General features: G+C 60.5%; 58 protein-coding genes and 4 pseudogenes (2 of these 62 only partly in view). 28 read left to right on the top strand and 34 right to left on the bottom strand.

The features are described 5' to 3' along the window. On the bottom strand, positions 1–623 hold the 5' portion of the coding sequence (locus tag JFT44_RS10510; protein WP_057960456.1) for an MBL fold metallo-hydrolase. The gene continues 433 nt to the left of window position 1, outside the view; only the first 623 of its 1,056 coding nucleotides appear in the window; its start codon is at positions 621–623; its stop codon lies beyond the left edge, outside the window. 132 nt (positions 624–755) lie between these two features. Between JFT44_RS10510 and JFT44_RS10505 the strand changes: the two genes are divergently transcribed. Further along, on the top strand, positions 756–1,379 hold the full coding sequence (locus JFT44_RS10505; protein ID WP_057960457.1) for a TetR/AcrR family transcriptional regulator: 624 nt from the start codon (positions 756–758) through the stop codon (positions 1,377–1,379). 196 nt (positions 1,380–1,575) lie between these two features. Next, positions 1,576–2,634, top strand: a complete 1,059-nt coding sequence (locus JFT44_RS10500) for a diguanylate cyclase (protein ID WP_057960458.1) — start codon at positions 1,576–1,578, stop codon at positions 2,632–2,634. A 118-nt stretch (positions 2,635–2,752) separates the two neighbouring features. Here the strand turns inward: JFT44_RS10500 and JFT44_RS10495 are convergent, their stop codons facing one another. Next, positions 2,753–3,640 carry a LysR family transcriptional regulator gene (locus tag JFT44_RS10495; protein WP_120733961.1) on the bottom strand — a complete coding sequence of 296 codons (888 nt, stop codon included), beginning with the start codon at positions 3,638–3,640 and terminating at the stop codon, positions 2,753–2,755. A gap of 80 nt (positions 3,641–3,720) precedes the next feature. Between JFT44_RS10495 and JFT44_RS10490 the strand changes: the two genes are divergently transcribed. Both JFT44_RS10490 and JFT44_RS10485 read left to right on the top strand, forming a co-directional pair. Beyond that, entirely contained in the window at positions 3,721–4,428 is a 708-nt protein-coding gene (locus tag JFT44_RS10490; protein ID WP_057441921.1) for a CTP synthase, read from the top strand. Next, entirely contained in the window at positions 4,425–4,781 is a 357-nt protein-coding gene (locus tag JFT44_RS10485; RefSeq protein ID WP_198830619.1) for an antibiotic biosynthesis monooxygenase, read from the top strand. Before JFT44_RS10490 ends, JFT44_RS10485 begins: the two co-directional genes overlap by 4 nt. Positions 4,782–4,787: 6 nt before the next feature. Here JFT44_RS10485 and JFT44_RS10480 read toward each other — a convergent pair whose 3' ends face one another. Next, the gene (locus JFT44_RS10480) at positions 4,788–5,111 is read right to left on the bottom strand and encodes a DUF2025 family protein (RefSeq protein WP_057960461.1); all 324 of its coding nucleotides are present in this window, start codon (positions 5,109–5,111) and stop codon (positions 4,788–4,790) included. A 246-nt stretch (positions 5,112–5,357) separates the two neighbouring features. Between JFT44_RS10480 and JFT44_RS10475 the strand changes: the two genes are divergently transcribed. Both JFT44_RS10475 and JFT44_RS10470 read left to right on the top strand, forming a co-directional pair. Then, positions 5,358–6,485 (top strand): glycerophosphodiester phosphodiesterase, encoded by a 1,128-nt coding sequence (locus JFT44_RS10475; protein ID WP_057960462.1) that lies wholly within the window; start codon positions 5,358–5,360, stop codon positions 6,483–6,485. After that, positions 6,486–7,160 (top strand): helix-turn-helix domain-containing protein, encoded by a 675-nt coding sequence (locus JFT44_RS10470; RefSeq protein ID WP_057960463.1) that lies wholly within the window; start codon positions 6,486–6,488, stop codon positions 7,158–7,160. On the opposite strand, the gene JFT44_RS10465 is transcribed toward JFT44_RS10470, so the two are convergent. Next, on the bottom strand, positions 7,152–8,030 hold the full coding sequence (locus JFT44_RS10465; protein WP_057960464.1) for a sterol desaturase family protein: 879 nt from the start codon (positions 8,028–8,030) through the stop codon (positions 7,152–7,154). The two genes, JFT44_RS10470 and JFT44_RS10465, sit on opposite strands and share 9 nt — an antisense overlap. A 151-nt stretch (positions 8,031–8,181) precedes the next feature. On the opposite strand from JFT44_RS10465, the gene JFT44_RS10460 reads away from it, so the two are divergent. After that, entirely contained in the window at positions 8,182–8,487 is a 306-nt protein-coding gene (locus JFT44_RS10460) for a PepSY domain-containing protein (protein WP_038442689.1), read from the top strand. Between the two features lie 51 nt (positions 8,488–8,538). On the opposite strand, the gene JFT44_RS29110 is transcribed toward JFT44_RS10460, so the two are convergent. Then, positions 8,539–9,306, bottom strand: coding sequence for a methyl-accepting chemotaxis protein (locus tag JFT44_RS29110; protein WP_370693747.1), 768 nt, complete (start codon positions 9,304–9,306; stop codon positions 8,539–8,541). Positions 9,307–9,423: 117 nt separating this feature from the next. Beyond that, positions 9,424–9,582: pseudogene (locus JFT44_RS29105) on the bottom strand (HAMP domain-containing protein); the annotation flags it as partial. 753 nt (positions 9,583–10,335) lie between these two features. Between JFT44_RS29105 and JFT44_RS10450 the strand changes: the two are divergent. Both JFT44_RS10450 and JFT44_RS10445 read left to right on the top strand, forming a co-directional pair. Next, a pseudogene (locus JFT44_RS10450) lies at positions 10,336–10,549 on the top strand (CorA family divalent cation transporter); the annotation flags it as partial. 146 nt (positions 10,550–10,695) lie between these two features. Continuing rightward, the gene (locus tag JFT44_RS10445; RefSeq protein ID WP_057960466.1) at positions 10,696–12,312 is read left to right on the top strand and encodes an inorganic phosphate transporter; all 1,617 of its coding nucleotides are present in this window, start codon (positions 10,696–10,698) and stop codon (positions 12,310–12,312) included. 93 nt (positions 12,313–12,405) lie between these two features. On the opposite strand, the gene JFT44_RS10440 is transcribed toward JFT44_RS10445, so the two are convergent. Beyond that, positions 12,406–12,849 carry a multidrug/biocide efflux PACE transporter gene (locus JFT44_RS10440; protein WP_057960467.1) on the bottom strand — a complete coding sequence of 148 codons (444 nt, stop codon included), beginning with the start codon at positions 12,847–12,849 and terminating at the stop codon, positions 12,406–12,408. A 90-nt stretch (positions 12,850–12,939) separates the two neighbouring features. On the opposite strand from JFT44_RS10440, the gene JFT44_RS10435 reads away from it, so the two are divergent. After that, entirely contained in the window at positions 12,940–13,794 is an 855-nt protein-coding gene (locus JFT44_RS10435) for a LysR family transcriptional regulator (RefSeq protein WP_057960468.1), read from the top strand. A gap of 13 nt (positions 13,795–13,807) precedes the next feature. Here the strand turns inward: JFT44_RS10435 and JFT44_RS10430 are convergent, their stop codons facing one another. Genes JFT44_RS10430 through JFT44_RS10415 form a run of 4 tightly spaced genes read right to left on the bottom strand, consistent with a single transcriptional unit; the run spans position 13,808 to position 16,350 of the window. Continuing rightward, positions 13,808–15,037, bottom strand: coding sequence for an RNA polymerase sigma factor (locus JFT44_RS10430; protein ID WP_057960469.1), 1,230 nt, complete (start codon positions 15,035–15,037; stop codon positions 13,808–13,810). Then, positions 15,034–15,510: an SRPBCC family protein gene (locus JFT44_RS10425; protein ID WP_057441942.1), complete on the bottom strand. Its 477-nt coding sequence runs from the start codon at positions 15,508–15,510 to the stop codon at positions 15,034–15,036. The genes JFT44_RS10430 and JFT44_RS10425 overlap by 4 nt, the downstream gene beginning before the upstream one ends. Before the next feature lie 32 nt (positions 15,511–15,542). Further along, positions 15,543–15,887, bottom strand: coding sequence for a YciI family protein (locus tag JFT44_RS10420; protein ID WP_057441944.1), 345 nt, complete (start codon positions 15,885–15,887; stop codon positions 15,543–15,545). Positions 15,888–15,930: 43 nt separating this feature from the next. Next, positions 15,931–16,350 (bottom strand): nuclear transport factor 2 family protein, encoded by a 420-nt coding sequence (locus JFT44_RS10415; protein ID WP_128593818.1) that lies wholly within the window; start codon positions 16,348–16,350, stop codon positions 15,931–15,933. A gap of 148 nt (positions 16,351–16,498) precedes the next feature. On the opposite strand from JFT44_RS10415, the gene JFT44_RS10410 reads away from it, so the two are divergent. The 4 genes from JFT44_RS10410 to JFT44_RS10395 all read left to right on the top strand — a co-directional run bounded on the left by JFT44_RS10410 (position 16,499) and on the right by JFT44_RS10395 (position 19,150). After that, entirely contained in the window at positions 16,499–16,987 is a 489-nt protein-coding gene (locus tag JFT44_RS10410) for an N-acetyltransferase (RefSeq protein WP_057960471.1), read from the top strand. A 70-nt stretch (positions 16,988–17,057) separates the two neighbouring features. Further along, complete coding sequence (locus tag JFT44_RS10405) at positions 17,058–17,312, top strand: helix-turn-helix domain-containing protein (protein ID WP_057960472.1); 255 nt, start codon at positions 17,058–17,060, stop codon at positions 17,310–17,312. Further along, complete coding sequence (locus tag JFT44_RS10400; protein WP_057960473.1) at positions 17,305–18,513, top strand: type II toxin-antitoxin system HipA family toxin; 1,209 nt, start codon at positions 17,305–17,307, stop codon at positions 18,511–18,513. Before JFT44_RS10405 ends, JFT44_RS10400 begins: the two co-directional genes overlap by 8 nt. A gap of 31 nt (positions 18,514–18,544) precedes the next feature. Beyond that, the gene (locus JFT44_RS10395; protein WP_057960474.1) at positions 18,545–19,150 is read left to right on the top strand and encodes a pyridoxamine 5'-phosphate oxidase family protein; all 606 of its coding nucleotides are present in this window, start codon (positions 18,545–18,547) and stop codon (positions 19,148–19,150) included. Positions 19,151–19,301: 151 nt separating this feature from the next. Here JFT44_RS10395 and JFT44_RS10390 read toward each other — a convergent pair whose 3' ends face one another. Continuing rightward, positions 19,302–19,784, bottom strand: coding sequence for a GyrI-like domain-containing protein (locus JFT44_RS10390; protein ID WP_120733974.1), 483 nt, complete (start codon positions 19,782–19,784; stop codon positions 19,302–19,304). Positions 19,785–19,979: 195 nt separating this feature from the next. Here JFT44_RS10390 and alaC point away from each other — a divergent pair, with 195 nt between their 5' ends. Further along, positions 19,980–21,191: an alanine transaminase gene (gene alaC / locus JFT44_RS10385; RefSeq protein ID WP_029296464.1), complete on the top strand. Its 1,212-nt coding sequence runs from the start codon at positions 19,980–19,982 to the stop codon at positions 21,189–21,191. Positions 21,192–21,321: 130 nt separating this feature from the next. On the opposite strand, the gene JFT44_RS10380 is transcribed toward alaC, so the two are convergent. Then, positions 21,322–22,674, bottom strand: a complete 1,353-nt coding sequence (locus JFT44_RS10380; protein ID WP_057960476.1) for a GntP family permease — start codon at positions 22,672–22,674, stop codon at positions 21,322–21,324. 84 nt (positions 22,675–22,758) lie between these two features. Further along, positions 22,759–23,292: a gluconokinase gene (locus JFT44_RS10375; RefSeq protein WP_057441958.1), complete on the bottom strand. Its 534-nt coding sequence runs from the start codon at positions 23,290–23,292 to the stop codon at positions 22,759–22,761. Between the two features lie 213 nt (positions 23,293–23,505). Here JFT44_RS10375 and JFT44_RS10370 point away from each other — a divergent pair, with 213 nt between their 5' ends. The 5 genes from JFT44_RS10370 to JFT44_RS10350 all read left to right on the top strand — a co-directional run bounded on the left by JFT44_RS10370 (position 23,506) and on the right by JFT44_RS10350 (position 27,402). After that, on the top strand, positions 23,506–24,537 hold the full coding sequence (locus tag JFT44_RS10370) for a LacI family DNA-binding transcriptional regulator (RefSeq protein ID WP_162947806.1): 1,032 nt from the start codon (positions 23,506–23,508) through the stop codon (positions 24,535–24,537). A 337-nt stretch (positions 24,538–24,874) separates the two neighbouring features. Then, positions 24,875–25,198, top strand: a complete 324-nt coding sequence (locus tag JFT44_RS10365) for a DUF6124 family protein (RefSeq protein WP_057960477.1) — start codon at positions 24,875–24,877, stop codon at positions 25,196–25,198. Positions 25,199–25,371: 173 nt separating this feature from the next. Then, positions 25,372–26,004, top strand: a complete 633-nt coding sequence (locus JFT44_RS10360; RefSeq protein ID WP_120733977.1) for a glutathione S-transferase family protein — start codon at positions 25,372–25,374, stop codon at positions 26,002–26,004. A 10-nt stretch (positions 26,005–26,014) separates the two neighbouring features. Further along, positions 26,015–26,752, top strand: a complete 738-nt coding sequence (locus tag JFT44_RS10355) for an NAD(P)-dependent oxidoreductase (protein WP_198830618.1) — start codon at positions 26,015–26,017, stop codon at positions 26,750–26,752. 149 nt (positions 26,753–26,901) lie between these two features. Then, positions 26,902–27,402 carry a hypothetical protein gene (locus JFT44_RS10350; protein ID WP_198830617.1) on the top strand — a complete coding sequence of 167 codons (501 nt, stop codon included), beginning with the start codon at positions 26,902–26,904 and terminating at the stop codon, positions 27,400–27,402. 107 nt (positions 27,403–27,509) lie between these two features. On the opposite strand, the pseudogene JFT44_RS29100 reads toward JFT44_RS10350, so the two are convergent. Together JFT44_RS29100 and JFT44_RS29095 are read right to left on the bottom strand one after the other, a co-directional pair. Then, positions 27,510–27,935: pseudogene (locus JFT44_RS29100) on the bottom strand (methyl-accepting chemotaxis protein); the annotation flags it as partial. Between the two features lie 120 nt (positions 27,936–28,055). Beyond that, positions 28,056–28,829: pseudogene (locus tag JFT44_RS29095) on the bottom strand (PAS domain-containing protein); the annotation flags it as partial. Between the two features lie 703 nt (positions 28,830–29,532). Here JFT44_RS29095 and JFT44_RS10340 point away from each other — a divergent pair. Further along, positions 29,533–29,949 carry a GNAT family N-acetyltransferase gene (locus JFT44_RS10340; RefSeq protein WP_057960481.1) on the top strand — a complete coding sequence of 139 codons (417 nt, stop codon included), beginning with the start codon at positions 29,533–29,535 and terminating at the stop codon, positions 29,947–29,949. Here JFT44_RS10340 and def read toward each other — a convergent pair. From def to JFT44_RS10325, 3 genes are all read right to left on the bottom strand, one after another. Further along, positions 29,946–30,485 carry a peptide deformylase gene (gene def / locus JFT44_RS10335; RefSeq protein ID WP_029296447.1) on the bottom strand — a complete coding sequence of 180 codons (540 nt, stop codon included), beginning with the start codon at positions 30,483–30,485 and terminating at the stop codon, positions 29,946–29,948. The two genes, JFT44_RS10340 and def, sit on opposite strands and share 4 nt — an antisense overlap. A 3-nt stretch (positions 30,486–30,488) precedes the next feature. Further along, a complete protein-coding gene (locus JFT44_RS10330; protein WP_198830616.1) occupies positions 30,489–31,442 on the bottom strand; it encodes a YihY/virulence factor BrkB family protein in 954 nt (317 codons plus the stop codon). 176 nt (positions 31,443–31,618) lie between these two features. Then, the gene (locus JFT44_RS10325) at positions 31,619–31,810 is read right to left on the bottom strand and encodes a CsbD family protein (RefSeq protein ID WP_057439941.1); all 192 of its coding nucleotides are present in this window, start codon (positions 31,808–31,810) and stop codon (positions 31,619–31,621) included. 199 nt (positions 31,811–32,009) lie between these two features. Here JFT44_RS10325 and JFT44_RS10320 point away from each other — a divergent pair, with 199 nt between their 5' ends. Next, positions 32,010–32,387 carry a hypothetical protein gene (locus JFT44_RS10320; RefSeq protein WP_057439943.1) on the top strand — a complete coding sequence of 126 codons (378 nt, stop codon included), beginning with the start codon at positions 32,010–32,012 and terminating at the stop codon, positions 32,385–32,387. 195 nt (positions 32,388–32,582) lie between these two features. Here JFT44_RS10320 and fadD1 read toward each other — a convergent pair whose 3' ends face one another. Both fadD1 and fadD2 read right to left on the bottom strand, forming a co-directional pair. Then, on the bottom strand, positions 32,583–34,274 hold the full coding sequence (gene fadD1 / locus JFT44_RS10315; protein ID WP_057439947.1) for a long-chain-fatty-acid--CoA ligase FadD1: 1,692 nt from the start codon (positions 34,272–34,274) through the stop codon (positions 32,583–32,585). A gap of 312 nt (positions 34,275–34,586) precedes the next feature. Then, positions 34,587–36,275 carry a long-chain-fatty-acid--CoA ligase FadD2 gene (gene fadD2, locus JFT44_RS10310; RefSeq protein WP_115128801.1) on the bottom strand — a complete coding sequence of 563 codons (1,689 nt, stop codon included), beginning with the start codon at positions 36,273–36,275 and terminating at the stop codon, positions 34,587–34,589. A 210-nt stretch (positions 36,276–36,485) separates the two neighbouring features. Here fadD2 and JFT44_RS10305 point away from each other — a divergent pair, with 210 nt between their 5' ends. From JFT44_RS10305 to JFT44_RS29090, 3 genes are all read left to right on the top strand, one after another. Continuing rightward, positions 36,486–37,430, top strand: coding sequence for an alpha/beta hydrolase (locus tag JFT44_RS10305; protein ID WP_198830615.1), 945 nt, complete (start codon positions 36,486–36,488; stop codon positions 37,428–37,430). Positions 37,431–37,498: 68 nt separating this feature from the next. Beyond that, positions 37,499–37,969 carry a MaoC family dehydratase gene (locus JFT44_RS10300; RefSeq protein ID WP_032862565.1) on the top strand — a complete coding sequence of 157 codons (471 nt, stop codon included), beginning with the start codon at positions 37,499–37,501 and terminating at the stop codon, positions 37,967–37,969. Positions 37,970–38,056: 87 nt separating this feature from the next. After that, positions 38,057–38,203, top strand: coding sequence for a 4Fe-4S binding protein (locus JFT44_RS29090; RefSeq protein ID WP_128593822.1), 147 nt, complete (start codon positions 38,057–38,059; stop codon positions 38,201–38,203). On the opposite strand, the gene JFT44_RS10295 is transcribed toward JFT44_RS29090, so the two are convergent. Continuing rightward, complete coding sequence (locus JFT44_RS10295) at positions 38,155–38,622, bottom strand: PA2169 family four-helix-bundle protein (RefSeq protein WP_115128803.1); 468 nt, start codon at positions 38,620–38,622, stop codon at positions 38,155–38,157. The two genes, JFT44_RS29090 and JFT44_RS10295, sit on opposite strands and share 49 nt — an antisense overlap. A 206-nt stretch (positions 38,623–38,828) precedes the next feature. Here JFT44_RS10295 and JFT44_RS10290 point away from each other — a divergent pair, with 206 nt between their 5' ends. Then, positions 38,829–39,065, top strand: a complete 237-nt coding sequence (locus JFT44_RS10290) for a DUF3820 family protein (RefSeq protein WP_057439951.1) — start codon at positions 38,829–38,831, stop codon at positions 39,063–39,065. 12 nt (positions 39,066–39,077) lie between these two features. Continuing rightward, positions 39,078–40,250, top strand: a complete 1,173-nt coding sequence (locus JFT44_RS10285; protein ID WP_198830614.1) for an aminotransferase class V-fold PLP-dependent enzyme — start codon at positions 39,078–39,080, stop codon at positions 40,248–40,250. 1,053 nt (positions 40,251–41,303) lie between these two features. On the opposite strand, the gene JFT44_RS10280 is transcribed toward JFT44_RS10285, so the two are convergent. Genes JFT44_RS10280 through zwf form a run of 3 tightly spaced genes read right to left on the bottom strand, consistent with a single transcriptional unit; the run spans position 41,304 to position 44,153 of the window. After that, positions 41,304–41,969: a bifunctional 4-hydroxy-2-oxoglutarate aldolase/2-dehydro-3-deoxy-phosphogluconate aldolase gene (locus JFT44_RS10280; protein WP_057439953.1), complete on the bottom strand. Its 666-nt coding sequence runs from the start codon at positions 41,967–41,969 to the stop codon at positions 41,304–41,306. 17 nt (positions 41,970–41,986) lie between these two features. Further along, positions 41,987–42,700: a 6-phosphogluconolactonase gene (gene pgl / locus JFT44_RS10275; protein WP_057439954.1), complete on the bottom strand. Its 714-nt coding sequence runs from the start codon at positions 42,698–42,700 to the stop codon at positions 41,987–41,989. Beyond that, entirely contained in the window at positions 42,687–44,153 is a 1,467-nt protein-coding gene (zwf, locus tag JFT44_RS10270) for a glucose-6-phosphate dehydrogenase (protein ID WP_057960487.1), read from the bottom strand. Before zwf ends, pgl begins: the two co-directional genes overlap by 14 nt. A 219-nt stretch (positions 44,154–44,372) precedes the next feature. Here zwf and JFT44_RS10265 point away from each other — a divergent pair, with 219 nt between their 5' ends. Continuing rightward, positions 44,373–45,233 (top strand): MurR/RpiR family transcriptional regulator, encoded by an 861-nt coding sequence (locus tag JFT44_RS10265; protein ID WP_169866643.1) that lies wholly within the window; start codon positions 44,373–44,375, stop codon positions 45,231–45,233. 85 nt (positions 45,234–45,318) lie between these two features. Here the strand turns inward: JFT44_RS10265 and JFT44_RS10260 are convergent, their stop codons facing one another. From JFT44_RS10260 to JFT44_RS10220, 9 genes are all read right to left on the bottom strand, one after another. Then, positions 45,319–46,164: a D-hexose-6-phosphate mutarotase gene (locus JFT44_RS10260; protein WP_120733986.1), complete on the bottom strand. Its 846-nt coding sequence runs from the start codon at positions 46,162–46,164 to the stop codon at positions 45,319–45,321. A gap of 162 nt (positions 46,165–46,326) precedes the next feature. Further along, on the bottom strand, positions 46,327–47,673 hold the full coding sequence (locus JFT44_RS10255; protein WP_057439963.1) for a carbohydrate porin: 1,347 nt from the start codon (positions 47,671–47,673) through the stop codon (positions 46,327–46,329). 178 nt (positions 47,674–47,851) lie between these two features. Continuing rightward, positions 47,852–49,009, bottom strand: coding sequence for a sn-glycerol-3-phosphate ABC transporter ATP-binding protein UgpC (locus JFT44_RS10250; protein ID WP_198830613.1), 1,158 nt, complete (start codon positions 49,007–49,009; stop codon positions 47,852–47,854). A gap of 2 nt (positions 49,010–49,011) precedes the next feature. Then, positions 49,012–49,854 (bottom strand): carbohydrate ABC transporter permease, encoded by an 843-nt coding sequence (locus JFT44_RS10245; protein WP_057439965.1) that lies wholly within the window; start codon positions 49,852–49,854, stop codon positions 49,012–49,014. Then, positions 49,847–50,755 (bottom strand): carbohydrate ABC transporter permease, encoded by a 909-nt coding sequence (locus tag JFT44_RS10240; RefSeq protein ID WP_029296391.1) that lies wholly within the window; start codon positions 50,753–50,755, stop codon positions 49,847–49,849. Before JFT44_RS10240 ends, JFT44_RS10245 begins: the two co-directional genes overlap by 8 nt. 169 nt (positions 50,756–50,924) lie before the next feature. Beyond that, the gene (locus JFT44_RS10235; RefSeq protein WP_198830612.1) at positions 50,925–52,211 is read right to left on the bottom strand and encodes an ABC transporter substrate-binding protein; all 1,287 of its coding nucleotides are present in this window, start codon (positions 52,209–52,211) and stop codon (positions 50,925–50,927) included. Between the two features lie 106 nt (positions 52,212–52,317). Then, positions 52,318–53,577 (bottom strand): AGE family epimerase/isomerase, encoded by a 1,260-nt coding sequence (locus tag JFT44_RS10230; RefSeq protein ID WP_198792064.1) that lies wholly within the window; start codon positions 53,575–53,577, stop codon positions 52,318–52,320. 141 nt (positions 53,578–53,718) lie between these two features. Further along, positions 53,719–54,561 (bottom strand): hypothetical protein, encoded by an 843-nt coding sequence (locus JFT44_RS10225; protein WP_057439969.1) that lies wholly within the window; start codon positions 54,559–54,561, stop codon positions 53,719–53,721. A gap of 111 nt (positions 54,562–54,672) precedes the next feature. Further along, positions 54,673–55,023, bottom strand: the 3' end of a protein-coding gene (locus JFT44_RS10220) for an NAD(P)-dependent oxidoreductase (RefSeq protein WP_057439972.1). It continues 648 nt past the right edge of the window; 351 of the gene's 999 nt are visible here — the last part of the coding sequence; its start codon lies off the right edge, out of view; it ends in the stop codon at positions 54,673–54,675.

Genomic DNA, 55,023 nt, shown 5'->3' with positions numbered 1-55,023 from the left:
TCAAACAGGCCACGGCCGGAAAAGTGCTGGGCGGGGGTGGCGACAAAGTGGATGCCCTCCACTTCAGTGCCCTGCCACCAATCCAACTGCCGCACCTTGCCTGGCGCCACACCCCATTTGATCAAGGTGTCACCCACGCCCAATGGCGCGAGAAAATAGCGCGTCTTGGCGGCCAATTGCACAACGGCTTGGCGGTCCAGGTGGTCGTAATGGTCATGCGACAAGATCACCGCCTCAATCGGCGGCAGTTCTTCAAGGCTGATAGGCGGCTGATGAAAGCGCTTGGGGCCGGCCCAATTGAAAGGCGAAGCCCGCTCGGCGAACACCGGATCGGTCAGCCAGAACTTGCCGCGCATTTTCAGCAGGACGGTGGAATGCCCCAGGCGGTAGACACTGTGATTCGGGGCGCTCAATAACTGCTCACGCGTCAGGCGCTGTACCGGGATTTCACCTACCGGCCGCGTGCTGCGGGGCTTATGAAAGAGCATCTTCCAGAAAATCTGTAGCGTTTTGCCAAAGCCTGCACGGCTGACCGGCGCATGATTATTGAACTGACCTTGCTGCTGCTCGGACGATTTGAGCGCTGGGGAAGAGGTATCGACACGGGTAGAGATCGTGGCCATTACAGAGTGACTCCGGTACGTTCTGCTGATGCAGGTCAACAACTACACTGCACAGTGTAGTTTCAAGATTGCAACAAAACCCGGACCAAGTAAACTACCGAGTGTAATTTTCTTCCCAGAGCCGAAAGCCCCATGACTGCACCTCAACGCCTCACCGACCGTAAACGCGAAGCCATTGTGGCAGCGGCCATTGCCGAGTTTCGCGATAACGGTTTCGAGGTCACCAGCATGGACAAGATCGCCGCCACCGCTGGCGTATCCAAGCGCACGGTGTACAACCACTTCCCCAGCAAGGAGGAGTTGTTCACCGAGATCCTGAATAAGTTATGGGCCAGCAGCGTTGCACAACTGGATGTCAGCTACAGCAGCGCCCAGCCCCTGCGCGACCAATTGCGGGTGTTGCTGCACGCGAAGATGAAGATGATGTCAGACGCCAACTTCCTCGACCTGGCCCGCGTGGCAATTGCCGCGACCATCCATTCCCCGGAGCGGGCCCAGGGCATCGTCAATCGTCTGAGCGAACGTGAAGAAGGGTTCACATTATGGGTGCGCGCAGCGCAGGAAGACGGTCGCCTCAAGGCCGTGGACCCGTGCTTTGCCGCCCATCAGGTGCAAAGCCTGCTCAAGGCCTTCGCCTTCTGGCCGCAAATCACCCTGGGCCAACCCACCCTGGATGCGGCTACCCAGGCCAACGTGATCGAGTCAGCGATGGACCTGTTTCTGGCCGGCTACGAGATTGCCACCCGCCCCCAATAAATCCCTCTGTCGTCAATACGACACTGGCGGGTCGTTTTTGCCTGAATCCTGCGGATCCCCGCGCAAATGGCCTGGAAGGACACTGATTATTCCTGCGTAAATCACTGACAATAATCACCTGTCATCTGGCGTAAATGGCCTTTTGACAAGGCACGCCTTCGCAACTTAAAAAAAGAACAACCTGACGCAGGAATCTATGGAAAACCTTCGAGGCAAAGGGCTGTCGTTTGCCCGGCGCATTTATCGGCCGCGCATTCTCGGGCTGGGCATCGGCAGCCTTTGCGTGCTGGCCGCCCTATACCCGCTGGCCATGCCCGGATGGGTCTGGGCACTGTGGCTGTTCAATGGGTTTATCTGGCCGCACCTGGCATACCAGCTATCAAGCCATTCAGCGTTTCCGTACCAGGCCGAGCGACGCAATCTGCTGTATGACTCAGTGTCCGGCGGGTTCTGGGCCGCAGCCACACAATTCACGCCCCTGACTGCAGTGACCATCCTCGCGATGATGACCATGCATAACGTCGCGGCGGGCGGCAAAAAGCTGATGATCCAGGGCATGCTCGCGCAACTGGTGGGCGTGGCAGTGGCCTGGCTGGTGTTCGGTCCTTCGTTCAACCCCAATGTCGGCCTGATCCAGGTGTATGCCTGCCTGCCGATGCTGATTCTCTACCCCGTCGCCATCGGCATGGCCAGCTATCGCCTGGCCATCAAGCTCTCGGAACACAAGCGCGCCCTGAGTGCCTTGAGCCGTACCGACAGCCTGACCGGCCTGCTCAATCACGGGTCGTGGAAGGACTTGCTGCAACTGAAGTTTCACAAGTGCCAGCAGCAACAATCCCAGGCCACCATCGCACTGATTGATGTCGACCACTTCAAGCAGATCAACGATGCCTATGGCCATATCGTCGGTGACCGGGTCTTGCGGCAACTGAGTAAGGAATTGCAGCGCAATGTACGGGAAAATGACCTGACGGGCCGCTACGGTGGCGACGAGTTCTGCGTGATCCTGCCGGACGTGTCGCTGGAGCAAGCCAGTTATGTGATGGAACGCCTGCGGGAACTGTTCAGCCGCTACCGCGACCCGCAGGTTCCAGAACTACGGGTCAGCCTGAGCATTGGCCTGGCGGCCTACCAGGTGCAATTCACCCAGGCGCATATGTGGCTCAACGCGGCGGACCAAGCCCTGTACGCCGCCAAGGGCACCGGGCGCAATCGGGTGACCGTCGCCGATTCACTGGTCGCACGCTCCGCCTGAAGGGGCTAATTATTCAGACCGCATGTTCGTCCACCCTGTAGAAGCCAGCGACGCCGTGCGGGCGGTGAGCATGTTTGCCAATGCTCGGCTGGGCTTGTAGGCGCCGGCTGGCCGATGTCTATAAAGGGCGACGCAGGTGCCGGCCCAGCTCATCGAACAACGTCACCACTGAACGCAGCGCCCGACTGTCCGGGCGCGTCAGTAACCACAAGGCCGTGTCGTAACCCGTAAGCGCCGGCCCCAACGGCTGCAATCCCTGGCCATCCGCCAACAGAAAATCCGGCAGCGCCGCCACGCCCAGACCGGCACGTACCAATTGGGTTACAGACAACATGCTGTTGCACCGATAACTGGGCCTTACGCCGGGTAAATGCTGGCGACGCCAAGCCACGGTGGGATGGTCGGGCAAGAAATCATCCGGGGCGATCCACGCCAGGGCCGCCAAATCTTGAGTAGCGTGTTGCTCTATGTAACCGGCACTGGCGCAGACCCGATAGGACACCGTCCCCAAACGCCGTCCCACCAGGTGCTCCGGCGGCGTCCTGGTCAGGCGCAAGGCAATATCCGCGTCGCGGCGGCTGAGGTTGGCGAAATCATTGGACGTACTCAATTCCAGGGTCAGTGCCGGGTAAGCGGGCATGAACTGCGCCAAGGCCGGCAATAACAGGCCCTGCAACACTGAGTCGGTGCAGGTCAGGCGCACCGTGCCGCTGATCACTTCACCGCCCTGCTCGACCCCCACGCGGGCTGCCTGCAGCGCCTGTTCGGCACGCTCGGCCTGCTGGGCCAAGGTGGTGGCCAAGCTGGTCGGCAGGTAACCGGCGCGGCTTTTTTCGAACAGTGCCTGCCCCAAAGACGACTCAAGACGCCGCACGGCCCGAAACACCGTAGACACATCCACCCGCAGCAAGGCCGCAGCCCGCGCCAAAGTGCCGCCACGCACCAGGGCAAGGATCAGCGCCAGGTCGGAATAGTCGATTTGATAGTGCGTGGCCGCATTGAACATGTGGGGTAACGCCAATATTGATTGCGCGAACGCCAATCTATAGTGCCCTTCAGGACTCGACAAGCCATTGGACGCACGCCATGACCCTCACTGCTCTGCACCTCGCCCTGATCGGCGATTACGATCCTCAAGTCACCGCCCACCAAGCCATTCCCCTTGCCCTGCAACAGGCGAGTACACACCTGGGGCTGACACTTCAGATTGAATGGCTGGCCACCGACACCCTTAAGGACAACCACACCTTGCAGCCTTTCGACGGGTTCTGGTGCGTACCTGCAAGCCCCTATCGCGATGCCGACGGGGCGTTGCGGGCGATCCGCTTTGCCCGCGAACAGCGGCGTCCTTTCCTCGGCACCTGCGGCGGTTTTCAACATGCCGTGTTGGAATATGCACGCAATGTGCTGAGGTGGGCCGATGCCGAACATGGCGAGCTGGCACCTGATGCGCCACGGGCGGTGATCGCCCCCTTGTCGTGTGCTCTGATCGAAACCATCGCGCCCATCCACTTGATGGCCTTCACCCGTATCGCCGAGGCTTACGGCACCCTTGAAATCCAGGAGGGTTATCGTTGCCGCTATGGCCTCAATGCCGACTTCAAACAGGCACTGCTGGAGGACAATCTGATTGGCAGCGCCCATGATTCGGCGGGCGAGGTGCGGGCGATAGAACTGCTGGACCATCCGTTTTTTGTCGCCACTCTGTTCCAGCCAGAACGCGCGGCACTTACCGGTGCCAGCGTGCCGCTGGTCAGCGCATGGCTCCAGGCCTGCCTGGAGCGCTCGGCATGATCGCCCAGACACCCTCCCCGCCCTACTACGCAGTGATCTTCACTTCCCTGCGCACCGAGACCGACCAAGGCTACGCACAGGCCGCCGACCGCATGCTCGAACTGGCCCGCCAGCAACCGGGGTTTCTCGGTGTCGAATCAGCCCGCGGCGATGATGGCCTGGGGATTACCGTGTCCTACTGGACCAACGAGGCCGCGATCCTGGCCTGGAAACAACACGCCGAGCACCGCAACACCCGCGAACAGGGCAGGGCCATCTGGTACGGCGCGTTTCAGACACGGGTATGCAAGGTAGAACGGGCTTATGCCTTCACCGCAAACGGCACCACCCCCGCGCCTAAGGGATTGGCGTGATGGCGATCAACCCACCAGGCTGCGCACCGCGCTGATCTGCGGGATCTCCACCCGGCGCATATACACCCGCAGCGGCTCGGTGATGTTGATGCGGTCGTCGATGTTCTGGTCCAGCAGCAGTTGGATGTGCTCGCGGGACAGGGTCATGGCCTGGTCGGCCGCCGGCTGCCAGACAAACTCGCTGGTGGGGATGATGCCGTCGTCGGCGACGTCCATGCCGAACGAGTCTTCGCTGAAACGCACGATGTAATGGCCGGTCTTGCGGTTCAGGCCGACAAAGCCGTTGAGTTGGTCGGCGGCCTGGCAGATGAGTTCTGAAGTGATGCGCATGCTAAACCTCACTGAAAAATCCCACAGGGGAAGTGAACGATGGTTTACACGCGAGGCGGCGAAAGAAGGCAATGCAGGTTTCCCTCTGGCGGGGAAACTCGGGCCAAGAATACTGCATAGCACGGCACAAAAGCGCAGAAAAATAGCGCATGCGCACGTTAATGTCGGTTTGGTGATAGCGCGATTTGCATGCAATTGTTAAAAAGGAAGCCTTCTTGAAGCTCCCCCCACGAAAGGACCTCGCACATGCCTGCTACGTTTACCAAGAGTGCCCTGCTGCTCGCACTGATGATGGGCCTTGGCCACGCACAGGCTGCAAGCCCCATCAGCCCGGTAGAACTGGCGACCAAGGACGGCATTCCGCACCCTGCCGTGATCGCCCACCGGGGTGCGTCCTACGATGCACCGGAGTCCACCGCCGCCGCCTACAAGGTCGCCCGCGACCTGGGTGCCGACTACCTGGAACTGGACCTGCAACGCAGCAAGGACGGCGTATTGTTCGCCCTGCACGACGATAACCTGCAACGCACCACCGACGTGGCCACCAAGTTCCCCGAGCGCAAGGACAGCCCGGCCAACGAGTTCACCTGGAAAGAGCTGCAAACCCTGGATGCCGGCAGTTGGTTCAACACCGCCTACCCAGAGCGTGCGCGCCCGGGCTTCGTCGGGTTGAAAATCCTCAGCCTGGACGAAATCATCAAGATCGCCGAAGGCAACCCCCAGCATAAACCCGGCCTGTACATCGAAACCAAAGAGCCCAAGCAGTTCCCGGGGATCGAAGCCGATCTGAAGGACAAGCTGTTGGACAAGGGTTGGCTGAGTTCCGTGGGTTCCAAGCTGGGCAAGAGCAACACCGGGGTCGGCCAGGGCAAGGGCCGCGTGGTGTTGCAGACGTTCGAGACGGCCAGCCTCAAGGAACTGCAGAAAGAGATGCCCAACACCCCGAAGATCCTGCTGCTGTGGGTAGGTGAAGGCGGCATCGAGCCCAAGTCCAAGGTGACTTTCGCCGAATCCGGCGAACCGACCAAGGCGGCCTACTATGCCAAGCAGGAACCCAAGGACGCGGCCGAATTCGAGAAGTGGGTCGATGAAGCCAAGAGCCTCGGGGCGATTGGCACTGGCCCATCGGCACAACTGACGAACCTGGGCGACCAGAGCTATTCGGACCTGGTCAAGCCCGAGATGAACCAACTGACCCACGACAAGGGCCTGCTGGTGCACGTCTATACCGTCGACGAGCCGGTGGATTTCGAGAAGGTCATGAGCGCCGGGGTCGATGGCATCTTCACCAACCGCGCCGCCGAACTGCTGAAGTTCTACAAGCGCTGGCCGTCTTCCAGCGTGCAGGATCTGCTGCAGGACAGCGGTTACTGAGTGAGCGAGTGGTCAGGCCAACTGTGGCTGGGGCCTGATTACGGCCTGATCCTCGGTGAGACGGGGCGTACGGCGCCCCACGCGCATTACGCCCATCAATTTATCCTGTCCGCGGAGAGCCCCATCACGGTCAGCCTTGATGGGCACCTGCAAACGGCTTACCGCCTGTTCATCCCCTCTCGCCAGCCCCATGCCATCGTGCATGCCCCCGGTACGGTGTTGATGGCTTATGTGGAACCCGGTGCATTTGAAAGCGAGTCGTTGCAACACGCCCTGGAGACCGCCGACTTTTCCCATGAGCGCCTGGAGCAGACATTGCGCCAGCTACCACGTCGCCAGGCGGACGATGAGCGCGTGCAACGCGCCCTGCACACCCTCGATCAACAGTTGAGCGGCAAGGTCTCGGCGCAGTCATTGGCGCAGGCGGCGCACCTGTCGTTGAGCCAGTTGGAGCGCCTGTTTGTCAGCCAGCTCGGCGTGCCGGTGCGGCGCCTGGTGATGTGGCGCCGCCTGCGCCGGGCCCTGGATCTGGCCCTGAACGGTCACACCCTGACCCAAGCGGCCCATGGCGCGGGGTTTGCCGACTCGGCGCACTTCTCGCGGACCATGAAGCAACTGTTTGGCGTGACCGCCGGGGCCTCCTTGCGCCATCTTCAAGTACATCTCCTACAGTAGTGCGCTTGGCACCGCAGGTTCCTTGCTCAGTTGCGCCGCACTGAAGGGATCACGCAACTGCTCGACGTAATCCACCGGAAAATCCGGCCGGCTGCCAATCCCCAGGTCGCCCTCGCCCATTCGATAGTCCTCGGTGTAAAACGCAGTCCCCAACAGCCAGTCCCACAGGTTGAAAAACAAACCGAAATTCACATCCCCTGCGCGCCCGTACTTCATATGGTGGAAGCGATGCACGGGCGCCCAGGCAAATACCCAGCGCAACGGCCCCAGGCGCATATCGACATTGGAGTGCTGCAGCAACAGTTGGATGGCAATGGCCAACGCCAGCAGCATCGCCACCTCCAGCGGAATGCCCAGCAGGATCAACGGCAGCAAGCCGGCCGTGGCCTCCAGCATCTGGTGCAAGGGATGCTTCATCAAGCCATTGAACCCATAGAGCCGCTGCACGCTGTGATGCACCGCATGCAAACGCCAGAGTGCGGCGATGCGGTGGCTGGCGTAATGCATCAGGGTGATGCCCGCATCAGCAATGATGATCGCCAACAGCAATTGCGCCCACAGCGGCCAGGCGCGCGGCCAGGCGCCCTCGATCGCCAGCCATGCCGTGAGCAGCGGCAATGCCAGCAACCCCAGGGCATTCAGGCTTTCATTGACCAGCGCGTGGAGGACATCCCGGCGTCGGTCGCCCAGAGGGCGGTTCCACTGGGGCTCGTAGGGCAAGTACAGCTCGGCGATAAACGACACGCCGATGGCCAGCGCAAACACCGCCAGCAGCCACTGCGATGCCCCTAACATGACCAACCAGAGCCCCGCGCCAATAAAGCCTGCCCAGAACAAGGGCGCGTACAGCCAAGCCAATATCTGTTTCATAAGTGTCTCCCGTGGGTGAGACACCAGCATGAAATCCCCCGGCGCGGGGCGATTGAACAAACAACGCAAACGTCCTACACAATTAAGGGTGAATTAAGTTGCGCGGGGTAATCTGATCCCACTTAAACAGCTCACCCCAAAGGACCACATCATGAAAAACCTGACCGCTCTGTTCGCTGCTGCTGCCCTGACTCTGACTGCCGGCCTGGCCCAGGCCGATGTTCGCCCGGACCAGATTCCAAGCCTGCTGCAATCGGGCGCCGTGAAGCCATTTGAACAGCTGAATGCCGCCGCCCTGGCCAAACATGCCGGCGCCACCATCAACGACACTGAGCTGGATAACGAAGCCGGGCGCCTGGTCTACGAAGTTGACCTGACCGACACCACTGGCAAGAAGTGGGATGTGAAGCTCGACGCCAAGACCGGCGAAGTGCTGGAAAACAAGCAAGACACTTAAGTTGCCCCGGCAACACAACGCGCCGCCTTCGGGCGGCGCAGTTGTGTCTGGTCAGGCGCTAAGGCGCGCCGTCACCTCATTCAGCTCAGCAGACAGCCCACGCAGGTTATGACTGGCCGCTTCGGTGCGCTGCACGTTGTCCAGGTTGGCAGTGGCCACCGTGGTGATTTGCGTGATGTTGCGCGAGATATCCTCGGCCACCGAGGTTTGCTCTTCGGCCGCTGTGGCAATCTGCCGGTTCATATCGCGGATCGCCTCTACAGCCTGGGTGATATGACTGAGCATCGCCCCGGCCTGGGTGACCTTTTCGACGCTCTCATCACTGCATGACTGGCCGCTGACAATCGCCTCGGCGGCATCCACGGCGCCGGTCTGCACTGCCTGGATAATCTGGTTGATCTCGATGATCGACGCCGCTGTGCGTTGCGCCAGGCTGCGCACCTCATCGGCCACCACCGCAAACCCACGTCCGGCTTCGCCTGCTCGCGCGGCCTCGATCGCCGCATTGAGGGCCAGCAGGTTGGTCTGTTCGGCGATGCCGCGAATTACTTCCAGCACCGTGCCGATGCGCACGCTGTCTGCTTCCAGGCGGCGGATGATGCCACCGGTGTTGAGGATCTCGTTGCGCATCTGGCCGATGGTGGCAATGGTCACTTGCATCACCTCGCCGCCCTCACGGGCCGAATGATCGGCCTCGTCTGCTGCCCGCGAAGCGCTGGCGGCGTGGCGCGCGACTTCCTGGGCGGTGGCGGACATTTCGGTCATCGCCGTCGCCACTTGATCGGTACGGCTGAACTGATCCTGGGTGCCCGTCGCCATCTGCCCGGCAATCGAGTTCAACTCGCCACTGGCGCTCACCAGGTCCTTGGCACTGCGCTGTAGGCGGCCAAAGGTTTCAGCGAGGAAGTCGCGCAACGTATTGGCGGCTTGGGCCAAGTGCCCCAGTTCATCCTGGCGCTGGCTGGCAACGCGCTCGGCAAACCGGCCATGGCTCAATTGGGCCACATAGTCGATCAGGCCACGGATCGGCAAAATCAGGTTGCGGTTGATCAACCACAGGCTGAACAGACCGATCAGCCCTCCAGACAGCACCATCACCGCCAGACCCAGCATCACGGTACGTTCGGCATAGGCGCTGATTGCCAGGGATTGCTGCTTGCCCTGCTCACGCAGCAGGGTGACCAGCGCGCTCATCTGCTCGCTCACCGTGCGGTCCACGCCCTTGACTGCGTTATCCCCAGCCGCTGCATCAGCCCCGGCGGCCAAGTAAGCATCTCGCCCCTTCTGGTAGGCGACACCCAGCATCTGGTGCTCTTGACGCAAGGTTTCCAGGCGACGGCTCAAGGCTGGGTCGCCCTGGGTGTTGCTCACCAGGCGCGCCAGGATGCCCTGCACGTCTTGCTGCCGATCCTGGAACTGCCCCCAGTACTTGTTCATGTCCTGGGGCTGCTTGCCACGCAGCAGGACGTTTTTCCATTCCTGGACCTGGACCTTGAATTGCAGGTTGGCTTCATCAATCAGCTGTGAGGTTTGCAACGGCCCCTCCAGCAAACTGCGGTAACTCTGCACACCGTTGGAGAGAAAATGAAAACACGCCAGGGCAATCAACAGCATTGCCAACAGGCTGCCACCGAGCAACGACAGGATCTGTGCTCTCAAGGACTTTCGCAAAAAACTCATCGGGGAAAAGCCTCGAAACAGGGAAATGGGGACCTGCACCGCAACATCCCTGTCAGCCAACACATGGCCAATCCAATGGCATGCTTGCACCATGAATCGGCCGGACTAGACACTTCTTGAGCCCAGTGGATGAGTGGCCGGGCAGCGGCGGCCTGTGACTGACAAAAAATAGGCGAACGGATCGAGTTGTTGCAGGAAGAAATCGCCGCCAACCTCAACGAACAAAGCAACCGCACGCTGTTTACCCTGACGGTGGTCACGGTACTGGCGCTGCCGATCAATATCATCGCGGGCTTCTTTGGCATGAACGTGGGTGGCATTGGTGGCGACGTTCACCTTGATTGCCGGCAGATGGGCGTTTCGCAAGCGCCAGGATGACTAAGGCTCAAATGCAAACAACCTATGGGAGCGGCGGCGAGTTTTAGACCAGCGGCCGGCTGACGACACCAAACACTGACTTGAGGCAGCACCTCTGTAACATTCTGCAATGACCATGGGAAACATCCTCCCCACTCTGGATGCTCCGGCATGGCCACCCCTTCCCTGACCGCCTCCCACCAGGCAGCCGCCCCTGACGCAAAACCGCAACTGGACACCAAACCCAGCCTGCTCACGGTGATCGTGTTCTTTTCCGTGCTCGCCATGGGCCTGTTGTTCACCGCCTACAGCCTGATGCGCGACATGCACGAACTGGGCACGGTGGTCACCACCTGGACCCCATTCCTGCTGCTGGGCGTGGCGCTGCTGATTGCCCTGGGGTTCGAGTTCGTCAACGGTTTCCATGACACCGCCAACGCCGTGGCGACAGTGATCTACACCAACTCGCTGCCGCCGCAATTCGCGGTGGTCTGGTCGGGGTTCTTCAATTTCCTCGGCGTGCTGCTGTCCAGTGGCGCGGTGGCCTTTGCCATCATTGCCTTGCTGCCGGTGGAGTTGATTTTGCAGGTTGGCTCTTCCGCCGGTTTTGCGATGATCTTCGCCCTGCTGATCGCGGCGATCCTGTGGAACCTGGGCACCTGGTGGCTGGGTTTGCCAGCGTCGTCCTCCCATACGCTGATCGGGTCGATCATCGGGGTGGGCGTGGCCAATGCCCTGATGCATGGCCGGGATGGCACCAGTGGCGTGGACTGGGCACAGGCGATCAAGATCGGCTATGCGCTGCTGCTGTCACCACTGATCGGTTTCGGCTTTGCCGCCCTGCTGTTGCTGGCGCTGCGGGCCTTTGTGAAAAACCGCGCGCTGTACAAGGCGCCCAAGGGCAACACCCCGCCGCCGTGGTGGATTCGCAGCCTGCTGATCGTGACCTGCACCGGCGTATCTTTTGCCCACGGCTCCAACGATGGCCAGAAAGGCATGGGCCTGATCATGTTGATCCTGGTGGGCACTTTGCCCATGGCCTACGCGTTGAACCGCACCATGCCGGCCGATCAATCCCTGCAATTTGCCGCCGTGGCTGAAGTCACCCAGCAAGCCCTGGTCAAAATCGCCCCGCAACCGGCGCCGGTGGACCCACGACCGACGCTGTCGACCTATGTGCGCACCAAGGACGTCACGCCCGAGCTGATCCCCGCCCTCGCCGCCCTGACCGGGCATATCGGCGAGCAAGTCAAAGGCTACGGCTCCCTGGCCAAGGTGCCCGCCGAGGCCATGGGCAACGTGCGTAACGACATGTACCTGACCAGCGAAACCATTCGCCTGATGGACAAGGGCAAAGTCGGAAATTTCGACGCCGACACCGAGGGCAAGCTGCAACTGTTCAAGCAACAGATCGACAATGCCACGCGCTTTATCCCGCTATGGGTGAAGATCGCCGTGGCCATCGCCCTGGGCCTGGGCACCATGGTCGGCTGGAAGCGCATTGTGGTGACCGTCGGCGAGAAAATCGGCAAGACCCACCTGACCTACGCCCAGGGCGCCTCGGCGGAAACCGTGGCCATGCTGACCATTGGCGCCGCCGACATGTTCGGGTTGCCGGTATCGACCACCCACGTGCTGTCGTCGGGCGTGGCCGGGACCATGGTGGCCAATGGTGGCGGCTTGCAGATGAAGACCATCCGCAATCTGCTGTTGGCCTGGGTGCTGACGTTGCCGGCGGCGATTGTACTGTCGGGCAGTTTGTACTGGTTGTTTACTCAAATCTTCTGAAACACCGGCACCCGGGCGTGACCGACAAGGTCACGCCGGTAGCTCGTGAATAACCCGAGAGTGCCGCATACATTCAGGATGCCCGCGTCATCGTTAACGTCCTTCGCGAGCAAGCTCGCTGTTGAAGAATTTTCCCCGCAGCACGTCGTAGCCCCAGTGGTACACATAGGTGTACGGCAGGAAGAACAGCAGCACGCCGATATCCAGAATAAACGCCTGCATCAGGCTGATGTTCAGCCACGCGGCAATCAGCGGCACGGCGAACAGAATCAGCCCGCCCTCGAACAGCAGCGCGTGCATGATCCGGGTCTTGACGCTATTGGCCAGCTGCAGGCGCACTTTGAGGCGGTCGAAAAGGCTGTTGAAAATCATGTTCCAGGTCAGCGCCAACAAGCTGATAGCCAGGGTCACAGCACCCATTTCCAGGGCCGGCCGGCCAGTGATCCACACCAGCAGCGGCGTACAGATCAACAAGGCCAGGCCTTCGAAACCCAGGGCCTGCAAAGCGCGTTCAGTGATGGACTTGGTGGTGTTCATAAGCCTTGCTCTGTGAATGTCGAGGGTTGCCATCATCACTCCCGCACTCGATACTTCATAATCAATAACCATCGACCAAGGCGATAGATGATGGCCTCTCATGAAGTGTTGCAAGCGTTTGTGCAAGCGGCGACCCAAGGCTCGTTTTCGGCAGCGGCACGCAAGCTGGGCAAGAGCCAATCGACCGTCAGCGCCGCAGTGGCCAGCCTGGAGATTGATCTGGACGTGGTGCTGTTCGACCGCAGCAGCCGCAAACCCACCCTGACCCCGGCCGGGCATGTCCTGTTGCAACGCGCCGAGCAGGTGCTGGAAGCCAGCAGCCGCCTGGAGCTTGCCGCCAGCCAGTTGTCCCAGGGGCTGGAACCCAAGCTCAGTATTGCCATGTCCGACACCTATCAGTCGGGACGTTTTGAAACGCTGCTCAGCGCCCTTGAGCAGCGTTATCCGGACCTGGAGCTGGAGTGGCTGATTGCCGAATGTGAAGACCTTATCGCCCTGGTCCAAAGCGGGCGGGCGCAGCTCGCGTTTATCGAGGCGCAGGAGGTCTACCCGCCAGACCTGACCCATGCCACCGTCGAAGAGCGCGCGCAACTTGCGCTGTTTGTATCGCCGCTGCATGCACTGGCCGGCCTTGAGGGCATCAACCAGCAAACCCTGGAACAACACCGGGAGCTGCGCCTGGCAAGCATCATCAACCCCAATGAAAACCGGCCGAGCGGCCGTGTATGGTCCGCCCCCAGCTTTTTGATGCTGATGGAAATGGCCATCCTCGGTTTTGGCTGGGCCCCCTTGCCGCGCTGGCTGGTGGAGCGTTTTGCCAATGGCCAGCTGGTGGAGCTCAAGGCGCGCGGCTGGCCACGTTCGGTGGCGGTGGATGCCTTGTGGTCACGACAACAGCCGCCGGGCCCGGCCGGCAGTTGGTTGCTGCAAAAGATGCTTGAGTAACCTCAGCCGGCGCCTACAAAGGGCTATCGGTGCAGGTTGCCAGGCGTCGTTCGATAAAGCGTTTTTCCGGGGCCTGCTGGGTCAGGCCCAGGGCTGTTTCATACGCCTGGCGCGCCTCTTTCATCCGCCCCAGTTGCCGACAGAACTCCCCCCGTGCCGAATGCGCCAGGTGGTAATCCCGTAACTCGCCACGCACCAGGATCCCCTCGACTTGCTGCAACCCCGCCAACGGCCCATCGCGCATGGCCAGGGCAACGGCGCGGTTGAGCTCGATCACGGGCGACGGCAGCATCCGCAGCAGCACGTCATACAGGCCGACAATCTGTGGCCAGTCGGTCTGCGCCGCACTCGGGGCCTCGGCGTGTACCGCGGCAATCGCCGCTTGCAGGCAGTAAGGCCCGAAACGCCGGGTGGCCAGGGCCTGTTCTACCAACCCACAGCCCTGGGCAATCAGCGCTGCATCCCACAGCGTGCGGTCCTGCTCATCCAGCAGCACCAGCTCAGCGGCGGCAGAAAGCCGGGCCGGGCGCCGGGATTCATGGAGCAGCATCAACGCCAGCAGGCCCATGACTTCCGGCTCCGGCAGCAACTCCAGGAGCAGGCGGCCCAGGCGGATGGCCTCGCGGGTCAAGTCGTCACGGGTCAGGTCAGCGCCCATGGACGCCGAGTAGCCCTCGTTGAACACCAGGTAAATCACCCGCAATACGCTGTCCAGGCGCTCGGGCAACTCCGCCAGGGACGGCACCTGGTAGGGAATCCTGGCCTCGCGGATCTTGCCCTTGGCCCGCACGATGCGCTGGGCGATGGTGGCCGGCGTGACCAGGAAGGCCCGGGCAATTTCCTCGGTGGTGAGGTCACAAATCTCACGCAGGGTAAGCGGCACTTGCGCATCCGCCGCCAGCGCCGGATGGCAGCAGGTAAAGATCAGGCGCAGGCGGTCGTCTTCCACGTCTTCGGCACTCCAGTCAGCCGCTTCCAGCGCATCGGCCTGCTCCTGCAACAACGGGGTGAAACGGGCCTGGCGACGCAAGCGGTCGATGGCCTTGAAGCGCCCGGCAGACACCAGCCACGCTCGGGGATTGTCGGGCACACCGTCCTGCTGCCAGCGTTCGACCGCGACGAAGAACGCCTCGTGCAGGGCTTCTTCGGCGAGGTCGAAATCCCCCAGCAGGCGAATCAACGTCGCCAGGATGCGCCGCGACTCACTGCGGTAGACCGCCTCGACTTGGGCCTTGACGGTCAATCGGGCATGCCCGTGGTCACCAGGGTCACCAGCCGGTCCAGGCTCTCGCCCCAGCCCTGATGAAAACCCATGGCTTCGTGGGCTTGTTTGTCGGCTTCGCTCCAATGCATGGCGCGGGCGGTGTAGCGGGTCTTGCCAGCCACCTCCTCGAAGGTCACTTCGGCGCTCATAAACGGCTTGCCCGAGGGGATCCAACCCGGCAGGAACGCATCGGTAAACACCAGGCGGCGCGGCGCGTCGATCTCCAGGAACACGCCCTGGGTCGGATATTCACTGCCGTCCGGCGCGCGCATCAGGGTGCGAAACAGGCCACCGACCCACAGGTTCATTTCGCACTCGGGCGTGGTCATGCCGTGGGGGCCCCACCATTGTTGCAAGAGCGCAGGCTCGGTCCAGGCGCGGAACACCCGGCTGGGCGGGGCGTCGATCACCCGGCTGATGGACAGTTCAAATGCAGCAGGTTGAGTGTTCATGGTTAAACCTCCTGAGTTTTATAAGTGTTGAGTCAGAGATTCAAATCACGCACGGGGCGCACTTCCACGCTGCCGACCCGCGCCGCCGGAATGCCGCCGGCCACCTGCAGCGCCTCATTCAAGTCCTTGGCTTCGATCAGGTAGAAGCCGGCAAGCTGCTCCTTGGTTTCGGCAAACGGCCCATCGGTGATCGACAACTTGCCGTTACGCATGCGCACGGTGGTGGCCGTGCTCACCGGCTGCAGGGCCTCGGCCGCAAGCATGCGGCCACTGCCGTGGACCGCCTCGGCGTAGGCGTGGCATTCCGGGTCCTTGGGGCTGTCGGGCAGGCTGTGCAGCAAAGCTTCGGCGCTGTAGACCAGGCACAGGTATTTCATGGCGTTCTCCGTTTTTCGGACTAATGACTATAGTTCGCGGTACTCACGGTTCCAGGTCGAACAGACCGGCGCCGGTTTCCATATCGAACGGTGCGGACCAATGCTCGTGCACCACCTTCCACTGGCCGTTGATTCGCTGGTAGCCGGCGCTGACCCGCATCCAGCAGGTTTTCAGCACGCCATCGGGCCCGGTGCCGCCGCAGTGGGCGAGCCAGTGGGCAAAGGCGCTGTCATCGGCGGCGACGATATGCAGTTCATGAAAGTCGAAAACACCGGGGCCCGGGCAAAACTCCATGCAGGCCTGCCAATGGGCGCGATAGGCCGCCTTGCCTTTGAACTGCAGGGCATTGACGGCGTCGAACGCGACGATATCTTCGGCGTAAAAGCTGACAATCTGCTCGACATCCTTGGCGACCACCGCTTGTTTCCATTGCTCGATCAGGGTGTTGATTGCGTTGCTCATGGCGATACTCCTCGGGGTGGAAAATCACAGAAGACACCCTTGGTCGAATGGGCCGCCTGCCAATCGACAAGCCTACAAAAAATAATTTCGCCAAGGGCAAAGCCGCTAGAATTTGCGACTTCCCTGTAGGACTTCGGATATCTGCTCGATGGAAACCCGCCTCGCGCCCTATGAGACGCTGACCGCTGCACAGCAACAGCAACTCGCCAGCCTCGAAGTCCACCCCGAGCAACTGGCCTATAGCGGCGATATCGACTGCGCGCTGAACAGCCTGCTGGTCAACCCCAACCCCGGCATCAAGGGCTTTGCCTTGTTGGCCGACGAAATCCCCGTGGCCTTCCTGCTGCTCAAGCGCCCGCCCTGCCTACCCCATTGGGCCGACGAACACAGCGCCACACTGCATGCCCTGCAAGTCGATCGCCACCAACAGGGCCGCGGCTTGGGCAAAGCCTGCCTGCAAGCCCTGCCCGCTGCCGCCCGCCTGGCCTGGCCACAGATCACGGCGTTGGAGTTGTCGGTGGACAGCGACAATGTGGCGGCAATGGGCTTGTATTTGCAGCAGGGCTGGGTAGACCGGGGCGAGGCGTATAAGGGGCGGGTGGGTTATGAACGGCGGTTGGCACTGACACTCGGTTGATATCAGCGTTGACAACCCCAAAATGTAACGTATATATAACTTTAAAATACCAAAGTAACGGTAACGCGACATGGATCCTGCACTTCTGAGCCAGAGAATCGGCAACCAGGTTCGCTCGATGCGCCTCAGCCGTGGCCATACACAAGCACAGCTGGCACAGCTGGCCGGTACGACGCGGCAAAAACTGATCGAGATTGAGCACGGCAGCTTGTCGGTGGCGATGAATGCCTACGCACGGGTTTTTGCAGCCTTGGGCAGTGAGGTCAAACTGGTCCCCGTTTCCATGCCAACGCTGGAGGAAGTGGAGGATTTGTTCAATGAGTAGCTACAAACTGCAGGTCCGTACGCCCGAAGGCGCAAGTGGCAGCGTGTTCGTCGGCACTGAGCACTACCACTTTCGCTACGCTGATGATGCCCTGGAGCAGAGTGCAATCAGCCTGCTGATGCCAGTGCGGGCCGAGGAGTATCGACGGCATGAACTGCACCCGATCTTTCAAATGAACCTGCCCGAAGGTTATGTACTGGAGCAACTGAAAAACCGTCTGGCGAAGACCGTCAAGGTAGATCCAATGCTGTTGTTGGCCCTGTCAGGCAGCAGCGCACCTATCGGCCGCGTCTTCACCTCGTCCGCGCAAGTCAACCAACTGATTGAGCGCAACAGCCCCGTGTCGTACGGTGAGCGTCTGGATGAAATCCTCGCCTGGGATGGTGCCGAGGATTTGTTTACCCATCTGGTCGATCGCTACATCCTTCGCGCCGGCATTTCCGGGGTACAGCCTAAGGTATTGGTACCCGAAATCCCGCTGGTACCGGAACAGAAATTCACATCGAAAACCAACGATCTGATCATCAAGAGCGGGCGTGACGAGTTTCCAGGCCTGGCGATCAACGAATACCTGTGTATGTCGATTGCAAGGGAGGCAGGTATCCCCGTGCCACCCTTCTACTTGTCACAGAACCACAAGCTTTTCATCATGCGCCGCTTTGATCGGGACGAAAAACTCAACCCCCTGGGCTTTGAAGACATGACCACATTGATGGGCCTTTCCGCCGAGCAGAAATACAGCAAGAGCTACAACATGATTGCCAAGGCTGTTCGCCTCTTTTGTGCAATCGAACATGAACGCAGCTCCCTGGAGCAGTTGTTCGATAGCGTTGCGCTGAGCTGTATCGTCGGCAATGGTGATGCCCATCTGAAAAATTTTGGCTTGCTCTACAGCGATCCACTCAAACGTGACGCCCGTCTTGCACCCGCTTATGACATCGCCAATACCACCGCCTATATTCCCGAAGACGCCCTGGCTCTGGACCTGGACGGCAACCGCTCATTCTTTGCGTCACGCTTGGGAATCCTTGAGTTTGCCAAGACCTGCAGCATAGAAAACGCCGAGGAGCGCATCCGGGCTCTGCTGCAGACCCTTGAAGTGGTACTCGCACGTGAAGACGATTATTGTCGGCAAGCACCCCACGTTGCTCAGGCCATCCGGCAATCAGCGCAGGGCTACCAACGCAGCTTTGGCGGATAATCGCCAGCGCTCCCTGGGCAAGGAGACCCCCATGCTAACCACCCTGGACCAACTCGAAACCCTCTACGGCCTGCCCCAGGAGCGTGCCCTGCGCAAGGAAATCGCGTTTCTCAATGAGGATTACCAGGCGATGGTCAAAGCCTCGCCGCTGGTGATTGTCAGTTCTTCAGGCGCCGATGGCCTCGACGGCTCGCCTCGGGGCGATGTGCCGGGGTTTGTGCGGATCATTGATGAGCGCACGCTGGCGATCCCCGATCGGCCGGGCAATAACCGCCTCGATACCTTGCGTAACCTGTTGGTGGATCCACGGATTGCCTTGCTGTTCATTATTCCGGGGATCGGGGAAACGTTGCGGGTCAACGGGCGGGCGCAGATTTCCATCGAACCTGAGTTGCTGCAGAGCTTTGCGGTCAACGGCAAGCCGGCGCGGTCGGTGATTGTGGTGCAGGTAGAGGCGGCGTATTTCCACTGTTCGAAAGCTTTTGTGCGCTCCGATTGCTGGAACCCGGACAAGCATGTGGAGCGTTCGACGCTGCCGTCAGCAGGGGCTTTTCACAAGCGTTTGAATGATGGGCAGTTTGATGCCGAGGCCTACGACCGGGAAATGCCGGAGCGGGTCAAGGCCACGTTGTATTGAGGCCCTGGGCGGCTCGGGCGCCCTTGAGATCGCCATCGCGGGCAAGCCCGCTCCCACAGGTAATTGCGCCGTACCTGGCTTTGAGTAAACCCCCGATACAAATGTGGGAGCTGGCTTGCCTGCGATGGCGGTGGATCAGGCGATGTACAGGTTATGCGGACTTTTCGACAGGCAGCCAGATTTCCACGGTACCGGTGCCCTTATCCACGTCGAAGTCGGCGCTGTAGCGCTCGAAATCCGGCCCGGCGACCTTGTACCCCGAGGTCGGCAACCACTCGTACATAATCCGTTCATAGGTCTGCGACAGCGCATACACCGGCCCGTAGTGCGCGAAGACCGCATAATGATTGGCCGGCACTTCAATGGATTGAAAGTTGCCCGGCACATCACTTTTGGCTGGCACTTCGACCCCGGCGATGTAATCAAACTCTTCCTGGGTGGCGTTGTAGCAAACGCCGTAGGTCACGCCGCCCATGCGCTTTGTGATGTCCTTGATGCAGCTGTCGAACAACTCCCATAGCTTCGGAATGTCCCCCAGCGTGGCCTTGCCGTAATGACCGCCGACCCCGGCAATGACCATCGCCCTGCCCTCTTCCATGCGGGGTTCCAGGGGTAACGTTACCTGTTGGTTCATCTGCACAATCTCCATTGATAAATGACCAAAACCATACTGAGTATAGGGGCATAGTCATCCAACACTCCAGGCCGAAAATTTTCCGGCGCCATCTGGACAACCTACCCTCATCGCCCGTATTGTCTGCCCCGCAGGCCACCGCAGTGGCCGACGTCGCTCGGACGGTTCCGGGCGCTTACGTATTCCGAGGCAACAATGGCAGACCAAGGTTCGCCGCGCCGCTTTGCGCGCATAGATCGACTCCCCCCTTATGTTTTCAATATCACTGCCGAGCTGAAGATGGCTGCGCGTCGGCGCGGCGAAGACATCATCGACTTGAGCATGGGTAACCCCGACGGCCCGACTCCACCGCATATCGTGGAGAAACTGGTGACCGTCGCCCAGCGCGAAGACACCCACGGCTACTCCACCTCCAAAGGCATCCCGCGCCTGCGCCGCGCCATTTCGCGCTGGTACAAGGACCGCTATGAGGTGGATATCGACCCGGAAACCGAGGCCATCGTGACCATCGGCTCCAAGGAAGGCCTGGCGCACCTGATGCTGGCCACCCTGGACCAGGGCGATACCGTTCTGGTACCCAACCCCAGCTACCCGATTCACATCTACGGTGCGGTGATTGCCGGCGCCCAGGTGCGCTCGGTGCCGCTGATTCCCGGCGTGGACTTCTTTGCCGAGCTGGAGCGGGCGATCCGCGGTTCGATCCCCAAGCCGAAGATGATGATCCTCGGCTTCCCGTCCAACCCGACCGCGCAGTGCGTGGAGCTGGACTTCTTCGAACGGGTGATCGCCCTGGCCAAGCAGTACGACGTGCTGGTGATCCACGACCTGGCCTACGCCGATATCGTCTACGACGGCTGGAAAGCCCCGTCGATCATGCAGGTACCGGGAGCCAAGGACATTGCGGTGGAGTTTTTCACCCTGTCCAAGAGCTACAACATGGCCGGCTGGCGCATCGGTTTTATGGTGGGTAACGCGGAACTGGTCAACGCCCTGGCGCGCATCAAGAGCTACCACGACTACGGCACCTTCACCCCGCTGCAAGTGGCGGCGATTGCCGCGCTGGAAGGCGACCAGCAATGTGTGAAAGACATTGCCGAGCAGTACCGCCAGCGCCGCAATGTGCTGGTCAAGGGCCTGCATGAACTGGGCTGGATGGTAGAGAATCCGAAGGCGTCGATGTATGTCTGGGCAAAAATTCCCGAGGCGTATGCCGCCATGGGCTCGCTGGAATTTGCCAAGAAGCTGCTGCTCGAAGCCAAGGTGTGTGTCTCGCCGGGGATCGGCTTTGGCGAGTATGGCGATGACCATGTGCGCTTTGCGCTGATCGAGAACCAGGACCGCATTCGCCAGGCGGTACGCGGGATACGGGCAATGTTCCGGGCCGATGGCCTGGTCACCAAAGCCTGACCGAGTGATCGTTCCCACGCTCTGCGTGGGAACGTAGTCCGGGACGCTTTGCGTCCCAAAGCGTGACGCAGAGCGTCACAAGGGGCATTCCCACGCGGAGCGTGGGAACGATCAGTCACCCCAGGTTGGGTTACACCACCAACGACAGCAACATGATAAAGCCCAGCGCCACGATGGACAGGATGGTCTCCATCGCCGTCCACGTCTTGAACGTCTCGGCCACGGTCATGTTGAAGTACTGCTTGACCAGCCAGAACCCTGCATCGTTGACGTGCGACAGAATCAACGACCCCGCCCCCGTCGCCAGCACCAGCAATTCCAGGTTGACCCCCGGCACCATGCCCACCACCGGCACCACAATGCCTGCGCCCGTAATGGTGGCCACGGTCGCCGAACCCGTGGCAATCCGAATCACTGCGGCTACCAGCCAGGCCAGCAGGATCGGGTTGATCTGCGCCGTCACCGCCATATGGCCGATCACGTCACCCACACCGCTGGTCACCAGCATCTGCTTGAAGCCACCACCGGCACCGATGATCAGGATGATCGCGGCGGTCGGCGCAAGGCTCGCATCCAGCAGCTTGAGGATTTGCTTGGAATGGATGCCCTGGCGATGACCAAAGGTGTACAGCGACAGCAGCAACGCCAGGAGCAAGGCACTGATCGGGTGGCCGATCATGTCCATCCAGTTACGCACGATGTGCCCGTCTGGCAGGGCGATGTCAGCGAAGGTTTTCAGCAGCATCAGGAACACCGGCAGCAGCACGGTGATCAGGGTGATGCTGAAGCTCGGCAGGTTTTTTGCGTCGGACTCGCGGGCCAGTTGGTCCACCAGTTCCTGGGACGGGTTGCCGGGGATGTACTTGGCAATGAACGTCCCGAAGATCGGCCCGGCAATGATGGCGGTCGGCAAGGCGACGATCAGGCCGTAAAGAATGGTCTTGCCGATATCCGCGCCAAACACGCCGATGGCCAGCAACGGCCCCGGATGCGGCGGCACCAGGCCGTGCACCGCCGACAGGCCGGCGAGCAACGGGATGCCGATCTTGATCAGCGACACACCGGTGCGCCGCGCAACGATAAACACCAGCGGGATCAGCAATACAAAACCGATCTCGAAGAACAGTGGGATGCCCACCAGGAAGGCCGCGAACATCATCGCCCACTGCACCTTTTCCTTGCCGAAGGCGCGGATCAGGGTCTGGGCGATCTGATCGGCACCGCCGGATTCGGCCATCATCTTGCCGAGCATCGTACCCAGCGCCAGGATAATCCCGACAAACCCGAGCACCCCGCCAAAACCGTCCTGGAAGGCCTTGATGATCTTGTCCACGGGCATGCCCGAGGTCAGGCCGAGAAAGCCTGCGGCGATGATCAGCGCAATAAAGGGGTGGACCTTGAACCGGGTGATCAACACGATCAGCCCGATGATAGTGACCACTGCATCAAGCAGCAGGTAAGACTCGTGGGACATGCCAAACATGGGGGTCGTCTCCTGTTTGTTGTTGTTATTAAAGCGGGTGTTGAATTTCGTGCCGTCGGATAGCGCTGTCTTTCGGGCAAAAAATCATCGGGAAGGTTCAAAACCGTGGGTCAGCCACCACGCGTGGGTCTGCGCGGCCAACGCCTCGATGCTGTCTTTACTGGCGTTGAGGGCCAGGGTCAGCGGCTCGCCAATGGGCGATTCGAGGGTGGCGAACTGGCTGTCGATCAGGCTGGCCGGCATGAAATGGCCGGGGCGATGGGATACGCGGTCGGCGGCCACTTCGCGGGTCAGTTCGAGGAAGACAAACCCCAGGCCCGGCGCGGCTTCGCGCAAGTGATCGCGGTATTTTTTCTTCAAGGCCGAACAGGTGAGCACCGGATGCTCGCCGGCCTTGAGCGCACGACGCAACTCATCGCAGAGGATGTCGAGCCAGCCGGCGCGGTCGTCGTCGTTCAGGGGATGGCCTGCGCTCATCTTTTCGATATTGGCAGCCGGGTGAAAGCTGTCGCCTTCAATGGCGGTGGCGCCGTTCAACAGGCACAGGGCCTCGCTGACACTGGACTTGCCACATCCGGAAACACCCATGATGACCAGGGCAGTAACAGGTTGACTCATGAAACACCTCAGGACGCAGATAGCGCTACCTTTGCACGCCCTAAGGCTAGTGCAAAAACAGGCTTTTCCCGCGCCTAATTGTCATTTTTATGGAGTGACGCGTGCATCCTCTGCCACCGCTTGCACCAGGATCAGGCAACCCTTTGCGCAAGTATTTGCAGGCTTTTGGAGACAGCGCTACCTTAGTGCCTCGATTTTTGTTTGGCAAGCCGCCTGATGACCTCCAAGAACGATAAAAATACCCGCACCACGGGTCGCCCTACTCTTAACGAAGTCGCGCGCCTGGCCGGCGTCAGCCCGATTACCGCCTCCCGGGCCCTGCGCGGGATCAGCACCGTGGCCACCGAACTGGTGGAAAAAGTGCAGAAGGCCGCTGCCGAGCTGAACTACGTGGTCAACCCGGCCGCCCGCGCCCTGGCCTCCGCCCGCAGCCAGTCGGTGGTGGTGCTGGTGCCCTCGCTGTCCAACCTGCTGTTTATCGAAACCCTCGAAGCCATTCATCAGGTGCTACGGCCCAAGGGCTTCGAAGTGCTGATCGGCAACACCCACTATTCCCGGGACGAAGAAGAAAACCTGTTGCGCAACTACATGGCCTATCAGCCACGCGGCTTGCTGCTGACCGGCTTTGACCGCACCGAAAGCGCCCGGCGCATGGTGGAGTCGAGCAATGTGCCCTGCGTGTACATGATGGACCTGGACCCGACGGCCGGGGTCAACTGCGTCGGCTTCTCGCAGATCAGTGCCGGCGAAACCGCAGCAGCGCACCTGATCTCCCGGGGCCGCAAACGCCTGGCCTACGTCGGCGCACAACTGGACCAGCGCACGCTGCTGCGCGGTGAAGGCTTCCGCCGTGGCCTGCAACAGGCCGGTTTGTATGACCCGACCCTCGAACTGCTGACCCCGCGCCCCTCGTCGGTGGGCCTGGGTGGCGAGTTGTTCCTGCAACTGCTGGCCAGCCATCCGGATGTGGACGCGATCTTCTTCGGCAACGACGACCTGGCCCAGGGTGCGCTGCTCGAAGCCCTGCGCCACGGGATCAAGGTGCCGCAGCAAGTGGCGGTACTGGGCTTCAACGACCTGCCCGCCTCCAGCTTCATGGTGCCGCGCCTGAGCAGCATCAGCACCCCACGCGAAGCCATTGGCCGACGCGCGGCAGAGCATTTGCTGACGGTGATGGCCGGCAACAAAATCGCCCGGCCGGTGGTGGATATGGGGTTTGAGTTGAAGGTACGCGAGAGCAGTTAGGCATTGGCTGTAGGAATGAGCTGACTGTGCGGCCGCGCCTTGCTCCGTTACCTACGGTTGCGTCAGAATCCGCCGGCTTGTGCGCCTGGGTGGGGCTCTCTAAGGTGGCTCGGTCGCTGAATGTCTCGGTGATCGGGTTTAGTAGCCTGAGCTTGAACAACCTAAGTGCATGAGCCTCCCCTGTCAGACGTTCTCGTCTGTGCTTGATGGTGGCTGTGCGCAGGGCGCCTTCGGGCGCGCCGGCTTTGGGTGTTCACCGGTCTACTAACCTGCGTGCAGCCGCCACCCTAATTCGTTTAGTAGCGATGAGGTGGCGGCCCGAATCAGGAACACCCCTATGTTCAAAATAACGCCCAACCCCCCGCTTCACGACGCAAAACTCAACCTGGCCGCCCACCGCGCCATTGATCACTACCTCAACCCCCCAACCGCCCCCGCGCCCGAACCTTCCACTCTGTTCACCGTCACTTCCGGCGCCAGCAGCGAAAGCCTGATTGCCAACAGCTATGAAACCCTATCCTCCGTCACCACATTACTGCTGGACCTGTCCGAAGACCTGACCGGCAAAGACCGCGACAGGGCATTGGCGATTCACCAGTTGAGCGAGTTGGGCGTGTTGCTGATGGGCACGTTGATGGACCAGCAAACACTGCACAACTAAAGCCCAGACGCGATCAGAAAGGTGGGAGCTGGCTTGCCTGCGATGGCGGTGTGTCAGCCACCCAAGATAATGACTGGCACACCGCCATCGCAGGCAAGCCAGCTCCCACATTTTTTACCGTGCCCACTTGGCCCCTGCTAAATTGCCCAACTCACACCTGCCAGGGAAGCACCATGGGACACGCGCTGAAAATCTTGGGTCGCACTTCGTCCATCAACGTACGAAAAGTCCTGTGGACCTGCCAGGAACTGAACATCCCCTACGAGCGCGAAGACTTGGGCATCGGCTTCACCCCCACCCAATCACCCGCCTTCCTCGCCCTGAACCCCAATGCCCAGGTGCCGGTGATCATTGACGACAACGGCGTGCTCTGGGAATCCAACACCATCTGCCGCTACCTGGTGGGCCTGCACCAGCGCCATGACTTGCTGCCCGCCGCCCCCGCGCCTCGCGCCAGGGTCGAGCAATGGATGGACTGGCAAGCCACCGAACTCAATCCCTCCTGGGGCTATGCCTTCCACGCCCTGGTGCGCCAGAACCCGGACTTCCAGGACCCGCAGCGCATTGCAGCCGGCGTGCGCGGTTGGAACGACAAGATGGGATTGCTGGAGCAGCAGTTGATCAAGACCGGCGCCTATGTGGCCGGTGACAGCTTCAGCCTCGCCGATATCCTGGTCGGCCTGTCGGTGCACCGCTGGCGGATGACGCCCATGGAGCGCCCTCGCTACCCGGCTGTCGATGCGTACTACGCCCTGCTCAGCCAGCGCCCAGGTTTCCAGGCCTTTGCCCTCGACGGTCACAACTAAGGATTACACGATGAAAGGACTCAACGTACTGCTCACCGGCGCCTGCGGCAGGATCGGCAAGACATTTTTCGAAGCGTCGAAAGATCGCTACTGCTTTACCCTCACCGACCGCGTCGCACCGGGCTTCGCCCTCGACGGCCATCGCTTCGTGCAGGCCGACTTGAGTGACAGAACGGCCCTCACCGCACTGCTCGACGGCATCGACGTGGTTGTGCACCTGTCGGGCATTCCCCACGCCAGCGCCACCTTCGACGAACTGCTCCCCAACAATATCCTCGCCACCACCTATCTGTTCGAGGCCGCCGTGGCCGCCAACGTCAAGCGCCTGGTCTTCGCCAGCAGCGCCCAGACCATCGAAGGCTACCCGGTGGATCGGCAAATCACCCCGGGCATGCCGGTGCTGCCGGCCAACCTGTATGGCGTGAGCAAATGCTACGGCGAAGCGCTGTGCGGGTATTACGCAGCCAAAACCCCACTCTCCACCATCGCATTACGCATTGGCGCGTTTGAATTTGCCGAAACCCACGACTTGAACAACGCCCGCGACCTCAGCGCCTGGCTCAGCCCTCGGGATGCCGTGCAGTTGTTGCAGCGCTCGGTGGAGGCCCAGGGGGTCAAGCACCTGATCGCCCATGGCATTTCCAATAACCGCTTCAAGCGCCTGGACTTGAGCGAGACCACACGGGTTCTGGGGTATCAGCCGCAGGACGATGCTTTCCAGGTCTTCGAGATTCCCATTACCTACTGAAGGCAATGGCCGCCGACGGCAAACATTGGCCGTCGGCAACCCGCCTCTTGCCTCGGTATTGCCCTCACAGCCAATGAATACGGGGTTTTAGTTCCCGGCACGCTAATTGCTAAACCCTATGGACCGTTCAAAACCACAGGTGCCCGATCATGTTGGTCAATACCCAAGTCTCGTCCGTGATCCAACAGTCCAAACGCCCCGACCTGGACCCGGCCAACGCCGCCGCCAGCGCGCTGTACAGCGGCGTGATGCAAAACGTGCAGAACGCTGCCGCCGCGACCCAGGTGCAAGCCACGCAAAAGGCCACCGACACCACGGCCAGCAACGTGGATGCGGCGTTTGCCAAGACCCGCCTGCAGTTGCAGGCAACACCGCCGACCAGCGCCACGCCAACCACCGCGACCAGCACCCAGGCCCGGACAGAGTTCACCGACTACATGGCCAAGACGCCGGCCGAGCGCATTCGCGATCAGATCCTCAAGGAAAAGGGCCTGACCGAAGAAGAAGTGAAAGCGATGCCTATCGAACAACAGAATGCCATTGCCCTGGAAGTGACTGAGCGCCTGAAGATGCAGGCGGCGCAGCAGTTCGCCGAGAAGACCGCTGACCCGCAGATCAAGGCCGTGAAAGATGCCCTGGCTGCCATCTGATATGGCCCGCCACTGCCGCTCTGCGCGGGTTGAGCCTGGCAACCCACTCTCCCGTTGACCTGTGGCGAGGGAGCTTGCTCCCTCACCACAGGGTGGGCACGGTCCCGCTACTGCAATTGCAGGGTGGAGTTGAACTGGCCGATAGCATCCACCACATGCCGTGAGCCCTCCTGGATCTCCAGGATCACCTGCCCCGCTTCATTGGCCAACTCCACCCCCACGCCGGTACGGCTCAGGCTCGACTGCATGCTCGATACCGCGCTCAGGGACAAGTCGTGGTTTTTGCGCACCACGTCGACAATCTCGATCGTCGCCTGGCTGGTACGCGCCGCCAGGCTGCGCACCTCGTCCGCCACCACCGCAAACCCACGCCCGTGCTCACCCGCGCGTGCAGCTTCAATGGCCGCGTTAAGCGCCAACAGGTTGGTTTGATCGGCAATACCGCGAATGGTCTGCACGATGGTGCCGATAATGTCCGACTGCTTGCTTACCGCGTCGATACTCAGCGCCGCCTGATTCAGGTCGCGGGAAATTTCTTCGATGATCTGCACCGTCTGCTGCACCACTTCCGACCCCTTACGGGCGCAGGCGTCGTTCTGCACCGAGGTGGCGTGGGCCGAATCGGCAGCGGTCCGCAACGTGGTGACCTGGTGGGTGATATCACTGGCGAACTTCACCACCTTGTACAGGCGACCATTGGCATCGAAGATCGGGTTGTAGGAGGCTTCCAGAAACAGCGTCTGGCCATGCTTGTTGCGCCGTTCGAAACGATGGGAGTGAAACTCACCCCGGTTGAGCGACGCCCAGAACGCCTTGTAACTCGGTGAGTCCACCTCAGCGCGGTCACAGAACATGCTGTGGTGCTGGCCAACGATTTCACCGAGGGAATACTGCACCGTCTTCAGGAAGTTCTGGTTGGCATTGAGGATCTGCCCCTGGGGCGTGAACTCGATGACCGCCATGGAGCGGCCGATGGCATCAATCAGGCTCTGGTTTTCATGTTCGCGGTGGATCCGTTCGGAAATGTCCGACGCCACCTTGATCACGCTCTGCACCTGTTCATCCGGGCCGAACACCGGCATGTAGCTGGCCTCCAGCCACACTTCCTCGCCGCTCTTGGTCAAGCGCATGAACGTGCCGCTGAGGGGCTCGCCCTGGGCCAGGTCGCGCCATAGCTTGGCGTAGACGTCGCTGCGGTAGTAGGACTCTTCACAGAAAATTCGGTGGTGTTTGCCACGTACTTCCTCGGCGCTGTAACCCAATGTCTTACAGAAGTTTTCGTTGGCATCCAGGACTATGCCGTCGCGATCAAACTCGATCATCGCCATGGAGCGGCTGATCGCCGCCAGCTTGGCCTGGGCCTGGGTCAACGCGCAGGAAAAACGTTCGATTTGCAACAGGTCGGATTTGTGGTGCAGGTTAAACATGGTCGGATCACCTTCAGCGCTGTCTTTGAATGACGGTTAGTTCTTGGATTTGACCCAGCACAACTTTCCACAAAACAGGCAAACGCAATCGTCCAGAGACAGGACAAGTGTCAGGCGATAGATAAATGATGGCTAATCGGAGAGTCCATGGGGCAACACTCGCTTCAAGGCATCCTTTTCTTGATGACCCTCTCTGGGGCCTGCTTCAACCGACACACGCAAATCCATTTAACTTGAGGCTCCTTTTTCCCGGCGCTTTGAGGTACGCGCTCGCTATGCCAAAAACCACCCAAGACGCTTCATATGGCAAGCGACATAAGTGGTTCTGGATGAGCATAGACAGGGCTTGGCACTCTGCAAGGCCATTAATCAGCCATCATTGATAAAAAGATGTTGGAGGGGCGTGCGAGGGGGATATCAGGATGTATCTTGCCGTGTAGAAGCGAGCTTGCTCGCTCCCACAGTGAAGGGCTTAGTGACCGAACAGGCCTGTCTCAGTTTTCTTGGCTTTTTTGTCCGCGCGTTTTTCATCGGCGGTCTTTGCCGGTTTTTTCTTCGCGGCTTTCTTTGAATCCATACCTTTGGCCATGATGCATGCTCCACTAACAGAGGAAGTAAGCATGGGTATAACACCTATTGCCCAACAGAAGGCGCTTTGCCCGACTTATAATCCCCAGCCCTTGATCACGCTTGTCCAAATACCATGCCCGAGTTGCACATTGATCTACTGGCGGAGCCCCTGTGGCCGTTGCTGAACAAGTTCTACCGCCGCCATAACTCGCCGATGAAGGCCCTCAAGGGCGGCCAGTTGTGGGTCGCGCGCAACAGCGAGATCGTCGCAGGCCTGTGCCTGAGCCCCGTGGTCTGCGGTCAGTGGCTGACCGGGCTGTTTGTCGATCCGGCATTACGCGGACAAGGGCTGGCGGCGCGGCTGATCGCTGAAGCGATTGCGCCTGTCGAAGGCACGGTGTGGCTACTGTGCCACCCCGACCTGGAAGGGTTTTATACAGCCCAGGGCTTCAGCCAGCAGACCGTGTTGCCGCAGTCGCTGGCAGAGCGCCTGGTGCGCTATAAACGCAACAAGCCGATGATTGCCATGGGCCTGTGCCGCCAGGGTTAAGCGTCGGCGGCGGGATCCAGCTCCGGAAACATCACCTCGATAAACCCGAATTTGCTGAAGTCTGTGATCCGCGACGGGTACAGGCGACCGATCAGGTGGTCGCATTCATGCTGCACCACCCGCGCGTGGAAGCCATCGGCAATCCGCACAATCGGCTCGCCCTTGGGGTCAAAACCCTCGTAGCGAATCTGCTGGTAGCGATCCACCGCACCGCGCAGGCCTGGCACCGACAGGCAGCCTTCGTAACCCTCCTCCAACACCGGGCTCAGCGGGGTAATCAGCGGGTTGATCAGGATGGTCTGGGGCACCGCCGGGGCATCCGGGTAGCGCTCGCTGCTCTCGAAGCCGAAGATCACCAGTTGCAAGTCGACACCAATCTGCGGCGCGGCCAGGCCAACGCCACCCACGTGTTCCATGGTCTGGAACATGTCGTCGATCAGTTGCCACAGCTCGGGGCTGTCGAACATTTCCGGGGGCACCGGGGGCGCGATACGCAGCAGGCGTTCGTCGCCCATTTTCAGGATTTCACGAATCATCGATCAACTTTCATCAGAGGTGGGTTTGGGCAGCGAATGGTCCCGGCCAAGGCCCGAGACATGCTGTTTTTGATCAGGGTGGTGTTCGCCAAAGTCTTTTTCGCCCGGGTCTTTGCCTTCGGCAGACATGTGCTCGATCACCGCGTTCATCTCCGCGCCCAGCAGTAATACGGCGGCGGAAATATAGAAGTACAACAGCAGGACAATGATCGCGCCGATGCTGCCGTACATGGCGTTGTAGTCGGCGAAGGTTTTCACGTAATAGCCAAAGCCCAGGGAAGCGATGATCCAGACCACCACCGCCAGCACCGAGCCTGGCGTGATAAAGCGAAATTTCTGCTTCACGTCCGGCATCACGTAGTACATCAAGGCCACGGCGAACATCAGCAGGATCACAATCAACGGCCAGCGCAGGATGGTCCACAGGGTAACGACGAATTCCTGCATGCCAATCTGCCCGGCCAGCCACTCCATCACTTGCGGCCCCAGGACCATCAACGCGGCAGCGGCCAGCAACATGCCGGCGATACCCACGGTGTAGAGAATCGACAGCGGGAAACGTTTCCAGATCGGCCGGCCTTCCACCACGTCGTAGGCAGCGTTCATCGCACTCATCATCAGGCGCACGCCCGCCGAGGCGGTCCACAGCGCGATGACGATACCCACCGACAACAGCCCACCCTTGGATTGCTGCAATTGGTCAATCACCGGGTTGACCTGCTCCAGGGCCTGGGGCGGCAACACCAGCTCCGATTGCAGGCGCAACCAACTGAAGAAGTCCGGCAGGTGCAGGAAACCAATCAGGGCAATCAGGAACAGCAGGAAGGGAAACAATGAAAACAGCATCTGGTAGGCCAGTGCCGAGGCGTAGGTGGGCATCTCGTCGTCGATGAACTCTGTGACGGTGCGCATCAATACGCGGTGCAGCGGCAGATCTTTTAATACCGGAAAAATCATAGCGTCTCCTTTCGCCGCAAAAAGGTTGAGTTCGTGGGCGACTCAGGGGCCGTTTTCTACATCAAGGTAGCCTATTTGGCGACCTTGAAACAATTTCGAAACTTTAATCCGCCGGTTTGACATAAAAACGGCCATCCGTGGATGACCGTTATGCTGCGTGTTGGCAGGCGGGTGAATCAGGCTTTGTCGACCGTATTCTTTACCGCGTCCTTGACCTTGCCGATCGCTTGCTGGGCTTCGCCCTTCTTCTCTTGGATCTTGCCTTCGGCCTCAAGCTGGGTGTTGTCTGTGGCTTTGCCGACACCTTGTTTGATATTGCCAATGGCTTCGTTCGCTAAACCTTTTGCCTTATCCGCTGTGCTGCCCATGGTATTTCTCCGTAAGAACAATCAAGGGTTTTGGTCATTACCTAAGGATTGACCCTAGGCGTTTGCGTAGAGTTTCAATTATTTGCGTCAGGCATTTCATCACCCCGTACAGGTTTGGCTTTATGTTTTGCGGCCAACCCACGAGAATGCCCGGCAGATTCAGGCTCAACCGCTGAATAACAGATCCCGTAGGAAGGTTATGAAACTCAATAAATCACAGGCCATCGCCCGCAGAAACCTGGAACTGGGCGGTGCCGTGCTCGGTGTCAACAACTGCCACTTCACCGACCTGGACCGCAAGCGCAACATCTGGTGGTTCGACCTACCGGTGGCGCGCATCGCCATTGGCCAGTACGAGTGGATTCATTTGTTGATGCACAACGCCGAAACCGATCAGCTGCTGCACCTGAAAGTACCGACCGTGTACCTGCGTGAGAAGCTTGAAGGGTTGGTAGTACGCAATGCAGGCAAGCGCAAGCCGGAGATTACCCTGGAGCTGAGCGCAGACAAGGACTCGTTCCTGAAGGATGTACGCCCGGCAGGCGCTGGCGTGAGCTTCGCGCAGTTCGCCCTGTAAACACCCGATCAGAAATGTGGGGGCTGACAGGACGCCATCGCGGGCAAGCCCGCTCCCACAGGGGTTGTGCTGTACAGGTGTTTTGAGTGCGGCCCAGGACAAATGGCTTGTCGGGTCGCCGCATCGCGGCGATAGCGGTGGGTCAGTCGACACTCAGCGCCCAATAAAAAGCCCCGCATTCGCGGGGCTTTTTGTTTACTTCTTCAGGCCCAGTTTCTTCATCTCTTCATCGCGCAACTCACGACGCAGGATCTTGCCCACGTTGGTGGTCGGCAGTGCTTCGCGGAACTCGACAGCCTTCGGCACTTTGTAGCCGGTGACGTTGGCGCGCATATGCTCCATCACCTGCTCCTTGGTCAGTGTCGCGCCTGGCTTGACCACGATGAACAGCTTGATGTGCTCGCCCGATTTCTCGTCCGGAACACCAATGGCCGCGCATTGCAGCACGCCCGGCAGGCTTGCCAGCACGTCTTCCAGTTCGTTGGGGTAGACGTTGAAACCGGAGACCAGAATCATGTCCTTCTTGCGATCAACGATGCGCATGTAGCCGTCTGGCTGGATGATCGCGATATCGCCGGTCTTCAGCCAGCCTTGGCTGTCGAGCACTTCGGCGGTGGCGTCTTCACGCTGCCAGTAGCCCTTCATCACTTGCGGGCCCTTGACGCACAGCTCGCCGATTTCGCCCAGGGGCAACTCGACACCCTCATCCGAGATGACTTTGCACAGGGTCGAGGGCACCGGGATGCCGATGGTGCCGATCTGGATATTCTGGATCGGGTTGACCGTGGCCACCGGGCTGGTTTCGGTCATGCCGTAACCTTCACAGATATTGCAGCCGGTCACGGCCTTCCAACGCTCGGCCGCCGCCAGTTGCAATGCCATGCCACCCGACAGCGTGACCTTGAGCCCCGAGAAGTCCAGCTTGCGGAAGCCTTCGTTGTTGCACAGGGCCACGAACAGGGTGTTCAGGCCGACAAAGCCGCTGAACTTCCACTTCGACAACTCCTTGACCATCGCCGGCAGGTCGCGCGGGTTGCTGATCAGGATGTTGTGGTTGCCGATCAGCATCATCGCCATGCAATGAAAGGTGAAGGCATAGATGTGGTACAGCGGCAGCGGCGTGATCAGGATCTCGCAGCCTTCGTTGAGGTTGGAGCCCATCAGCGCCTTGCACTGCAGCATGTTGGCGACCAGGTTGCGATGGGTCAGCATCGCGCCCTTGGCCACGCCGGTGGTGCCGCCGGTGTATTGCAGTACGGCGACGTCTTCGCTGGCCGGGCTGGCGTCGGTGACCGGCTGGCCATGCCCCTTGGCCAGGACGTCGTTGAACTTGATCGCCTGGGGCAAGTGATAGGCCGGGACCATCTTCTTCACGTACTTGATAACGCTGTTGATCAGCAACCGCTTGAGCGGCGGCAACAGGTCAGCCACTTCGGTGACGATCACGTGCTTGACGCCAGTCTTGGGCACGACTTTTTCTGCCAGGTGCGCCATGTTGGCCAGGCAGATCAGGGCTTTGGCCCCGGAGTCGTTGAACTGGTGTTCCATCTCCCGCGCGGTGTACAGCGGGTTGGTGTTGACCACGATCAGGCCGGCGCGGATAGCGCCAAACACGGCGACCGGGTACTGCAGGAGGTTGGGCAATTGCACGGCGATTCGATCACCGGGCTGCAAGTCGGTATGCTGTTGCAGGTACGCGGCAAAGGCACCGGACAATTCGTACAACTCACCGTAGGTGATTGTCTTGCCCAGGTTGCTGAAAGCCGGTTTGTCGGCGAAGCGTTGGCAGGACTGTTTCAGTACCGCCTGAATATTTTGATACTCGTCTGGATTGATGTCTGCAGCAATCCCGGCGGGGTACTTATCCTTCCAAAAGTCTTCGATCATGGAAGCCCACTCCTCAGCGACGCGAATTCATTCACCGCATTTGATGCGATTATTATTTGTGTGTTTTTAGGTGATTCCGGCTGTTTCAAGCAGGCCGAGAGGTCACAAAGCGCGCCGAGAGTAGCAGCTTTGCCAAGGGCCGCCTAGAGCCAAAAGAGGCCCCTACAGTCATAAACATGACTCAAGAATATGCAGTAGTCATTTTTAGAGCAAAGATTCTATAACCTGCGAAACCGCTCTACTTTAAGGGTGTACACAATAAATGTGGGAGCTGGCTTGCCAGCTCCCACATTTGAATCGCATCAATTCAGGTCAGGCGATATCGCGAAGCTCTCTGCGCAGGATCTTGCCTACCGGCGTCATCGGCAGCGAGTCGCGCAACACAATGTGCTTGGGCACTTTGTAGCCGGTGAAGTTGGCCTTGCAGTAAGTCTTCAGCTCCTCAAGGCTGACACCCTGGGCCCGCGCCACCACGAACAGTTTCACCGCCTCGCCGGTACGCTCGTCAGGCACGCCGATCACCGCGCAGTTGGCAACGTTCGGGTGGGCCATCACCACGTCTTCGATCTCGTTGGGGTACACATTGAAGCCCGAGACGATGATCAGGTCTTTCTTGCGGTCGACAATGCGCACAAAACCGTCGGGGTCGATCACCGCAATATCGCCAGTCTTGAGCCAGCCCTCGGCGTCCAGGGTTTCGGCAGTGGCCGCCGGTTGCTGCCAGTAGCCCTTCATGACCTGCGGGCCCTTGATGCACAACTCGCCCCGCTCGCCCATCGGCAACTCGACGCCGGCGTCATCAATAACCTTCATCGCCGTGCCCGGCACTGGAATACCCACGGTGCCCAGGCGCGATTGATCACCGTAGGGGTTGGTGCTGGCCACTGGCGACGTCTCAGTCAGGCCGTAGCCTTCGCCGATGGAACAGCCGGTGATCTGCTTCCAGCGCTCGGCAGTGGCCTTGACCAGGGCGGTACCGCCGGAGTTGGTGATCTTCAGGTGGGAGAAGTCCAGGGTCTTGAAGTCCGGGTGCTCCATCAAGGCGACAAACAGTGTGTTGAGCCCCAGCAACCCGGTAAACCGCCACTTCTTCAATTCCTTGATAAAGCCGCCGATGTCCCGTGGATTGGTGATCAGCACGTTGTGGTTGCCGGTGACCATCATGCACATGCAGTTCGCCGTAAAGGCATAGATGTGATACAGCGGCAGCGGCGCGATCATCACCTCCTGCCCTTCCTTGACCAGCGGATGCCCGTCTTCACGCAGCTGGGACATGCACGCCCGCACCTGCTGCATGTTCGCCACCAGGTTGCCGTGGGTGAGCATCGCGCCCTTGGCCAGGCCGGTGGTGCCGCCGGTGTATTGCAGCACGGCGATGTCATCGAGGGTCATCGGGTGGCGGGTCACGGCCAGGCCCGCGCCCATGCGCAACGCGCGCTTGAACGACACCGCCCGGGGCAGGCTGTAGGCCGGGACCATCTTCTTCACTTTGTCGACCACGGTGTTGATCAACCAGCCCTTGGCGGCGGGCATGAAGTCGCCCATCTTCGCTTCGATCAGGTACTCGATCTCGGTGTCGGCCGCCACTTCCTGGACCCGGGAACCAAACAGGTTGAGGTAGACCAGCGCACGAATGCCCGCATCCTTGAACTGATGGCGCATCTCCCGCGGGGTGTACAACGGGTTGGTGTTGACCACCACCAGCCCGGCGCGCAAGGCGCCGAACACGGCAATCGGGTAATGCAGGACGTTGGGCATCTGCACCGCAATACGGTCGCCCGGCTTGAGATCGGTGTGGTGTTGCAGGTAGCCGGCGAACGCCGCACTCTGGCGCTCCAGGTCGGCGTAGGTCAGGGTGATCCCCATGTTGCTGAATGCCGGACGGTCGGCAAAGGCTTTGCAGGAACGCTCGAAGACTTCGATTACTGACTTGTACGCCGACAGGTCAAGCTCGTTGGGAACGCCTGTTGCGCGTTTGTCATTCCAGAAATCAGGTTGCATTATTCTTGTCCTCTTACCCGAGTGTGCCCGACCGCTTCCGGCTGTTTAAGGGAAGCGGAGCTTCGAGGACGTTAGCAGCTATGGCCAAACAGGCAAATACACTAAAACGTGTCATTGATTGTATGAATCTTGCCCCTGAGGCCGCGGGTGATCAGACGCCGGCCCTCGGATGAGCTATACACTGCAACGACCCTGAGCAAAGGAAGCGCCATGAACCACACCACTTTCTGGCTGACCGCGAACGACCGCAGCCGCCTGTACGTCAACCAGTGGCTACCGGACAGCACGCCCACGGCGCTGGTGATGCTGGCCCATGGCATGGCCGAGCACAGCGGCCGCTATGCGCGCCTGGCCCAGGCCCTGTGTGATGCCGGCCACGGCGTGTATGCCCCGGACCTGCGCGGCCATGGCCGTACCGCCGATGAAGGCACCCTGGGCCTGTTTGCCGAGCGCGATGGCTGGAACAAAGTGGTAGGTGACCTGGCCGCGCTCAACCAGCACATCGGCCAGCAAGCCCCCGGTGTGCCGATCCTCCTGCTGGGCCATAGCATGGGCAGCTATATCGCCCAGGCCTATCTGTTGCATCACAGTGCCAGCCTGCACGGGGCGATTCTCAGTGGGTCGAACTTCCAGCCGGTGGCCCTGTACCGCGCCGCCCGCCTGATCGCCCGGGCCGAACGCCTGCGCCAGGGCCTCAGGGGCCGCAGCGCACTGATCGAGTTTCTGTCGTTTGGCTCGTTCAACAAGGCCTTCAAGCCCAACCGCACGGCGTTTGACTGGCTGAGCCGCGACCCGGACGAAGTGGACAAGTACATCAACGACCCCCTGTGCGGCTTTCGTTGCACCAACCAGCTATGGATCGACCTGCTGGGTGGCTTGCAGCAAATCAGCAAAGCGTCCAATCTCAAACAGATTGATCCGGGCCTGCCAATCCTGGTGATGGGCGGCGAATGTGATCCGGTCAGTGAAGGCAAGCGTCTCACCAGCCTGGCCAACGCATTGCGCGATGCCGGCTGCCAGAACCTGCACGTGAACATCTACCCGCAGGCGCGCCACGAACTCTTCAATGAAACCAACCGCGATGCGGTCACCGCTGATGTGCTGGCCTGGATGGCCCAGGCCGTGAACCATCGCCGGCCGGCGCGCTGCGAGTGAACGCATAAATATTTTCGTTTAAAATCAACGAATTAAGATTACCGATTAGCCACAGGATGCAGGATCAGATGACCCAGGTTACCAACACTCCGTACGAAGCCCTCGAAGTTGGCCAGAAAGCCACCTACAGCAAAACCGTAGAAGAGCGCGATATCCAGCTGTTCGCGGCAATGTCCGGCGACCATAACCCGGTGCACCTGGATGCCGAATTCGCCAAGGCGACCATGTTCAAGGAGCGGATCGCCCACGGCATGTTCAGCGGCGCCTTGATCAGCGCGGCAGTCGCTTGTGAGCTGCCTGGGCCGGGCACCATCTATATCGGTCAGCAGATGAGCTTCCAGAAGCCGGTGAAAATCGGCGACACCTTGACCGTACGTCTGGAAATCCTCGAGAAGCTGCCCAAGTTCCGCGTGCGGATTGCCACCCAGGTGTTCAACCAGCGTGATGAGTTGGTGGTGGATGGCGAAGCCGAGATCCTCGCGCCACGCAAACAGCAGGTTGTGACCTTGACCGAGTTGCCGGCGATCAGCATCGGCTGATCAGGCATGTGAAATAAAAAATATGGGAGCGGGCTTGCCCGCGATGGCGTTCTGTCAGTCGATACATACATCGACTGATCAACCGCTATCGCAGGCAAGCCAGCTCCCACATTTGTATCGGGGTACGGCGCAATTACCGGTGGGAGCAGGTTTGCCTGCTCCCACATTTGTTACTTCAGCGCAGCTCAGGACTGGGCGCGAGCCTGGTTACGCAGGGCTTTCACCTGGTCGTGATTGCGTTGCGCACCATGATACTGGCGCTCAACCAGGTCACGAATACCGACCAGGTTGTGCTTGTTGATTTTCTCGATGGCCTCTTTGTAAGCCTTCAGTGCGTGGTCTTCACCGCGCTCGGCTTCGTTGAGTACCGCTTCTTCGTCCTTGCCGGTGACCATCGACTTCACGTCGACCCAGCCACGGTGCAATGCGCCGGCCACGCTGCCGGAATCTTCCGGATCGCCACCCAAGGCCCGCACCGCCGTTTGCAGTTCGGCAGCCGCCGACGCGCAGTCTGCGGAACGCTTGACGAACAGCGCCTTGAGCTCAGGGTGCTTGATGTCTTCTGCGCAGGTCTTGAAGCCTTCCTGGCCGTCTTTGCTGGTTTCGATCAGGTCATTGAGTACGGAGATCGACTCTTTGTTGATATCAGTCATTTTTCAATTCCTTCGCGGGTTTAGAAAGGTATTGGGGTAGTTGCAGCGCCCGTGCCAGGTCTTGAATCAATATTTATTCCTTATTTTTCAACATGTTATAAATAACCCTCAAATCTGTATCCGCTTTATTTGCATGATCTGTCATTTGGCCTTCATGCAGAATGCCTGTATTTTCCAAGGCATCCTCCTGATTGCCTGAAGCCCGTATGAACCCCGAAAAACTCGAACTGCTGATCACCCGCCAAATGCCGTTCGGCAAGTACAAGGGCCGGATCATTGCCGACCTGCCCGGTCCGTACCTGAACTGGTTTGCCCGCGAAGGTTTTCCCCACGGCGAGCTGGGCGGTTTGCTGGCCTTGATGCAGGAAATCGACCACAACGGCCTGTCCGAACTGCTGGAACCGCTACGCGACAAACACGGTAAACCCGCCCCGCGCCACTAACCGAGCCCGCCCATGCCCCACACCCGCGACGAAGCCTATTGGCAGGCCATTGCCCAGCGCTATGACCTGGAGCCCGGCCCCATCAACCTGGAAAACGGCTACTTTGGCCGCATGAGCCGGGCCGTGTTGGCCCAGTATCAGGAGCACGTGGCCTTCATCAATCGCAGCAACTCGGTGCATGTGCGCCAGCGCTTCGAGCAAGGGCAACATGTCGAGATTCGCCGGCAACTGGCCGAGTTGGTCAACGTCGACCCAGAAGCGATTGCTTTCACCCGCAATGCCACCGAAGCCCTGCAGTCGCTGATCCGCAACTACAACCGCCTGCAGCCGGGCGACCAGGTGCTGATCAGCGATCTGGAATACGACACGGTCAAAGGCGCCATGCGCTGGCTCGCCGGCTACAGGGGGGTAGAGGTGATCGAAGTGTCCCACGCCCATCCGGCCAGTTTCGACAGCCTGCTGCAGACTTATCGCGACACCTTCAGCCGCTACCCACGCCTGAGGCTGATGGCGCTGACCTATGTCACCCACCGCACCGGCCTGGTCATGCCGGTGGAGGCCATCGCCCAGGTTGCGCGGGAATATGGCGTCGAAATCATCCTCGATGGCGCCCATGCCCTTGGCCAGATCGACTTCGACCTGGCCCAGTTGGGCATCTCGTTCGCCGGCTTCAACCTGCACAAGTGGATCGGTGCACCGCTGACCCTGGGCTTTCTCTATATCGCCCCGCAGCGGCTGGCGGACATTGACCCGGACATGGGCGAGTTCCACTACCCAGCCAGCGACGTGCGCGCCCGTACGTCCTACAGCACGCCGAACTTTCCAGCGCTGATGACCTTGCCGCTGGTGCTCGAAGAGCATCGGGCCCTGGGCGGCGCGCAGGCCAAGGGGGCGCGGGTGAAATACCTGCGTGACCTGTGGGTGAGCCAGGTACGGCCATTGCCGGGGATTGAGGTGCTGACCTCGGATGATCCACGGTTGTATTGCGCGATTACGGCGTTCAAGTTCAACGGGCGCGATCAACAGGTGATGGCGGATCGATTGCTTGATGAATACAACCTGTTTACCACCCTGCGCAGTGGGGCAGCGTTTGGTACCTGCATACGGGTGACGCCGGGGGTGGTGACGTCGGCGGCGGACATCGACGTGCTGGTCAATGCCATTACCAAGCTGAACACTGATTAAAATGTGGGAGCTGGCTTGCCTGCGATAGCGGTGGGTCAGTCAAATATCGGTTAACTGAACCAGCGCTATCGCAGCATAGGTATCTACACAACTCTTTTCTGGGGTTGTGTACATATCTGTTGTTACGGTTATGGCGGCTATTGGTTCCGCCCTTACGGCGGGTCACTTTTGGAAAAGAGCCCGGAGTGCCGGCCCAGCCAAAAGTAACCAAAAGGGCTCCTGCCCCACCACTCGGCACCTCGCCTAGGCTCGGTGTGCCCGTCATCCGACATTGATTTGGGGGGCCGCCGCGATGGGCCATCCATGGCCCAGCGCGGCTAACCCGGCGTCCTGCCGGGTTACCCCCCAAATCAATATCGGATGACGGCCAGCGTGGTTTAACGGGGCGCCTAAGATCAAAATCAAAGCAAAGCGAGGCGGCCTTAGAGCCGACCTGATCGTCAAGGCGTACGCATATACCTGTGGGAGCTGGCTTGCCTGCGATGGCGGTGTATCAGTCGATAAATGTATTGGCTGAGACACCGTCATCGCAGGCAAGCCAGCTCCCACAGGGGAATGCAGCTTCGCGCTCTTGCTTTGCTGTTGCTCTGCTTTTGATCTTGATCTGAGGCGCCCCGTTAAACCACGATGGCCGCAGGCAGGCATTGCGCAGTGGGCACCCCGGCATGGATGCCGGGGTAGCCGCGACACGGCCAGGGATGGCCGATCGCGGCGGGCCCACGGAGCAATGCCTGACTGCGGGCATGCCGAGCCTAGGCGAGGCACCGAGTGGTGGGGCAAGAGCGCTTTGCTTACTTTGGCGCTTCTCCAAAGTGAGCCGCCGTAAGGGCGGAACCCTAAGTGGCCGTGACCGCAGCAACGGATATGTACACAGACCAAGAAGAGAGTTGTGTAGATACCTACGGCCATCGCAGGCAAGCCAGTTCCCACACAAGCCCCCCATTTGAATTACGGTGAAATTTCGCTTTTCTATAGGCAAAAAAAAGCGGCGCACCGACCAAGTGCACCGCAAACATGCCGTGAAGCACAGCAACAACGATTCGGTAAAGCCAATCAGTCCAGCAGCGCCAGCGCCTCAGCGGTGACTTCCTGGATGCGCGCCCAGTCGCCGTTCTTGATCCACTCCGGATCAAGCATCCAGCTACCGCCCACGCACATCACGTTTTTCAACGCCATGTAGTGTTTGATGTTGGCCGGGCCAACGCCGCCAGTGGGGCAGAATTTCACTTCGCCAAACGGTCCGCCCAGGGCCTTGATTGCCGCCACACCGCCGCTGACTTCCGCCGGGAACAGTTTGAAACGACGATAGCCCAGGCCATAGCCTTCCATGATTCCGGAGGCATTGCTGATGCCGGGCAGCAGCGGGATCGGGCTGTCGACACTGGCTTCAAGCAGGTCACGGGTAATACCGGGGGTGACGATAAACTGCGAACCCGCCGCCTCGGCAGCCGCCAGCATGGTGCGATCGAGCACCGTGCCCGCGCCCGTCACCAACTCCGGACGCTGCTCACGCAGGACCTGGATGGCCTTGAGGCCGAACTGCGAACGCAGGGTCACTTCCAGCGCGGTCAAGCCACCCGCCGCCAGGGCATCGGCCAGGGGCAGAATGTCCTGTTCGCGGGCAATGGTGATCACTGGCAGGATCCGCGCCTTGGCGCAGAGGCTGTCGATCAGGGCAACTTTATCCGCCATGGACACGGTCGGGTGAGGGCTTTTCATAGCGGCTGATCCTTGGCTCATGGGCACCAGTAAATCTCTAGAGTGGGTTGCAAAAACGCGCGAATCGGCATGCCGGCAACATCGTCGCTGGCCAGCGCTTCGCTCAGGGTGTGGAGTTTCGAATCGCCGGCAATCGACAACACGGTGTAGCGCGCGCTGGCCAGCAATGCACGACTCATGGTCAGGCGCTGATGGGGCACGCTCGGCGCCAGCATCGGCCAGCACCGGCGGGTGCCATCGGGCTGCAGCGCTTCGGCCAGGTTCGGGCTGTTGGGGAACAGCGACGCGGTATGCCCGTCATCGCCCATGCCCAGCACCAGCACATCAATCGCCGGCAGTTCGGCCAGCAGGCGATCCGCCTGCTCGGCAGCGCCGTCCAGGTTCGCGGCGGCGCTGTAAAGGCTCAAGAACTTGGCCTTGGCCGCCGGGCCTTGCAGCAGATATTTCTTCAACAGGCCGGCGTTGCTGTCGGCATGTTCCACCGGCACCCAGCGCTCATCGGCCAGGGTAATGGTGACCTTGGACCAGTCCAGCCCCTGGCTGGCCAGGTTCTGGAAAAACGCCACCGGGCTGCGGCCACCGGACACCACCAGGGTCGCCTCGCCACGGGCACTGATGGCCGCGCGCAGTTGTTCGGCCACGTCGTTGGCCAAGCCTTCGGCCAGCAGTACCGGCGTGCGGTACTCATGGGGTGTTACGCCCTGGGGCAGTTTCAAATCAGATATCGCCATACCACGACCTCCCATCCCGCGTGATCAGTGCAATGGAGCTCATCGGCCCCCAGGAACCCGCCGCATACGGCTTGGGTGCATCACCGGATTTTTTCCACCCGGCGATCAACTGGTCACACCACTTCCACGCGGCTTCGATTTCATCTTTACGGACAAACAGGTTCTGATTGCCGCGCATCACTTCCAGCAACAACCGCTCGTAGGCATCGGGAATCCGTGCGCTGCGGTAGGTGTCGGAAAAATTCAGTTGCAGTGGCCCGCTGCGCAGTTGCATGCCCTTGTCCAGGCCCTGCTCCTTGGTCATCACGCGCAAGGAAATACCTTCGTCCGGTTGCAGGCGGATGATCAGCTTGTTGCTGATCTGCAGGCGCTGTTCGGGGGCAAAGATATAGTGGGACGGTTCCTTGAAGTGGATAACGATCTGCGACAACTTTTGCGGCATGCGCTTGCCGGTGCGCAGGTAAAACGGCACCCCGGCCCAACGCCAGTTGCGGATATCGGCCCGCAGGGCGACGAAGGTTTCGGTATCGCTCTGGGTGTTGGAGTTATCTTCTTCCAGGTAACCCGGCACCGGCTTGCCGGCGCTGTAGCCAGCAATGTACTGGCCGCGCACGACCTGGGTGGTCAGGCCTTCCGGGCTGATCGGCGCGAGGGCCTTGAGCACCTTGACCTTCTCGTCGCGGATGCTGTCGGCGGACAAGTCGGCCGGCGGGTCCATGGCGATCAGGCAGAGCAATTGCAGCAGGTGATTCTGGATCATGTCCCGCAGTTGCCCGGCCTTGTCGAAGTAACCCCAGCGACCTTCGATACCCACCTGCTCGGCCACGGTGATTTCCACGTGGGAGATGTAATGCTGGTTCCACTGGGTTTCAAACAGGCTGTTGGCAAAACGCAGGGCGATCAGGTTCTGCACCGTCTCTTTGCCCAGGTAGTGGTCGATGCGGTAAGTGCGGTTTTCCGGGAAAAACTGCGCCACGGCGTCGTTGACCTTGCGCGAGGACTCCAGGTCCGAACCGATGGGTTTCTCCAGGACCACCCGGGTATTTTCCGCCAGGCCGACCTTGGACAGGTTCTCGCAGATCGCGCCATACACCGCCGCCGGGGTGGCGAAGTAGGCGATCAGGCGTTGTTCGGTGCCGGCCTTGGCGGCCAGGGCCACGTAGTCATCGGCATTCATGAAATCGACATGCACATAGGCCAGGCGCGCGAGGAAGCGCGCAGCTACCGCTTCATCCAGTTCCTGACCGACGTATTTGCGCAGTTCGTGCTCGATGTGGTCCAGGTGCTGCTGCTCGGAGCCAGCTTCACGGGCCAGGGCCAGGATGCGGGTATCGGCATGCAAGAGCCCGGCGCCATCGAGTTGATAAAGGGCAGGAAATAACTTGCGCAGCGCCAGATCACCCAAGGCGCCAAACAGGGCAAAGGTGCAGGGTTCCACGGTTATCGAAGGCATGATGTTTGTTCTTTTATCAAGTTAAGCTACAAATACCTTTTTTCAAGGCATCACTCAAGGAAAAATGTAGTAATAACCACAACATTTTCCCAAAATACGCATTGCGAGTGGTGGTGTTCAACTACCCTCAGTAGGATAGGCCACCGCCAAGGGCCGCTCGTCGACCTGTTACTGGCCCTTACTTGCATCGTCGCCCGAAGGAAAGACTGAATGGACCGCGTGCGCAATCTTCTGGAACAGATCCGGAACCGCCTCGAAGAATTGAACAAGGCCGAGAAAAAAGTCGCCGAGGTCATCCTGCTCAACCCACAGCAGGCGACCCGCTTCTCGATCGCTGCCCTCGCCCAAGCCGCCTCGGTCAGTGAACCGACGGTCAACCGTTTCTGCCGCTCGTTCGGCGTCAGCGGTTACCCTGAACTGAAATTGCAACTGGCGCAAAGCCTGGCCAGTGGCGCGGCCTATGTCAGCCGCGCTGTGGAGGCCGATGATAACCCCGAGGCCTACACGCAGAAGATTTTTGGCAGCGCCATCGCTTCATTGGACAGCGCCTGCCAGGCCCTGGACCCCGCGCTTATCAGCAAGGCCGTGGACTTGCTGATCCAGGCACGGCAGATCCACTTCTTCGGCCTCGGTGCTTCGGCGCCAGTGGCCATGGATGCCCTGCACAAGTTCTTCCGTTTCAACCTGTCGGTGACGGCCCACGCCGATGTATTGATGCAACGCATGATTGCCTCGGTGGCGCATACCGGCGAGCTGTTCGTGATCATTTCCTACACCGGCCGCACCCGCGAGCTGGTGGAAGTAGCGCGCATTGCCCGGGAGAACGGCGCCTCGGTGCTGGGCGTGACGGCCGAGAACTCGCCATTGGCCAAGGTCAGTACGGTGAGCTTGAACATCCCGCTGCCGGAAGACACCGACATCTATATGCCAATGACCTCGCGGATCATTCAGTTGACAGTGCTGGATGTGCTGGCGACCGGCATGACCTTGCGCCGTGGTGTGGATTTCCAGCCCCATCTGCGCAAGATCAAAGAGAGCTTGAATGACAGCCGGTATCCGGTGGGGGATGAGTTCAACTAAAGCTGGAATCGCCTCCAGCAGGGCCAGCCCAGCCCGCTACCTTGTGGGAGCGGGCTTGCCCGCGATGAGGCCCAGGGCAACACCACTACCCCCCCGCCCGGGCCTGCAAACTCAAATGCGCCCTCTCCCCCGGCGCCAGGCTGGCCCCAGCCATGGCCGACTCCACGCACACAAAGCCCGACGCCTCGTTAAAGCTCACCCCCAGCAATGGCCGGCTGCCCGGATGCCAGACCACCGTGTCGGCACTGTCGCCAGTGTCGATGCACAGTTCGCGCTGCCAGGCGTGGTCCTTGAGCTGCAACTCCCCCTCATGCTGGAACACGCGCTGGCAGCCGCCATCGACGCGCAACTCACCTTGCTGCTGGCAAACCTGACGACTCAACTGGTCGTAACCCTGCGCCCCGTCGAGCCCAGACAGCGCTATCTCGCCCACGTTGCCAATCCGCCAATAGGCGTGCAAAGCGTGGCTCAACTGGCACGGCAGCTCATCCTGATGCTCGGTGCTCAGGCGCAGTTCGAGGGTTTCGCCCAGGTGCGCATGCAGGTCCACCTGCCAATCGCACAGCTGCAATTGCCAATGCAGGCGCACACCGTCGTCATCGGTGCTGCTGTCCAATAGCTTCCAGTCAATCAAGCGTGCCCAACCATGGGAGGGCCAGGCGTTTTCGCTGGGATGGCGGCCATACCACGGCCAGCACACTGGCACGCCGCCACGGATCGCCCCGACCTGCGGCCACTTGGCCGCGCACCACAGCCATGGCTTCTGGCCCGTGGGTTGGAAATGCAGCAACTGCGCGCCCTGGCGGCTGAATACCGCCTGGCACAGGGGGTGGTTAATCACCAATACGTCGCGCATCTGGAAGCGCTCCCAGGCGAATACCGGTTGCTCGCGCAGGGATTTGAAAAAGCGTTGCAGCGGATGCTCATGCATGTGCCACGGTCCTGTAGATCACTATCGCTCACCTCTTTGGTGAACCTGTGGAAGCTGGCTTGCCAGCTCCCACACGCGTTATGCGCACCCGCTCAAAAAAAAGCGGATAGCCATGGCTACCCGCAAAATGCGCACAGAGAGAAGGAGCTTATCGCAACCGCGTTAGAACACCGACTGAATTTTCAGACCGGCGACCAGGGCGTTGTCGACTTTATCCACGCCACCTGGGTGGGTGACGTATTGCAGGTTGGGACGCACGGTCAACCAGTTGGTGACGTGGAAGCCGTAGTTGATTTCGTAGTTGTACTCGGTGCCGCGCAGTGGCGCATAACCTGCCTGGCTGTAATCGGTGAAACCGCCCGCTTCGTTCAACAACTCGGCGTTCTTGCGCACGTCATCGTTGACATGCAGGCGAGCAGCACCAATGCCGACGTCATCTTTTGGACGCGCATCGAATGGGCCTTTGTACACCAGCATGATCGACTGATAGTTGTCGACCGTGTTGGTTTCCTTGTCGTGGAAGGTGGCGTTGGCCGCGATGTTCAGGCCGCGGGAAGCGTCGCCGTTATGGGTGGTGAGCTGCTGCTGGGCAACGAACCAATAGCCTTTTTTGCTGCTGCGGGTACGGTAGTCTGCGCCAGTGGTGGCCGCATTGTCGCCGTTGACGTCTTCACGTACGTCGGGAGCATCGGCGGCGCTCTTGTAGTAACCCACACGGTATTCGCCCGGCAGGTTATTGACCTTCGGCGACCAGACCAGCTCCACCGGAATCACGGTGCCCTTGGTGCCACTGCCGCTGAGCTTGAAGCCGTTGCCGTGCTCCAGCTGCGAGGGGTTCTGGTTGTACGCGCCGATCTGCGCATACAGCTCAGGCGTGATGTGGTACTTCACGCGGATCGCGGCCTGGCTGACCGGCCAGTTGTACCAGGTGTTGACGTAGTTACCCACTTGGGAGCCGCAGAACGAGAGGTTCTGGAAGTCGCACGGGAAGGTGTTGAAGTCTTCGCCTTCACCGAAGTAACCGAGTTTCACATCCAGCTTGTTGTCGAACATCTGGTGCTGAATCCAGAACTGGGTCAGGCGCACCATATGGCCACGGCCGTACACTTCTTGAGACGAACTCAAGGTGCCGGCACGCGGGTCGCCAATGCGGTCATTGGAGATGTTGCGGCCATTACGGCTGGTCATCTGGATCTTGGCCTGGGTGTTGTCCCAGCCCCAGAGTTTTTGCAGGTCCAGCGCTACGCCGAGGCCGAACTGGTCAGCATAACGACCGGTCTTGTCATCGTTGTAGCCGCCGTGGGCGTTGTAGCCCGCTTCCCCAACGTAGTCGGCCTTGATGTCGATACCCCGCTCGATCAGCTTGGTCCGCTCGCCGCCCCAATCGCCGGTCATCCATTTGGAATCGGCACTGAAGGCCTCGTCTGCCATCGCATTGGCGGACAAAACCAGCGCTGCCGCTGCTGACAGCTGGCAGATCAAGCGAGTGTTGTTGTGTTGCTTTTTCATCCCTACATCCTCGTCTTTATTGTTATTAACTGTTTTTATCTAACGCGGTTTACAGCTATTTCCGAAACATCCACATCGAATGTGTGGGAGCGGGCTTGCTCGCGATGGCATCACTGCGGTGTGCCTGGTAGACCGAGCGGCCTGTATCGCGGGCAAGCCCGCTCCCACATTTTGATTTTCAGCGGCCTTTAAATTGGGTGACGTTGTCGGCGTGTGGCACTGGCACTGACGCGGCGGTGCCCAGGCGTTCGCCGGTCTTGGCGTCGAACAGCAGCACCTTGGCCGGATCGAACTGCAAGGTCAGGCTCTCGCCCACTTGCGGCGCCACATCTGGCGCCAGGCGGCAGCAGACCTTGGTGTCATTGAGCTGCACGAACACCAGGGTGTCCGGGCCTGTGGGCTCGGTCACCTGGACTTCGGCACGAATGCTCGGCAGGCCATTGCCCTCGCCGCTGGCCAGGACAATTTGCTCCGGGCGCAGGCCGAGGATCACATCGCGGTCTTCAAGACCCGCATCGTTCATGCCCAGTGGCAATTCGCAACGCGCCTGACCGCTGTCGAGCAGGGCCAGCAGGCGGCCCTCCTTGCGTTGCAGGCGCAGGGGGATGAAGTTCATCGGCGGCGAGCCGATAAAGCTCGCCACAAACAGGTTGGCCGGGTCGTTGTAGATGTCTTTCGGCGTGCCGAACTGCTGGATGATCCCGTCCTTCATCACCGCCACTTTGTCGCCCAGGGTCATCGCTTCGATCTGGTCGTGGGTCACGTAGACCGTGGTGGTTTTCAGGCGCTGATGCATCAGTTTCATTTCGGTGCGCATCTCGACCCGCAGCTTGGCGTCGAGGTTGGACAGGGGCTCGTCGAACAGGTAGATCTTCGGCCGCCGCGCCAGTGCCCGGCCCATGGCCACGCGTTGTTGCTGGCCGCCCGAGAGCTGGCCCGGCTTGCGATTGAGCAGGTGCTCGATCTGCAGCAGCTTGGCCACCCGCGCCACCTCCTCGTCGATGCCGGCCTGGCTCATCTTGCGGATTTTCAGGCCGAACTCGATGTTCTCGCGCACGCTCATGGTTGGGTACAGGGCGTAGGACTGGAACACCATGGCGATATCCCGGTCCTTGGGGCTCATGCCGCTGACGTCCTGGTCGCCGATCATGATCGCGCCGCCGCTGATGTTCTCCAGGCCGGCGATGCAGTTCATCAAGGTCGACTTGCCGCAGCCCGAGGGCCCGACAAGAATCAGGAACTCACCGTCCTTGATCGACAGTTCGATGTTCTTCAGGGTGTCCGGCAGGCCGGCACCATAGGTCTTGTTTACGTTGCGAAGTTCGAGCGTAGCCATGATTACCCCTTGACCGCGCCAGCCGTGAGGCCGCGCACGAAATACTTGCCTGCGACCACATAGACCAGCAGGGTCGGCAGCCCGGCGATCATCGCCGCCGCCATATCAACGTTATATTCCTTGGCCCCGGTGCTGGTGTTGACCAGGTTGTTCAGCGCCACCGTGATGGGCTGCGAATCACCGCTGGAGAACACCACACCAAACAGGAAGTCGTTCCAGATCTGGGTGAACTGCCAGATCAGGCAGACCATGATGATCGGGGTCGACATCGGCAGAATGATCCGACGGAAGATGGTGAAGAATCCTGCGCCATCCAGGCGCGCAGCCTTGACCAGCGCATCCGGAATGCTCACGTAGTAGTTGCGGAAGAACAGCGTGGTGAATGCCAGGCCGTAGACCACGTGCACGAACACCAGGCCGGTGGTGGTGCTGGCCAGGCCCATTTTGCCGAGGGTGAACGAGGCCGGCAGCAAGACGGTCTGGAACGGCAGGAAGCAGCCGAACAACAACAGGCCGAAGAACAACTGCGAACCGCGAAAACGCCACATCGACAGCACGTAGCCGTTCAACGCACCGATGGTGGTGGAGATCAGCACCGCCGGGATGGTGATCATGAACGAGTTCCAGAAGTACCCGTTTACCGTGGCCCAGGCCTTGACCCAGCCGATCCCGGTAATCACCGTCGGCCAGCTCAGCAGGTTGCCGGTGCTGATGTCTTCCGGGGTCTTGAAGCTGGTCAGCAGCATCACCACCAGCGGCACCAGGTACAGCACCACGGCGAGGATCAGCACCGCATGGATCGCCAGGCGGCTGAAGCTGATGGAAGGTTTGGCGAGACTAGTCATGGCGCTTGGTCCTCAGCTCGGAGTACAGGTAAGGCACGATGATCGCGAGGATCGCGCCGAGCATCAGGATCGCACTGGCCGAGCCCATGCCCATCTGGCCGCGACTGAAGGTGAAGGAATACATGAACATCGCCGGCAGGTCGGACGAGTAGCCAGGGCCACCGGCCGTCATTGCCGCCACCAGGTCAAAGCTCTTGATGGCGATGTGCGCAAGGATCATCACCGCGCTGAAGAACACCGGGCGCAGGCTGGGCAGCACCACGCTCCAGTAGATACGCGGCAGGCTCGCGCCGTCGATCTGTGCGGCACGGATGATCGACTGATCAACCCCACGCAGGCCGGCGAGGAACATCGCCATGATAAAGCCCGAGGCTTGCCATACCGCCGCAATCACCAGGCAATACACCACGCGGTCCGGGTCGATCAGCCAGTCCAGCCGGAAGCCTTCCCAGCCCCAGTCGCGCAGCAGTTTGTCCAGGCCCATGCCGGGGTTGAGCAGCCATTTCCAGGCAGTACCGGTGACGATCATCGAGAGCGCCATCGGGTACAGGTAGATGGTGCGGATAAAGCCTTCGCGGCGGATGCGCTGGTCGAGAAAGACCGCCAGCAGCACGCCGATCACCAGGGTGATGCCGATAAACATGCCGCCGAACAGCGCCAGGTTTTTGCTCGCCACCCACCAGCGGTCGTTGTCGAACAACCGTGCGTATTGCGCCAGGCCCACCCATTTGTAGGTGGGCAGGAAGGTGGAGTTGGTGAACGACAGCACGAACGTCCACAGGATGTAGCCATAGAAGCCCACCAGAACGATGAACATGCTCGGGGCCAGCACCAGTTTGGGGAGCCAGCGCTGCAATGCATCGAACGGCGAGGCCTTGCTGAACACAGCAACAGAACTCATGGGGAAATCCAGGGCAGGGAGTAAGGGACTAATGGATAACCTTGTGGGGGCCGGCTTTAGGTGGGGGCTGGTTTGCCTGCGATGGCATCACCTGGGTGTCACTGCTACACCGAGGCGCCTGCATCGCGGGCAAGCCCGCTCCCACACTGAAACCGATTGCCCCTAGGGGTTACTTGGCAGACTTGATCGCCGCACCAAGTTTCTTGGCGGTGTCGGCCGGGTCGGCTTTCGGGTCGTTGATGAAGTTGGTCACCACATCAAAGAACGCGCCCTGTACCGCCAGCGTGGTCGCCATGTTGTGCGCCATGCTCGGTTGCAGGCCGCCGGACTTGGCATCCACCAGGAAGTCCTTGGCCGCCGTCTGGGCGCAGCTGTCGAAGCCGTATTTGGCCATGTCGCCGAGCATGTCGTTGCGCACCGGGATCGAGCCCTTGTTGATGCTGAAGACCTTCTGGAAGTTCTCACCCAGCACGACCTTGGCGATGTCTTGCTGACCGGCCGAGGTGCCGGCATCTTTCTGCTTGAACACCGCCAGGGAGTCGATGTTGTAGGTGAAGGCCTTGTCGGTGCCCGGGAAGGCTACGCACTCGTAGTCCTTGCCGGCGATTTTCTTGGCGGCTGTCCACTCGCTCTTGGCCCAGTCACCCATGATCTGCATGCCGGCCTTGCCGTTGATGACTTTGGCGGCTTCCAGGTTCCAGTCCTGGCCCTTGCCGTCGGCGTCCATATAGGTCGCGACCTTTTTCAGCTCGGTCAGCGCCTTGACCATGTCCGGGCCGGTCAGGGTCGCGTTGTCGAGGTCGACCAGGGCTTTCTTGTAGCCGTCCACGCCCATGACCGAGAGCACCACGGCTTCGAACACCGTGCTGTCCTGCCAAGGCTGGCCACCGTGGGCGAGCGCAATGAAGCCGGCAGCCTTGAGCTTGTCACCGGCGGCATAGAATTCTTCAAGGGTCGTAGGGTTTTTGCTGATGCCGGCTTTCTTGAAGACTTCAGGGTTGATCCACAGCCAGTTGACGCGGTGGATATTCACCGGCACGGCCACGTAATCACCTTCGTACTTCACCGTGTCGGAGACTTTCTTGTCGAGCAGTTCGTCCCACTTCTCGGCCTTGGCCACGTCCTTCAGGGCGTCGGTGTCGAGCAGCCCGGTGGACGCCCATTCCTGGATGTCGGGGCCTTTGATCTGGGCCACGCCTGGCGGGTTGCCGGCGACCGCGCGGCTTTTCAGCACGGTCATGGCCGTGGCACCGCCGCCGCCTGCGACGGCCCCGTCTTTCCAGGTAAAGCCGTCTTTCTCAACTTGGGCCTTCAGGACATCCACCGCCGCCTTCTCACCGCCCGAGGTCCACCAATGCACAACTTCAACCGTCCCTTTGGAGTCGGCGGCAAATGCACTGAGGGGAAACAACGAGGCAATGGAAATAGCAACGGCGAGGCGATTAATCGCGTTCATCTGAGTACCTTTTTCTTGTTGTTATGCATGCAAGTCTGGAGCTTGCGCTGCATAGGATTCTAAACAGGGATTTTTGCCAGGCACGTAACAAAGGGACGGGCAAATGTCACCACTTGGTGACATAGCAGCCGGCCCCCAGCGCACTGGCCATGCTTGGGGATAACGGCAGGCCCGGCAGCAATACGGCCTGCCAGGCATGGTACAGGTCCGGCTTGCCACCCCAGATCTTGCTGGCGGGCAGGTTTTGCGGGTCGAGTTCGTGGTGCCAACTGCCCTGGACCCGGTCGATCAGGTGGGTTTCACAGAACTCCCAGAAGCGCCGGTACCAGACCTCGTAATGCCACTCGCCGGTGCGCTTGAGCAGGGCCTGGGCGGCCGCGCTGGCTTCGGCGTGGGTCCAATGCAGACGCTCGCGCACCACCGGGCGGTAGTGCCAGTCCAGGGTGTAGACCAGGCCCGGGCCACCGTCCACCGACCAGCCATACTCGCAGGCGCTGGCGAACAAAGCCTTGGCATCCTCCAGCAACCACGCTGGCGTGACGAGCCCCGCCTGCTGGCGTGCGGCTTCAAGGTGCAACACCAGGCGCGCCCATTCAAAGCCGTGCCCGGGAGTGATGCCGTAGGGGCGAAAGCCGTCGGCCGGGTTGTCTTCGTTGTAACGGTGCAGGGGTTGCCAATAGCGGTCGAAATGCTCGATCACCATAAATTCATTGGCGGCGGCGTGCCGATGGATCACCCGTTCGACAATACGCAGCGCCCGCCCCAGCCAGCGCGTGTCGCCGGTGACATCGGCCAGGGCCAGAAAGGCTTCGGTGGCGTGCATATTGCTGTTGGCGCCGCGATAGGCTTCTTCACCGCTCCAGTCCCGGGCGAAGGATTCAAGCATTGCGCCCTCCTCCTCGCACCAGAAATGCTGGTCGATGATCTGCATGGCATCCGTCAACAGAGCTTGCGCCCCAGGGGCACCCGCCACCACAGCGGAACTGGCGGCCAGGGCGACAAAGGCGTGCAGGTAGGCGGCCTTGCCCGTATTGCCATCACCCGCGCCGGCGACGGCAAACCAGCCGCCATGCTCGGCATCCCGCAACGGGCCGGCGAGGCTGGCCACACCGTGCTCCACCAGCTCGGCATAGCCCGGCAGCCCTTGGGCGTGAGCCATGGCGAAGCTGTGGGTCATGCGGGCGGTGTTCATGGTTTCGGCGTGGGCATCGACGGGCAGACGGCCCTGTACATCGAGGTTGCCGAAGCCTTCAGGCAGCCGCGAGGCCTTGGCAAAACCCAGCAGGCGCTGGCCTTCGGCGGCGAGCCAGGCGTGATGGGCAGGGGCGTTCAGCCAACTGCTGGCAGGCAGTGGTTGCATGATCATGGGTGGCCCTTTTTGTTTTTATGGGATGACCGCAGTCTAAACAAGGGTCGGGAGAGGGCATGTAACGAAAGAGCGAGGAAATGTCACAGATTGGTGACATTGGCAAGAGCCGGCAAGCCGGCCCCAAGAGTAACAATGGCGTCACTGGCCCAGGGGCGTGACCTTGGCCGGCGCACTCACTTCCCGTTGCAGGTTCTGCATCTGGGTTTGCAAGGTGGTGATGTTGCGGGTGGTCTGGATACGGAACACGTCGAACTCTTTATTCGACGGCCCTTCGGTGGCGGCGCGGTTGTCCAGTTCGCTCTTGACCACCAGCAGGTCCTGTTCCAGGCGTGCAATGGCCGTGGCCGGATTGCCCTGCTTCTTCAAGGCGGCCACCTCCGTGCCCAGTTCCTTGACGTCGGCATTCAATTTGGCGGCTTCGGCCTGTGCGGCCTTGAGGGCGGTCAATTCATTGACCAGGCTCAGCACCTGGGCCTGCAACTGGGTATTGGCGGTGGCCAGGTCCGTGGTGCTGGCACTCATCTGCGCCAGGCGCTTGTCCAGGTCGGTGGCCTGGCCCGCCACGCCCAACTGCTGCTTGCCCTGCTCCAGCAATTGGCTTTCCAACTGCTTGATCTGCAGCTTGAGCGCTTCGCTACCGGTATTGACGATGGCCTCACTGGCCACCACCTTGCCGGAAATGTCCTGCAAGCGGCCGGCGGCTTCTTCGCTGATACGCGCAAAGCTTTCCTGGGTGGCCACCAGTTGCTGCCCCATCAGGGAGATCTGCTGGAAACTCCACCAGGCCAGGCCCACGAAGGCGAACAGCAGCGCGCCGACCAGGGCCCACAACGGCCCGGTACTGGCACTCTTGACCTTGACCACCGGCGCCGGGCGCGAGCGGATGGAGGTGGCAGCTGTCGGCACAAAATCATCGTCATCGCCAACGTCGGCCCGCAGGCTCGGCACATTGTCGAAGTCGTCTTTAGTATCGTTACGCATGAATCAACCTTGAGATAGCCACATAAAAAACCAAGCGGCGGGAGTATAAACCCCTGGCCCGTCGCCTTGGTCGAGCGGCAACCGAAAAATCGGTTCCCGGTGTTGCGAAGGCTACTGGGAGCCCGGTTCCTGGACTTTCCACCAGTGGCAAAATTCGTCGAGCGCTGTCCACAGGCTGACCCTGGGTTGGTAATCGAGGTAGTGCTGCGCGCGGCTGATGTCCAGGGTGAAATCCTTGTTCATCACCTGCATGCCCAGGCGTGACAGTGACGGCTCCGGACGCCCCGGCCACATCGCGCAGAAGGCTTCATTGAGCGCCGCGACGCTGTAGGACAAGCCGTAGGAACGGTAACGCGTGACCTGGGGCATTTCCATCTGGCGCATCACGTAGTTGATCACGTCCCACACCGGCACCGGCGTGCCATTGCTGATGTTATAGGCCTTGCCCAACGCCGAGCCAGT

It is taken from the genome of Pseudomonas sp. MF5691, assembly GCF_016405645.1.
In the GTDB taxonomy this organism is placed as follows: domain Bacteria; phylum Pseudomonadota; class Gammaproteobacteria; order Pseudomonadales; family Pseudomonadaceae; genus Aquipseudomonas; species Aquipseudomonas shahriarae.
The sequence above is the reverse complement of the archived record's forward strand: the minus strand, read 5'-3'. Positions and strand labels throughout refer to the sequence as shown.

Bases quoted from the DNA above. Each gene is read 5' to 3' on its own strand.
- JFT44_RS10230 (WP_198792064.1), bottom strand. From the start codon at position 53,577: ATGATCATGCAACCACTGCCTGCCAGCAGTTGGCTGAACGCCCCTGCC.
- JFT44_RS10340 (WP_057960481.1), top strand. From the start codon at position 29,533: ATGCCCGAGTTGCACATTGATCTACTGGCGGAGCCCCTGTGGCCGTTG.
- JFT44_RS10480 (WP_057960461.1), bottom strand. From the start codon at position 5,111: ATGCGCATCACTTCAGAACTCATCTGCCAGGCCGCCGACCAACTCAAC.
- JFT44_RS10440 (WP_057960467.1), bottom strand. From the start codon at position 12,849: ATGAACACCACCAAGTCCATCACTGAACGCGCTTTGCAGGCCCTGGGT.
- JFT44_RS10435 (WP_057960468.1), top strand. From the start codon at position 12,940: ATGGCCTCTCATGAAGTGTTGCAAGCGTTTGTGCAAGCGGCGACCCAA.
- JFT44_RS10395 (WP_057960474.1), top strand. From the start codon at position 18,545: ATGCTAACCACCCTGGACCAACTCGAAACCCTCTACGGCCTGCCCCAG.
- JFT44_RS10495 (WP_120733961.1), bottom strand. From the start codon at position 3,640: ATGTTCAATGCGGCCACGCACTATCAAATCGACTATTCCGACCTGGCG.
- JFT44_RS10325 (WP_057439941.1), bottom strand. From the start codon at position 31,810: ATGGGCAGCACAGCGGATAAGGCAAAAGGTTTAGCGAACGAAGCCATT.
- JFT44_RS10460 (WP_038442689.1), top strand. From the start codon at position 8,182: ATGAAAAACCTGACCGCTCTGTTCGCTGCTGCTGCCCTGACTCTGACT.
- JFT44_RS10250 (WP_198830613.1), bottom strand. From the start codon at position 49,009: ATGGCTACGCTCGAACTTCGCAACGTAAACAAGACCTATGGTGCCGGC.
- JFT44_RS10375 (WP_057441958.1), bottom strand. From the start codon at position 23,292: ATGAGTCAACCTGTTACTGCCCTGGTCATCATGGGTGTTTCCGGATGT.
- JFT44_RS10305 (WP_198830615.1), top strand. From the start codon at position 36,486: ATGAACCACACCACTTTCTGGCTGACCGCGAACGACCGCAGCCGCCTG.
- JFT44_RS10410 (WP_057960471.1), top strand. From the start codon at position 16,499: ATGGAAACCCGCCTCGCGCCCTATGAGACGCTGACCGCTGCACAGCAA.
- JFT44_RS10320 (WP_057439943.1), top strand. From the start codon at position 32,010: ATGAAACTCAATAAATCACAGGCCATCGCCCGCAGAAACCTGGAACTG.
- alaC (WP_029296464.1), top strand. From the start codon at position 19,980: ATGGCAGACCAAGGTTCGCCGCGCCGCTTTGCGCGCATAGATCGACTC.
- JFT44_RS10475 (WP_057960462.1), top strand. From the start codon at position 5,358: ATGCCTGCTACGTTTACCAAGAGTGCCCTGCTGCTCGCACTGATGATG.
- JFT44_RS10485 (WP_198830619.1), top strand. From the start codon at position 4,425: ATGATCGCCCAGACACCCTCCCCGCCCTACTACGCAGTGATCTTCACT.
- pgl (WP_057439954.1), bottom strand. From the start codon at position 42,700: ATGGCGATATCTGATTTGAAACTGCCCCAGGGCGTAACACCCCATGAG.
- JFT44_RS10290 (WP_057439951.1), top strand. From the start codon at position 38,829: ATGAACCCCGAAAAACTCGAACTGCTGATCACCCGCCAAATGCCGTTC.
- fadD2 (WP_115128801.1), bottom strand. From the start codon at position 36,275: ATGCAACCTGATTTCTGGAATGACAAACGCGCAACAGGCGTTCCCAAC.
- JFT44_RS10295 (WP_115128803.1), bottom strand. From the start codon at position 38,622: ATGACTGATATCAACAAAGAGTCGATCTCCGTACTCAATGACCTGATC.
- JFT44_RS10355 (WP_198830618.1), top strand. From the start codon at position 26,015: ATGAAAGGACTCAACGTACTGCTCACCGGCGCCTGCGGCAGGATCGGC.
- JFT44_RS10390 (WP_120733974.1), bottom strand. From the start codon at position 19,784: ATGAACCAACAGGTAACGTTACCCCTGGAACCCCGCATGGAAGAGGGC.
- zwf (WP_057960487.1), bottom strand. From the start codon at position 44,153: ATGCCTTCGATAACCGTGGAACCCTGCACCTTTGCCCTGTTTGGCGCC.
- JFT44_RS10245 (WP_057439965.1), bottom strand. From the start codon at position 49,854: ATGACTAGTCTCGCCAAACCTTCCATCAGCTTCAGCCGCCTGGCGATC.
- JFT44_RS10365 (WP_057960477.1), top strand. From the start codon at position 24,875: ATGTTCAAAATAACGCCCAACCCCCCGCTTCACGACGCAAAACTCAAC.
- JFT44_RS10260 (WP_120733986.1), bottom strand. From the start codon at position 46,164: ATGCATGAGCATCCGCTGCAACGCTTTTTCAAATCCCTGCGCGAGCAA.
- JFT44_RS10285 (WP_198830614.1), top strand. From the start codon at position 39,078: ATGCCCCACACCCGCGACGAAGCCTATTGGCAGGCCATTGCCCAGCGC.
- JFT44_RS10350 (WP_198830617.1), top strand. From the start codon at position 26,902: ATGTTGGTCAATACCCAAGTCTCGTCCGTGATCCAACAGTCCAAACGC.
- JFT44_RS10380 (WP_057960476.1), bottom strand. From the start codon at position 22,674: ATGTTTGGCATGTCCCACGAGTCTTACCTGCTGCTTGATGCAGTGGTC.
- JFT44_RS10225 (WP_057439969.1), bottom strand. From the start codon at position 54,561: ATGCGTAACGATACTAAAGACGACTTCGACAATGTGCCGAGCCTGCGG.
- JFT44_RS10505 (WP_057960457.1), top strand. From the start codon at position 756: ATGACTGCACCTCAACGCCTCACCGACCGTAAACGCGAAGCCATTGTG.
- fadD1 (WP_057439947.1), bottom strand. From the start codon at position 34,274: ATGATCGAAGACTTTTGGAAGGATAAGTACCCCGCCGGGATTGCTGCA.
- JFT44_RS10400 (WP_057960473.1), top strand. From the start codon at position 17,305: ATGAGTAGCTACAAACTGCAGGTCCGTACGCCCGAAGGCGCAAGTGGC.
- JFT44_RS10360 (WP_120733977.1), top strand. From the start codon at position 25,372: ATGGGACACGCGCTGAAAATCTTGGGTCGCACTTCGTCCATCAACGTA.
- JFT44_RS10415 (WP_128593818.1), bottom strand. From the start codon at position 16,350: ATGAGCAACGCAATCAACACCCTGATCGAGCAATGGAAACAAGCGGTG.
- JFT44_RS10420 (WP_057441944.1), bottom strand. From the start codon at position 15,887: ATGAAATACCTGTGCCTGGTCTACAGCGCCGAAGCTTTGCTGCACAGC.
- JFT44_RS10330 (WP_198830616.1), bottom strand. From the start codon at position 31,442: ATGATTTTTCCGGTATTAAAAGATCTGCCGCTGCACCGCGTATTGATG.
- JFT44_RS10465 (WP_057960464.1), bottom strand. From the start codon at position 8,030: ATGAAACAGATATTGGCTTGGCTGTACGCGCCCTTGTTCTGGGCAGGC.
- JFT44_RS29110 (WP_370693747.1), bottom strand. From the start codon at position 9,306: ATGGCGACGGGCACCCAGGATCAGTTCAGCCGTACCGATCAAGTGGCG.
- JFT44_RS10240 (WP_029296391.1), bottom strand. From the start codon at position 50,755: ATGAGTTCTGTTGCTGTGTTCAGCAAGGCCTCGCCGTTCGATGCATTG.
- JFT44_RS10425 (WP_057441942.1), bottom strand. From the start codon at position 15,510: ATGAACACTCAACCTGCTGCATTTGAACTGTCCATCAGCCGGGTGATC.
- def (WP_029296447.1), bottom strand. From the start codon at position 30,485: ATGATTCGTGAAATCCTGAAAATGGGCGACGAACGCCTGCTGCGTATC.
- JFT44_RS10280 (WP_057439953.1), bottom strand. From the start codon at position 41,969: ATGAAAAGCCCTCACCCGACCGTGTCCATGGCGGATAAAGTTGCCCTG.
- JFT44_RS10490 (WP_057441921.1), top strand. From the start codon at position 3,721: ATGACCCTCACTGCTCTGCACCTCGCCCTGATCGGCGATTACGATCCT.
- JFT44_RS10500 (WP_057960458.1), top strand. From the start codon at position 1,576: ATGGAAAACCTTCGAGGCAAAGGGCTGTCGTTTGCCCGGCGCATTTAT.
- JFT44_RS10445 (WP_057960466.1), top strand. From the start codon at position 10,696: ATGGCCACCCCTTCCCTGACCGCCTCCCACCAGGCAGCCGCCCCTGAC.
- JFT44_RS10405 (WP_057960472.1), top strand. From the start codon at position 17,058: ATGGATCCTGCACTTCTGAGCCAGAGAATCGGCAACCAGGTTCGCTCG.
- JFT44_RS10255 (WP_057439963.1), bottom strand. From the start codon at position 47,673: ATGAAAAAGCAACACAACAACACTCGCTTGATCTGCCAGCTGTCAGCA.
- JFT44_RS10300 (WP_032862565.1), top strand. From the start codon at position 37,499: ATGACCCAGGTTACCAACACTCCGTACGAAGCCCTCGAAGTTGGCCAG.
- JFT44_RS10235 (WP_198830612.1), bottom strand. From the start codon at position 52,211: ATGAACGCGATTAATCGCCTCGCCGTTGCTATTTCCATTGCCTCGTTG.